The sequence below is a fragment of the Stenotrophomonas sp. STEN009 genome (assembly GCF_056760395.1).
In genome coordinates this window covers 112,906-162,404 of the sequence record NZ_JBRRES010000003.1, presented here as the reverse complement: position 1 = coordinate 162,404, position 49,499 = coordinate 112,906, and the positions used below count along the sequence as shown (strand labels likewise).

Sequence of the window (49,499 nt, the reverse complement as noted above, 5' to 3'; positions counted from 1 at the left end):
CGCCGGGTGACCCCCGGCTTCCACCACCGGCGCCCTATTTTCCGCCGCCCCAACCTATGTGGGGCGGCGCTGGCCGCCGCGGTGGTGGCCCGCGCTGAGCGCAGGCCACCGATTCCTTTCGCGCCGGCATCGACGCCGGCGCTGCCATTGAAGCGCCAGCAAGGATCAGTCCGTGGGCTTTTCGACGATCTTCATCCGCCGCCCGATCGCCACCTCGCTGCTGATGGCGGGCCTGTTGCTGCTGGGCATTCTCGGTTATCGCAAGCTGCCGGTGTCGGCACTGCCGGAAATCGATGCGCCCAGCCTGGTGGTCACCACCCAGTACCCGGGTGCCAATGCCACCACGATGGCCTCGCTGGTCACCACCCCGCTGGAGCGGCAGTTCGGCCAGATCTCCGGCCTGGACCTGATGACGTCCGATTCGTCGGCCGGGCTGTCGACGATCATCCTGCAGTTCTCGATGGACCGCGACATCGATATCGCCGCGCAGGACGTGCAGGCGGCGATCCGCCAGGCCACCCTGCCCTCGTCGCTGCCCTACCAGCCGGTCTACAACCGGGTGAACCCCGCCGATGCGGCCATCGTCACCCTGAAGCTCACCTCGGACACGCGCCCGCTGCGGGAGGTCAACAACTACGCCGATTCGATCCTGGCCCAGCGCCTGTCGCAGGTGCAGGGCGTGGGCCTGGTGTCGATCGCCGGCAATGTCCGCCCGGCGGTGCGCATCCAGGTCAATCCGGCGCAGCTGTCGAACATGGGCCTGACCCTGGAAGAACTGCGCAGCGCGCTCACCCAGGCCAACGTCAATGCGCCGAAGGGCTCGCTGAACGGCAAGACGCAGTCCTACAGCATCGGCACCAATGACCAGCTGTCCAGTGCCGCCGAATACCGCGACACCATCATCAGCTACAAGAACGGCCGCCCGGTGCGGCTGTCGGACGTGGCCGCGGTGGTGGACGGCGTGGAGAACGACCAGCTGGCCGCATGGGCCGACGGCAAGCCGGCTGTCCTTCTCGAAGTGCGCCGCCAGCCGGGCGCCAACATCGTGCAGACCGTCGAGCGCATCCGCGCGATCCTGCCGCAGTTGCAGGGCGTGCTGCCGGCCGACGTGCATCTGGAGATCTTCAACGACCGTACCGAGACCATCCGCGCCTCCGTGCACGAAGTGCAGTTCACCCTGGTACTGACCATCGGCCTGGTCGTGGCGGTGATCTTCGTGTTCCTGCGCCGCCTGTGGGCCACGATCATTCCTTCGGTGGCGGTACCGTTGTCGCTGGCCGGCACGTTCGCGGTGATGGCGTTCACCGGCATGTCGCTGGACAACCTTTCGCTGATGGCACTGGTGGTCGCCACCGGCTTCGTTGTCGACGATGCCATCGTCATGATCGAGAACATCGTCCGTTACATCGAGCAGGGCAAGAGCGGCAAGGAAGCGGCCGAGATCGGTGCGCGCCAGATCGGCTTCACCGTGCTGTCGCTGACGGTATCGCTGGTGGCAGTGTTCCTGCCGCTGCTGCTGATGCCCGGCGTCACCGGCCGCCTGTTCCATGAGTTCGCCTGGGTGCTGAGCATCGCGGTCGTGCTGTCGATGCTGATCTCGCTGACGCTCACCCCGATGATGTGCGCCTACCTGCTCAAGCCCGACGCGCTGCCGGAAGGCGAGGACGCGCATGAACGTGCGCACGCGGCCGGCAAGCAGACCGTGTGGAGCCGCACCGTCGGCCTGTATGAGCGCAGCCTGGACTGGGTGCTGGACCACCAGCGCCTGACCCTGGCCGTGGCCGGCGGCGCCCTTGTGCTGACCGTTCTGCTGTACGTGCTGATTCCCAAGGGCCTGCTGCCCGAGCAGGACACCGGCCTGATCACCGGCGTGGTGCAGGCCGACCAGAACATCGCGTTCCCGCAGATGGAGCAGCGCACCAGGCAGGTGGCCGAAGCGCTGCGCAAGGATCCGGATGTGACTGGCGTGTCGGCTTTCATCGGCGCTGGCAGCATGAACCCCACGCTCAACCAGGGCCAGTTGTCGATCGTGCTGAAGGAGCGCAGCCAGCGTGATGGGCTGGACCGGATCCTGCCGCGCCTGCAGGAGGCCGTCGCCGGGATTCCCGGCGTAGCGTTGTATCTGAAGCCGGTGCAGGACGTCACCCTCGACACCCGCGTGGCCGCGACCGAGTACCAGTACTCCCTGTCGGACGTGGACGCGGCCACCGTCGCCACCCAGGCCACGCGCCTGACCGAGGCCCTGCGCCAGCGGCCGGAGCTGGCCGACGTGGACAACAACCTGTCCAACCAGGGCCGTGCCCTGCAGCTGACGATCGATCGTGACAAGGCCAGCGTGCTGGGCGTGCCGATGCAGACCATCGACGACACGCTCTACGATGCGTTCGGCCAGCGCCAGATCTCAACCATCTTCACCGAGCTCAACCAGTACCGCGTGGTGCTGGAAGTGGCACCGGAGTTCCGCACCAGCACCGCGTTGATGGAGCAGCTGGCGGTGGCCTCCAACGGTGCTGGCGCGCTGACCGGCACCAACGCCACCAGCTTCGGCCAGGTCACCTCCTCCAACTCCTCCACGGCCACCGGCATCGGCGCGCAGAACACCGGCATCACGGTCGGTGCCGGCAGCATCATTCCGTTGTCGGCGCTGGCCGAAGGCCAGGTGACCAGCGCGCCGCTGGTGGTCAGCCACCAGCAGCAGCTGCCGGCCGTGACCGTCTCGTTCAACGTCGCGCCGGGCTATTCGCTGTCCGAAGCGGTACGCGCGATCCAGGAGACCAAGGACAGTCTGGACATGCCGGCGCACCTGCATGCCGAGTTCATCGGCAAGGCCGCCGAGTTCACCGGCAGCCAGACCGATGTGGTGTGGCTGCTGCTGGCCTCGCTGGTGGTCATCTACATCGTGCTGGGCGTGCTGTACGAGAGCTACATCCATCCGATCACGATCATCTCGACCCTGCCGCCGGCAGGCGTCGGCGCGCTGCTGGCGCTGATGCTGTGTGGCCTGAGCCTGTCGGTGGACGGCATCGTCGGCATCGTGCTGCTGATCGGCATCGTCAAGAAGAACGGCATCATGATGGTGGACTTCGCGATCGAAGCACGCCGCGCTGGTGCCAACGCGCATGAAGCGATCCGCCGCGCCTGCCTGCTGCGCTTCCGCCCGATCATGATGACCACGGCTGCGGCCATGCTCGGCGCGCTGCCACTCGCGCTGGGTACCGGCATCGGCTCGGAACTGCGCCGTCCGCTGGGCATCGCCATCGTCGGCGGCCTGCTGCTCTCGCAGCTGGTGACGCTGTACACCACGCCGGTGATCTACCTGTACATGGAGCGCTTCTCCGAGTGGCTGGCGCGCCGCCGCGAGCAACGCGCACTGCGCGAGGGCACGCTGCAGGAGCCGCAGGCATGACCCCTGCCCCGCTGCTGCGGGGGGCCGCGCGATGAACCTGTCCGGCCCCTTCATCCGCCGCCCGATCGGTACCGCCCTGCTGGCCATCGGCCTGTTCATGGTGGGCCTGATCTGCTACCTGAGGCTGGGTGTTTCGGCACTGCCGAACATCCAGATTCCGGTGATCTTCGTGCACGCCAGCCAGGCCGGTGCCGACGCGGCGACGATGGCCTCCACGGTCACCGCACCACTGGAGCGTCATCTGGGCCAGCTGCCGGGCATCGACCGCATGCGCTCGTCGAGCTCGGAAGGCAGCTCGCTGGTGTTCATGATCTTCCAGAGCGACCGTGACATCGATTCGGCGGCGCTGGACGTGCAGACCGCGATCAATTCCGCGCAGGCCGATCTGCCCTCGGGCATGGGCTCGCCGATGTACCAGAAGGCGAATCCGAACGACGACCCGGTGATCGCCATCGCACTGACCTCGCAGACGCAGTCGGCCGATGAGCTGTACAACGTGGCCGACTCGCTGCTGGCCCAGCGCATCCGCCAGATCAGCGGCGTGGCCTCCGTGGACATCGCCGGCGCGTCGACGCCGGCAGTGCGCGTGGACGTGAACCTGCGGCTGATGAACGCGCTGGGCCTGACCGCCGACGACCTGCGCAACGCGGTGCGCGCGGCCAATGTGACCTCGCCGACCGGCTTTCTCAGCGATGGCAACTCCACCACCGCGATCATCACCAACGATTCGGTGGCCCGCGCTGCGGACTTCGCCAACCTGGTGGTGAAGACCGAAGGCGACGGCCGGGTGATCCGCCTGAAGGACGTCGCCAACGTCTACGACGGCCAGCAGGACGCCTACCAGGCGGCATGGTTCGACCACAAGCCCGCGGTGGTCATGTATGTGTTCACCCGCGCCGGCGCCAACATCGTGGAGACCGTCGACCGGGTGAAGGCGCAGATCCCGACGCTGCGTGACTACCTGCAGCCGGGCACCACGATGACGCCATACTTCGACCGCACGCCGACGATCCGCTCGTCGCTGCACGAAGTGCAGATCACCCTGCTGATCAGCCTGGCGATGGTGGTGCTGACCATGGCGCTGTTCCTGCGCCGGCTCGCCCCGACCCTGATCGCGGCCGTGACGGTGCCGCTGTCGCTGGCCGGCGCCGCACTGGTGATGTATGCGCTGGGCTTCACCCTGAACAACCTGAGCCTGCTGGCGCTGGTGATCGCGATCGGCTTCGTGGTGGACGATGCGATCGTGGTGATCGAGAACATCATGCGCCACCTCGACGAAGGCATGCCGCGCCTGCAGGCGGCGTTCACAGGCGCACGCGAGATCGGCTTCACGATCGTCTCGATTACCGCCTCGCTGGTTGCGGTGTTCATCCCGCTGCTGTTCGCCAGCGGCATGATGGGCGCGTTCTTCCGTGAGTTCACCGTCACCCTGGTGGCGGCGATCGTGGTCTCGATGATCGTCTCGCTGACGCTGACGCCGGCGCTGTGCAGCCGGTTCCTCAGTGCGCACGACCATCGCGCGGCACCCTCGCGCCTGGGCCGCTGGCTGGACGCCGGCCACGAACGCATGCTGCGCATCTACACGGTGTTCCTCGATTTCTCCCTGCGCCACGCGTTGCTGCTCTCGCTCACGCCGCTGATCCTGATCGGCGTGACCGTCTTCCTGTTCGGCGCGGTGAAGAAGGGCGCCTTCCCGCCACAGGACACCGGGCTCATCTGGGGCCGCGCCAACTCCAGCGCGACCGTGTCCTTCGAGGACATGGTCAACCGCCAGCGCCGCATCACCGACATGCTGATGGCCGACCCGGCGGTGAAGACCGTCGGCGTGCGCCTGGGCAGTGGCCGCCAGGGTTCCAGCGCGCAGTTCAATGTCGAACTGAAGTCACGCAAGGAAGGCCGCCGCGAGACCACCGCGCACGCACTGGCGCGACTGAGCGCCAAGGCCGACCGCTATCCCGACCTGCAGCTGCGGCTGCGCGCCATCCAGGATCTGCCCAGCAACGACGGCGGCGGCTCCAGCCAGGGCGCGCAGTACCGCATCTCGCTGCAGGGCAACGATCTGGCGGCGCTGCAGGAGTGGTTGCCGAAGCTGCAGGCGGAACTGAAGAAGAACCCCAAGCTGCGCGATGTCGGCACCGACGTGGACAACGCCGGCCTGCGTCAGAACATCGTGATCGACCGCGCCAAGGCCGCGCGACTGGGCGTCTCGGTCGGTGCCATCGACGGTGCGCTGTACGGTGCATTCGGCCAGCGCCAGATCTCGACGATCTACTCGGACATCAACCAGTACAGCGTCGTGGTCAATGCCCTGCCTTCGCAGACGGCGACCCCCACCGCACTGGACGAGGTCCATGTGCGCGCAGGCAATGGCGAGATGGTGCCGATCACTGCGGTGGCCACCCAGGTACCGGGGCTGGCGCCTTCGCAGATCACGCATGAGAACCAGTACACGACGATGGACCTGAGCTACAACCTCGCCCCCGGCGTCAGCATGGGCGAGGCAAAGGCGATCATCGATGCGACCGTGGCCGGCATGCGCATGCCGGGCGACATCCGCCTGGCCGACGATGCGGGCTTTGGCTTCAATTCCGATCCCAGCGACATGCTGATCCTGGTATTGGCGGCGATCCTGACCGTGTACCTGGTGCTGGGCATGCTGTACGAAAGCCTGATCCATCCGGTGACGATCCTGTCCACGCTGCCGGCGGCAGGCGTAGGCGCGCTGCTGGCCCTGTTCGGTACCAACACCGAGCTGTCGGTCATCTCGATGATCGCGCTGGTGCTGCTGATCGGCATCGTCAAGAAGAACGCGATCATGATGATCGACTTCGCGCTGGTGGCGCAGCGCGAGCACGGACTGACCCCGCGCGAGGCCGCACGCGAGGCCAGCATCGTCCGCTTCCGGCCGATCATGATGACCACGATGGTGGCCATCCTGGCTGCGGTTCCGCTGGCAATCGGCCTGGGCGAAGGGTCGGAGCTGCGCCGGCCGCTGGGCATCGCGATGATCGGTGGCCTGCTGTTCTCGCAGAGTCTGACCCTGCTCAGCACGCCGGCCCTGTACGTGATCTTCTCCTGCCTGGCCGAGCGTTGGCGGGCGCGGCGCGCGCGCAGGCGCGAGGCGAAACTGCTCAAGCGCGCGCAGCGCGCCTAGCCTCGGTAGCGCCGGGCCACGCCCGGCGCGCCGCTACCACCCGGGCGACGCTCACGGTTTGACGCGCTGTAACGAAAAGAGAACAATTCGCAACCAGCCATGGTCCTGCGCCCCTACGGCGCCCCGCTCCCAGTTCACGGACAGCCTGCGTGATCCCAGCCACTGCCTCTTCCCCCAACCATGGGTGGATGGCCTGTGGCCGTCCGCCGAGGAATCCGATCGATGCCTTCGTTCCGCACCCCGCGCCTGGCCCTGCTGGCCGCCGCCCTGTCCACCGCCTGCGCAGCCCATGCGCAAGCCCCGGCTGATGCCCGCAGCGCCACCGACCTGGACGCCATCAAGGTGGTCGGCGAACGCACCCACACCGAAGCCGGCGCGCTGGGTGACCGTGCCCTGCGCGATACCCCGTTCGCCATTACTGCGGTCGGCCGCGAACAGCTCGAGCAGCGCCAGGTCGTATCGCTGGGCGAAGCCTTCCTGTTCGATCCATCGGTCGCCACCCAGGTAAGCGCCTACGCCAGCGGCTGGAGCTCGCCCATCCGCAACCGCGGCATCGATCTGAACTACGACAGCTACCGCGTGAACGGTCTGCAGGTGTCCTCGTGGGGCACCGAATGGCCGCTGGAAGTGATGGAACAGGTGGACCTGCTGAAGGGCCCCGGCGGCTTCCTGTACGGCTTCGGCGCGCCCGGCGGCATCGTCAACTACATCACCAAGAAGCCGACCGATACCCCTGCCTTCTCGGCGCAGCTGGGCTGGCGCGAACAGGCCATCATCAGTGGTGGTGTCGATGCTGGCGGCCGCTTCGGAAACGAAGATATGTTCGGCTATCGCTTCAACGCGTATCAGGAGAAGGGCGAAACCTTCAACGGCGGCCATGTCGACCGCAAGGTCGGCGCGCTGTCGCTGGACGCGCGCCTGAGCGATGCGCTCACCTGGACCTTCGACGGCGTGTTCCAGTCCCGCGACCTGAGCGAAGAGTCGCCGCAGTACTACTTCATCGGCATGACCTCGCTGCCGCGGCCGATTGCCGGCGACGTCGACAACAGCGTGCCGGGCACCTACTACGATACCCGTTCCAGCCTGCTGTCCACGGCGTTCACCTGGCAGATCAACAGCGGCTGGAAGGCCAGCCTGAGCTACGGCGTCACCACCTCCTGGAACGACGTCAACAAGATCTTCGCCTACATCGACGATCCGAACGGCGACTACAACGTGAATGTGTATGAGCTGGGCGGCAAGAGCCAATGGAAACTGGCGCAGGCGCTGGTGCAGGGCGGCTTCCGCACCGGCCCGCTGCAGCACCAGCTGGTGGCCGGCGTCAGCCACCAGACCGGGCTGGGCTGGGACCGCCCCTACGAGTGGAACACCATTGGTCGCGCCAACCTGTACCAGCGTTCGGCCATCCGCCACGACGCGGTGGGTTCGCGGGTGATGACCCGCGGCGATGAAACCGTGCAGCAGGCCGTATTCGCCAGCGATACCGTGGACTTCGGCGGGGACTGGTCGGTGCTGGCCGGCTGGCGCTACAACGACTTCGAGACCAAGGGCCGTTACCACACCTACCCGGTCACCCCGACCTATGCGGTGATGTTCAAGCCCAGCGAGGCCGTGACCCTGTACGCCAGCTACATTGAATCGCTGGAAGCCGGCAGCCGCGTGGGCAACCCCTACATCAACGCCGGTGATGTGCTGGGTCCGACCATCAGCAAGCAGTACGAAGTCGGCGCCAAGGTGGAAGCCTCGCGCTGGAATGCGAACGTGGCCGCATTCCGCCTGGAACGCGGTGCCAACATCGACCAGCCCACCGACGCCGGCCTGCGCCTGGTGCAGGATGGCATCACCCTGTACGAAGGCGTGGAAGCCAGCGCCGACCTGCACCTGACCGATGCGCTGACCGTGGGTGGCGGCGTGACCTGGCTGGACCCGACCTACGACAGGCTGTCGCCCGACAATGCCGCGCAGGAAGGCAACCGCACCGTCGGCGCCGCGCGCTGGAGCGGTGTGCTGCATGCCAGCTACCAGCTACCGTGGGTCGATGGACTGGAAACCTATGCTGCCGTGCGCTACTACGGCGATGTCTGGTACGACGCCGACAATACCCTGAAGCTGCCCCACTACACCCTGGTCAATGCCGGTGTGGGCTACCGCCTGATGGCGTCGGGGCACCCGGTCACCCTGCGCGCCAGCGTGGAGAACCTGGCCAATCGCAGGTACTGGTCGAACGCGGGCGTCGGCCTGCCGCGCACCTTCGCGGTGAGCGTGCGCTGGGAGATGTAACCCGGCTTGTGCGGGTGCGGACCGTGGGTCCGCACATTGAACACCGCACCCACGCGCACACCGCCATAATGGAGGCAATCCGCCGCCCGAGCCTGCATGTCCGCGTCCCATTCCCGCCTCAGCCGCCTGTGGGCACACGAGAAAGCCAGCTATGGCCTGCGCGTGTTCATCGCCCTGTCGGCTGCGATGGCCGTGTGCTGGCAGCTGGACGCGCTCCCCGCGCTGCCCGGGGCGTTCCTTGGCATCATCGCCAGCGCGATCGCCGAAACCGACGACAACTGGTGGGGCCGCACCAAGGCGGTGCTGCTGTCGCTGCTGTGCTTCTGCATCGCCGCCGCCTCGGTGATCGCGCTGTTCCCGTGGCCGTGGCTGTTCATCGGCGCACTGGCGCTGTCCACCTTCGGCCTGACCCTGCTGGGCGCTCTGGGCGAACGCTACGCCTCCATCGCCCAGGCCACGGTCACCCTGGCCATCTACACCATGATCGGGCTGGAACAGCATGGCGGCGCCGGAGATCTGCCACGTGCGTTGCATGCGGTCAGCCACCTGCTGGCCGGTGCGGTCTGGTATGGCCTGCTGTCCATCGTCTGGACCGCGCTGTTCGCCAACCGCCCGGTGCGCGAACGCGTGGCCCGTCTTTACCAGGAACTGGGCCGCTACCTGCAGCTGAAAGCCGCCTTGTTCGAGCCGGTGCGTGAGGCCGACCTGCAGCGCCGCCAGCTGGACCTGGCCGAACAGAACCGGCGTGTGGTGGGAGCCCTGAACGAAGCAAAGACAGCGATCCTTGCGCGCTTCGGCCGTTCCGGCCGGCCCGGGGTCAACTCCGGCCTGTACCTGCGCCTGTACTACATGGCGCAGGATTTCCACGAGCGCGCCAGCTCCTCGCACTATCCCTATGGCGCACTGGTGGATGCGTTCTTCCACAGCGACGTGCTGTACCGCTGCCAGCGCCTGCTCGACCTGCAGGGGCAGGCCTGCGCGCGTCTGGGCGAAGCCATCCGCCTGCGCCGCCCGTTCGTGTATGGCGAGAGCAACCAGCAGGCCGGACGCGACCTCGCCGACGCGCTGGCCTACCTGCGCGACCAGCAGCGTCCGCAATGGCAGCGCCTGCTCGGTTCGCTGGATCTGCTGGTGCACAACCTGCGCAGCATCGAGCGCCGGCTGCTCGACGCCGAACGCTCCGAGGCCAGCCTGGACAATGTCGACACGCGCCTGCGTGACAGCAACCCGCACACCCTGCGCGAGATGGGGGTACGGCTGCGCCAGCAACTCACGCCCGGCTCGGTGCTGTTCCGCCATGGCCTGCGCATGGCGCTGGCGCTGATCGCCGGCTTCCTGGCGATCCGCCTGTTCAATGCCCAGAACGGTTCATGGGTGCTGTTGACCATCGTCTTCGTGTGCCGGCCGAACTTCGGCGCCACGCGCCAGCGCCTGGCACAGCGCATCGTCGGCACCCTGGCCGGCCTGGTATTGACCTGGGCCCTGCTGCAGCTGTTCCCACAGCTGCACGTGCAGCTGCTGATCGCCTTGCTGTCGGCGCTGCTGTTCTTCTTCACCCGCACCGATCGCTACCTGGTGGCCTCGGCCGCGATCACGGTGATGGCGCTGACCTGCTTCAACCTGATCGGCGATGGCTTCGTGCTGATCGTGCCGCGCATGGTGGATACGATCCTGGGCTGTGCGATCGCTGCGGCGGCCGCCTTCCTGATCCTGCCGGACTGGCAGGGACGCCAGCTGCATCGGGTGCTGTCACGGGTACTGGATACCGCCGCGCGTTACCTGGATGCGGTGCTGGGCCAGTACCGCAGTGGCATGCACGACGACCTGGCCTACCGTATCGCCCGCCGCGACATGCACAACGCCGATGCGGCGCTGTCCACTGCACTGTCGAACATGCTGCGCGAGCCCGGCCATGTACGCCGCAACCTGGATGCCGGCTTCCACTTCCTGGCGTTGTCCAACACCCTGCTCGGTCATCTGTCGGCACTGGGTGCCCACCGCGACCAGGTCGACAGCTACGCCGGCGACCCGCTGGCACTGGCCGCCGGCGACCGGGTACGCAAGGCGCTGCAGCAGCTGGCCGGCGCGCTGGCCGCACGGCAGGCGGTCGCGGAGGATGACAATGATGCCGACCGCGCAGTCGCTGCGGAGCTGGAGCAGATCGAGGACGTGATGCCACCGAAGCTGCAGTTGATCCGCACCCAGATGGCGCTGGTGCTGCGCCTGCTGCCGAAGCTGCGTGCCGCCGCCAACGAGGCCGTACGCAGCCTGACCTGACCGCCGCCCGGCAGCACTGGATCCGGGCCCGGCCGGCGGGCAGGAATGCTAGGCTGCGCCGGTCAAGGAGATTCCATGTCCGGTCACAACCAGTTCGCCCTGCTGCGCCAGCGCCGCTTCCTGCCGTTCTTCATCGTGCAGGCGCTGGGCGCTTTCAACGACAACGTATACCGGCAGGCCATCATCGGCCTGCTGTTCTACCTGGGCGTGTCCGAAGAGCAGCGTTCGCTGTACACCACGCTGGCGCCAGCGATCTTCATTCTTCCCTATTTCCTGTTCTCGGCATTGGCCGGGCAGATCGCCGACAAACTGGAGAAGTCGCGGCTGATCGTGATCACCACCACGATGGAGATCGTGATCATGTCGCTGGCAGCGATCGGCTTCCTCACCGAGAACCTGCCGTTCCTGCTGGTGGCGCTGTTCTGCACCGGCATGCAGTCGACCCTGTTCGGCCCAGTGAAGTACTCGGTGCTGCCCTCGGTACTCAAACCCGAGGAGCTGACCGGTGGCAACGGGCTGGTGGAGATGGGCACATCGATCTCGATCCTGTCAGGGATGATCATCGGCGGCGCCGTGTTCCTGCTGGCCGGCAGCCACGGGCCCGTGTTCGCGGCATCGCTGGTCATCGCCCTGGCGGTCTGCGGCAACATCGCGGCGCGGATGATTCCCAAGGTCGATGCCGGCGACCCGGGCCTGAAGATCAACTGGAACCCATTGCCGGAGTCGCTGGTGGTGCTGCGCATGGCACGCCAGCAGAAGGCGGTGCGCAACGCGATCCTGGGCGTGTCCTGGTTCTGGTTCATCGGCACCGTGCTGACCTCGCAGCTGCCGAATTATGCGCTGGCCAACCTGGGCGGCGAACCCAAGCTGTACCTGCTGGCACTGGCGCTGTTTTCCATCGGCACCGGCGTTGGCTCGCTGCTGTGCGAGAGGCTGTCGGCGCGCACGGTGGAGATCGGCCTGGTGCCGCTGGGCGCGTTCGGCATGACCGCGTTCCTGCTCGATCTGTACTTCGCCCGCAGCGGTGAGGCCACCGTGCAGGGGCTGAGCATCACCCAGTTCCTGCAGCAGCCCGGCAGTGTGCGCATCGTCATCGACCTTGTCGGAATCGGCCTGTTCACCGGCATCTTCGTCGTTCCGCTGTTCGCCCTGATCCAGAGCCGCACGCCGAAGGCGCAGATGTCACGCGTGTTCGCCGCGTTGAACATCCAGAACTCCGGTTTCATCGTGTCCGCCGCACTGCTGTCGCTGGCCGCGCGCGAACTGCTGCACTGGAGCATCCCGCAGCTGTTCCTGGCGCTGGCGATCGCCAATGCCGTGGTGGCGATCTACATCTTCACCATCGTCCCCGAATTCCTGATGCGCTTCCTGAGCTGGGTGATGGTGCGCACCCTGTACCGGCTGCGCCCGCATGGCATCGAAGCCAATGTGCCGGATGAAGGCGCAGCACTGATCGTCTGCAATCATGTCAGCTACATGGATGCACTGATCCTGTCGGCGACGATTCCGCGCCCCGTACGCTTCGTCATGTACTACAGGATCTTCAACATCCCGGTGATGCGCTGGATCTTCCGCACCGCCAAGGCCATCCCGATTGCCGGGGCCCGCGAGGACGAGGCCTTGATGCAGCGCGCGTTCGAGGAGATCGATGCGGCGCTGGCCGAGGGTGAGCTGGTCTGCATCTTCCCGGAGGGAGCACTCACCCGCGATGGGCAGATGGCGCCGTTCAAGTCCGGCGTCGAGAAGATCCTCGAACGCCGGCCGGTGCCGGTGGTGCCGATGGCCCTGCGCGGGATGTGGTCGAGCATGTGGAGCCGGCGCGACAGCCGGCTTGGCCGCATGCGGGTTCCGCGCCGCTTCCGCGCCACCGTCGAGGTGGTGGCGGCGCCTGCCATCGATGGTCGCAGCACCGACGCGCCGGCACTGGAAGCCCAGGTCCGCGCCCTTCGCGGCGATCACGCCTGACGCAATCCCCCCGTTCGCGCGTAGCCGGCCCCCGCCCCACATACGCCAGCGTCAAGCGCCATGCCCGTCATTGCCGGGCTGAAAACGCATACATGCGACGCAGGTTGCGGTAGATTACGCACCCACAGGGGGGAGGTCCGGCCCGTTCACAACGGTCGGCCACCAAGGAATGGAGTCTCACGTTGAATCAACCGCCACCACTCGGCCGTCCGGTCTACATCCCCAACCATCTGGTGTGGGCGATCCTGACGACGCTGTTCTGCTGCCTGCCGTTGGGCGTGGTGTCGATCGTGTATGCCGCCCAGGTCGATGGCCGCCGCGCGGCCGGCGATCTGGCGGGAGCCTATAGCGCGTCACGCAAGGCGGGCTGGTGGGCGGCGGCTTCGGCCGCGGCCCTGCCGGTCCTGTTGCTGTTGTGGTTCGGGCTCTTCGGCGGCCTGGCCGCACTGGGCGCTCTTTCCGACCATTGATCCACCACCACCCATCAAGGAGCTTGAATCATGAATACCGCTACTCCGCAGGTCCCGAACAACCTGGTCTGGGCGATCCTGAGCACCCTGCTCTGCTGCCTGCCGGTCGGCATCGTGTCGATCGTCTATGCGGCACAGGTCAACGGCAAGCTGGCCGCTGGCGATATCGCCGGTGCACAGGACTCGTCCGCCAAGGCCAAGAAGTGGGCCATCTGGTCGGCCATCGCCTGGGTCATCATGGTCGTGCTGTACGTGCTGTTCTTCGTCGTGCTCGGTGGCATCGGCGCGATGAGCAACGCCAGCTACTGAGGCCTGCGGACGGATCCGGCGGCGTCCGCGCCGGATCCGTCTTCGCCTGATCGTGTCCGCTCTTCCTTCCCGGCTCGCCCGCTGGGCACCCTTGCTGGCCTCCACCGGCCTGGCCGCAGGCGCGGCCGTGGTGCTGCGCAACGTCAATCCCTACGTGGCCGGCAATCCCCTGCCGGGCTGCCCGCTGTACGCACTCACCGGCCTGTATTGCCCCGGCTGCGGCAGCACGCGCTGCCTTTACTCGCTGGTCCATTTCGATCTGGCCGGCGCGATGGCGATGAACCCGCTGCTGGTCATCAGCCTGCCCCTGCTGCTGCTGATGCTGCTGAACATCGCCGGCATCCGGCCGCGTGTGCTTGATCCGCTGATGCGGATTCTGGCCAATCCCATGTTCTGGCTGTGGCTGCTGCCCGGTTACGCACTGCTGCGCAACCTGCCGTGGGCACCGTTCACCGCACTGGCGCCGGTCTAGATTCCCACTTCGCGTCCAGGCGCGTCGCAACGCGTGCTGCGGTCAGGCCGCACGCGCCTGGCCAGCGGCTACGTCACCCAGCCGGCGATCACCAGCACGGCCAGCACCGCCAGCCACAGCAGCAGCATCCGCCACACCAGACTCATGGCATCGCGCAGGTCGGGCAGACGTTGCCAGACCGGCAGCAGGCCCGCCTCGGTGTAGTCATGCGCGTCCTCGCGCAGCTCGGCATTGACGCTGGCCCGCGCCACCGCACCCAGGAATCCGATGCCTCCGACCAGGCGCTCGCCATGCGCTTGCCGCCATGCCTTCCACGCCGTGTCGAAGTTGCCGACCAGTGCCATCGAGAACGCCATCAACTGTGCCACCGGCCATTCGATCCAGCCCAGCAGGCGCTGGGCCACTGCCAGCGGTTCCACCGGTACGCGTGCACGCATCGGGCTTTCGGACATCAGCGCCAGCAGGCGATAGCCCAGCGCGCCCACCGGGCCCAGCAGCAGGAACCAGAACAGCACCGCAAACCAGCGGCGCAGCGCATTGAGTACGGTCGCCTCCACCAGCGAGGGTACATCCTCGCGCAGGCTGCCACCGGCCGCCTGCAGATGGCGCACGGCCGCCTGCCGGGTCGGTGCGTCATCGGCATCGATGATCGCTTCGATGTCACGGTCCAGGTCGCGCGGCCCCCAGCACCAGGCCAGAACCGCCACGCCCAGCAGCAACGAGGGCAGCCCGAACAGCACGCCCCGCAGCAGCCAGGCCAGCAGCGCCATCAACACCAGCGGCGGCAGCAGCGCCAGCACCACGCCCATGGGGCCCTGCCAGGCCTTGCCGCCGTGCGCATCCAGCCAGCCCAGCCAGCGCCGGAAGCTGTCAAAGCGGCGCAGCGAGGCGGCAGCGGCCGGGGCGACATGGCCCAGGGCCAGTGCAACCAGCACGGCAGCCAGAGTGGTGAACATGGCAGGTCTCCCTACGAAACAAGGCGCTCGGCGTCGCTACCTTACCCGTCGCGACGCCGCCATCAGCGGTCTGCCGCACTGTAACCCGGGCCGTGTTCAGGTGGCGGCAATGGTCGCCGCCGTTCTGACAGGCCGGTGCGGTCTTCACGCCCGCTGTTGGCGATACCAGTGCTCGATCAGCCCCCGCGAAATCGAGATCGGCGGCGACAGGCGGATGCCCTGGCCATCATCTTCGACATCACGTGCCAGCGCCGCGCCCACCTCGTCGGCACTGAACCAGCGCGCATCCTCCAGTTCGCCATCCACGGTCGGCACATCGTCCTGCGCCTGCGCGCGGAACCCCACCATCAGCGCGCCCGGGAACGGCCAGGGCTGCGAACCGAGATACTGGCAGGCAGTGATGCGCACCCGGCTCTCCTCGTGCACTTCCCGCACCACGGTCTGTTCGAAGGTCTCGCCTGGTTCGACGAAACCCGCCAGTACCGAATAGCGGCGCGGCGCCCAGTTGGACTGCCGCCCCAGCAGCAACCGGCCCTGGTTTTCCACCGCGACGATCACCGCCGGGTCCACCCGGGGATAGTGCTCGGTCGCGCACTGCCCGCAGCGGCCAACGAAGCCACCGCGGGCAAAGGCCACCGCCCCCCCGCAGACGCCGCAGAAGCGCGTGCGCGAATGCCAGTAGGACATGCCGCGCGCGTAGCTGAAAGCGGTCGCATCGGCCACCGGCCACAGCAGTGCCGCCTGGCGCAGGTCGAGCCGGCCAGGCGCAGTGACGGCAACCGCGGACGCTTCCACCGAGAACCAGGCCTGCTCACCCCGCAGACCCAGGAAGATCGCGGCACCGGGGCCGCCCCCGATGTCGGCGCCGGTCAGCGCCAGTGGCTGGTCATCAGCACCGGTGAAGGCACTGCCGTCCTGGTCAAGCACGAGAACCCGCGCATCCGGCCACAGGCGTGCCAGCACATCGGCATCTTCGCGCAGGGCATCGGCGCGCTCCAGCGGTTCGCCAATGAAGGCGAAACCGGACAGCGGCGAAAGAATATTGGACATCCAGCAAGCCTGCCGCCATTCGATGCGGGTGGCAAGGTCGGCGCTGTGCGCATTCTGCTGTGAGGTGTGGAGACCGCTCGACACACCTGGCGCGGAGCGCAGGCCCCGCGCCCTGCAATCACATGCTGAAGCTGCTGCCGCAACCGCAGGTGGTCTTCGCGTTCGGATTGCGGATCACGAACTGCGCGCCGGTCAGGCTCTCGGTGTAATCCACTTCAGCCCCCATCAGGTACTGCAGGCTGAGCGGGTCGACCAGCAGGGTCACCCCGCTGGTCTGTACCGCCAGATCGTCCTCGGCACGGTTCTCGTCGAACTCGAAACCGTACTGGAAGCCCGAACAGCCGCCACCCTCGATATACACACGCAGCGCCAGATCGGGGTTGCCCTCTTCCTGGATCAACGACTTGACCTTGGAGGCCGCTGCTTCGGTGAAGTTCAGCGGCCGCTCCAGCGACTGGTAATCGGGCGCGGCCGCCGTGGGGGCGCCGGGCAGGGAGACTAGCGTGCTCATGGCATCAGCATGGGGGCACCGGCGGTGGCTTTCAAGCCATCGCTTCGGCCAGCTTGCGTCGAGCCGCGGTGTCGCCCTTGCCACTGGCGGGATCCCCGCTTTCGGGTGCAGGCAGGGCCGCCAGCGGTGCGCTGGCATGGATCAGGCGTCCATTCAGCTGGGCCCCGGCGTTCATCTCCACCACCTCGTAGTGGACATTGCCGTTGACCCGCGCGCTCGGGGTCAGTTCGACCTTTTCGGTGGCGTGGACATCCCCCTCCAGGCGGCCGCTGATGACCACCACCTGGGCACGGATCTCCCCTTCGATCACGCCATGCTCGGCGAGCGTCAGGGTCGCGGTGCTGGCGCCTTCGGCGGCGATCACCTTGCCATGGATGCGACCTTCCACGTACAGGCCACCACTGAACTCCACATCACCGCGGATCACCACCTGGTTGCCGATCAGGGCATCCACCACCAGCTGGCCGTCACGGTTGGATTTGCTGTTTCCGAACATCTGCCTACTCCCCTTTGCTGGCCGGCGCGCCGGCCTGTTTCCAGTCGAATACCTGGGTGGCGCCCCCCGCACCACTCCCCAATGTCACCCGCACGCGTTGCGGAGTGAAGTCAGCCGGCAGCATCACGCTGCCGGTGAGCTGCTGGAAGTACCGGAACGAGTAGTCCTGTCCCGGCACCTTGCTGCGCTGGTGCAGATCATCCCAGCTGATCGTGGCCAGCTTGCCGTTCTTCACGCCTTCCACGGTGAAACGCATCTGCCCCTGGCTGATGGCCCCGCGGTTGAGGTTCTGGGTCAGCACGGCGGTGTACTGCCAGGTGCCGGCCGATTCCGGGCTGAACTCGATCGAGTGGGTGTTCAGGCCCTTGCGCTGGCTGGTCGAACCGACCAGGCGCTCATAGAAGGCGACGTCCGCGCGCAACCCGGCGATCTCTTCGTCGCGCTCGGCGAGCGAGGACTGCACTTCGTTGTTGGCGGCGCGGCTGATGCGGTCGGAGGCTTCCAGCGTGGCCTGCTTCTGGCGCAGTTCGGTCAGCTGCGCCTGCAGGCTCTCGGCACGCTTCTCGGCCGCCTGCAACCGTTGTCCCTGCTCGCCACGCGGCGCCCCCATCCAGCAGCCTCCGATCGTGGCCAGCACCAGGCTGAGCAGCCAGATGCCTCCAATCACCCACAGGCGACGGCGGTCCGCGGGCGGATGTGACGCGCCGGGCAGGCGGACCTGCACGCGCATGGGAGGACGGTTGGTCATGGGTAGATCCCGTGGCATCGCGGGCGCGACACCGGCACGGCCCGTGTGGCAAACGACGGGCTAGTGTATGACAGGATCGGCAGGATTCCTGCGCTGGAGGCGACCGAGGTCTGTGGCGTTCAGGCACGCCATCGTCGATAGTGTGGCCCCTCGCACAGTTCCGCCATCGGAGCATCGCCATGACCGAAGCCCACCTGTTCGTGATCGGCATCCTGCTGGCCTGGCTGGCCGGCATCCGTGTCTACCTCACCGTCTTCGGTGTCGGCCTGGCCGGCCTGCTCGGCTGGGTCGACCTGCCGCCCGCCCTGCAGGCGACCGAGTCGTGGTGGGTGCTGGGTACCTCAGCGGCGCTGGCCGTGACCGAGTTCTTTGCCGACAAGATTCCCGGCGTGGATTCGGTCTGGGACCTGGTGCAGACCCTTGCCCGGGTCCCCGCCGGAGCCTTCCTCGCCGCCGCCACCCTGTCGCCGGATGGGCAGCTGGGTACCGGTGCGCTCGCTGCCGGCGCCGGCGTTGCCCTGGCCAGCCATGGCCTGAAGGCGGGCACCCGTGCCCTGCTCAACACCTCGCCGGAGCCGGCCAGCAACTGGGTCGCCTCGATCGCCGAAGACACCGTGGTGGTTGGCGGCCTGGCATTGGCCCTGGCACACCCCTGGATCGCGCTGGTCGTGGTGCTGGCATGCAGCCTGGCCGGCGCATTGCTGGTCTGGCTGGCATGGCACGCTCTGTGGCGCGGCGTGCGTTGGCTTGCCCGTGCCGGCAACGGCACTGACCGGCAACAGCCACGCACCAGATGAACGCCGGGCGTGTCGCATAATGGCTGCGATCATCAGGAGCCTCCATGGCCGCAATTGAATCCCCCGCAGGCGTCCGCCCGGGTCGCGCTGAAACGCCACCGGCCGATCATTGGCAACGCTGGGCCACTGCGGTGGTGGACGCGGGTGCCTCCCCATCGGTTCCGTCCAGCGTCGCTGACAGTGGGCCTGCCTCCGGCGGTGCTCCGCCGCCGCTGCCGGGCGTCACCTCACAGCCCGAGGCGGGCAACCACGACCCGGCACCGGCGCCGGCGGATTCACCCTACCGCGTGCTGATCGTCGAGGACGACCGTGCGCAGGCCCTGTTCGCGCAGAGCGTGCTGCACGGCGCCGGCATGCAGGCCATCGTGCTCAGCGATGCCGAAGGCGTCCAGCAATCGATCAAGGACCATCGCCCTGACCTGATCCTGATGGACCTGCACCTTCCCGGCCTGGACGGCATGCGGCTGACGGCGATGATTCGCCAGCAGCCTGGCCTGCAGTTGCTGCCCATCGTGTTCCTCAGCGGCGATCCCGATCCGGAGCGCCAGTTCGAAGTGCTCGACAGCGGTGCCGACGACTACCTGAGCAAGCCGATCCGGCCGCGGCACCTGATCGCGGCGGTCGCCAACCGCATCCGCCGTGCCCGCGCGCAGGCGGCAACCTTGCCCGGCGCCTCCGGCACGCCGGCCACCAGCAATCCTGAAACCGGCCTGCCGACGCGCCATCATGTGCTGCAGCAGCTCAATGCCGCCCTGGCCCACCATGATCGTGGCGGCCTGTTCTTCATCGAGGTGGCCAGCGCGCTGGGCCTGCGCGAGCGCTATGGCTACGCTGCGTTCGAACGGCTGATGGTGCAGGCCGGACAGCGCTTGGCCGAAGCCGGCCATCCGCACCTGCTGGCGCGCCTGAACGACAACAGTTTCCTGCTGCTGGCGCGTGATGCCGATGAGGACAGGCTGGAGAGCGTGGCCGCCACCCTGCGCGAGCAGCTCTCCGCGAGGGCCTTCGTGATCCGCGATGACGAATCGGTGCACCTGCGTGGCGTGGTCGGCTATGCACCGCTGTCGCCCGGCTTCGAGGATGCCGCCAGTGCGCTGGAAGCCGTCGAGCGCACGACCCTGCAGGCACGCCTGCTCAGTGCCGGCGTGGCCGGCCACGTGCATCGGCAGGCCATCAGCGAACAGGAGCATCTGGCCCTGCTGGAAGGCCAGCTGGAACTGGCTTACCAACCCATCGTCGCCGTCGCCGGTGGAGGCAGCGCGCAGTACCAGGTCCTGCTGCGGCTGCGCCAGGCCGACGGCACCGTGCTGACCGCCGGCCAGGTGATTCCGGCCGCCGAAGCCGCCGGCCGCATCGCCGACCTCGACCAGCAGGTGCTCGATCATGCGCTGGGCCTGCTGGATCTGTACCGGCATGCCACCCAGCCGCTCAATCTGTTCGTCTCGCAGTCGCTGCGTACCCTGCAGCGCGACGCCTTCGCCGACTGGCTGCTGGAGTCGCTGCAGCAGCGTGACCTGCCAGGCAGCGCGCTGGTCATCGACGTGCGCCTGCCCGATGCGCTGATCCACACCGTGCCGCTGCAGCAGTTCTGTCAGCGCATGGCGCAGGCCGGCGTGCGCTTCTGCCTGAGCCAGTTCGAGCCCGGCAACGATGCCGACGCGCTGCTGGGCCAGCTGCCGCTTTCGTTCGTACGCATGGCTGCGCGCTTCTCCAGCAGCCACGCCAATCCAGGCACGCGCGAAGAACTGCGCAGGGCGATCGAGCGGGCGCACGGCGCCGGTCTGCAGATCATCGGGCAGCAGATCGAAGATCCGCAGGCAGCGGCCGCGATGTGGGTGGGAGGGGTCGACTACATCCAGGGCAACATGGTGCAGTCCGCCGGCAGCGACCTGAACTTCGACTTCCACAACGCGGTGCTCTGACATGCCGCTGTGGGCGGTGCTGCTGGTGGCCCTGGCCGTGGCGGCCATCGCGCTGCTGCTGGCGGGGCTGCGCCTGCGCACGCGCAGCCAGGCGCTGGCCGCACTGCAACGGGATCGTGCCGCGCTGGCCAGCGAGCGCGACCAGCTGCGCCGCACCACCGAGCGCCAGGGCCAGCTCGAACAGCAGTTGCTGCAGGCCAAGCAGGCGGCCGAGGCGGCGGTGCTGGCCAAGGGCGAGTTCCTGGCCACGATGAGCCACGAGATCCGTACGCCGCTCAACGGCATCCTGCCGATGCTGGAGCTGATCGCGCGTGGCCCGCTGGGCGAGGATCAGCGGCAGATGCTGGCCACCGCATCGGCCAGCTCGCAGCAACTGCTGCGTATCGTCGACGACATCCTCGATTACTCGCGGTTGGAAGCACAGGCACTGGAGCTGGAGATCACCAGCTTCAATCTGCGCGAGCTGCTCGACGCCGTGGTGCAGCTGATGCAGCGCGCTGCCGACGCCAAGGGACTGGCACTGGTGCTGCAACTGGATCCGACGGTCCGCCTTCCCGTGCGCGGCGATCCGGTGCGCCTGCGGCAGGTGCTGAGCAACCTTCTGGCCAATGCCATCAAGTTCACGGCACGCGGCCAGGTGCAGCTGCGCGTGCAACGGCTGGGCGAAGGTCCGGCCCAGCACCAGTTGCGCTTCGAAGTGATCGACACCGGCATCGGCATCGACGAGGCCCAGCAGGCACGCCTGTTCCAGTCCTTCAGCCAGGCCGATGCGTCGACCACCCGCATCTATGGTGGCACCGGCCTGGGCCTGGCCATCTGCAAACGCATCATCGACCTGATGCACGGCCACATCGGCGTCCAGTCGACCCCCGGCCAGGGCGCCCGCTTCTGGTTCGAGATTCCGTTGTTGAAAGTTCCCGGCGACCTGCCGGCGATGGCACGCGCACCGGCCACCCTGCTGCTGTTCAGTGCCGACAGCCACCTGCAGGCGCGCATCGAACGCATTGCCGCCCGTCACGAGCTGCAGGTGCAGGTCATCGACGGGATGGACGCGCTGGCCGAGCGGCTGCGAGCCGTGCCCCGCCCCGGGCACGCTGCGCCGGCCTGGCTGCTGATCGATGCGCCTGCGCGCCGCAGCGGCGGAACCCGTCTGCGGCAGGCGCTGGCTGCGCGCGGTGAGGACGACACGCTGCAGGTGCTGTGGCTGCAGGACGAGCCGCTGCCCGCGCAGGCGCGCCATCGCCAGCTGCCGGTCGCCTTCGAGGATGCCGCCCTGCACGCCCTGCTTGCCACGCCCACCGCCAGCGCGCGCCCGTCCGCCTGGCTGGCTGCCGCCGAAGAGGGCCAGGCACCGGCTGCCCTGCCAGCGCTCGGTCTACGCGTGCTGCTGGTGGAGGACAACACGGTCAACCGCATGGTGGCCGAACACCTGCTGCGGGTGTTCCAGTGCGAGGTCCGCAACGCCGCCGATGGCGAGCAGGCACTGGTCGCGCTGCGCGAAGGCGGTGTGGACGTGGTGCTGATGGACTGCCAGATGCCGGTGCTGGACGGTTACGCCGCGACGCGCCAGTGGCGCGAGGAAGAGATCGCAGCCGGAGGCCGGCGCCTGCCGATCATCGCCATGACCGCCAATGCCATGGCCGGTGATCGCGAACGCTGCCTGCGAGCAGGCATGGACGATTACCTGTCCAAACCGATCGCGCGCGACACGCTGCACGCGCTGCTGCTGCGCTGGGGCCCCAAAGCCCTCCCCACGCCGGCAGCTCCGGCGGCGGCAGCGAAGGCCGGTCCAGAACCTGTCGCCCACCCGGTTCTGGACCGGAACGTGCTGGACGAGCTGCAGGCGGTCATCGGTGATGCCGCCACGCAGATCGTATCGGTGTACCTGGAAGACGCACCGGCGATGGTGCAGGCGCTGCAGCAGGCGGCGCAGGACCACGATGGCCAGCGCCTGCAGGCAGTCGCGCACAGCCTGAAGTCCTCCAGCGCGAATGTCGGCGCGATGTCGCTGTCGGCGGTCGCACAGCGGATCGAGCACGAGGCCCGCGCCGGCAGTCTGCAGCGCCCCGCCGTTGCGGTTGCGCTGCTGGTGGCCGAATTCGCCCGGGCACGGGTGGCGCTGGGCGGGTACCTGGCACAGCATCGCGCCGGCCAGGCGGGCTGACTCACTCTTCGAGCTTGCTCAGCAGGTACTTCGGTTCGCCGATGCGCTCGATCAGGTCCAGCTGCGTTTCCAGCCAGTCGATATGCTCTTCCTCCGAATCGAGGATCTTCACGAACAGCTGGCGGCTCACATAGTCGCCGACCGAATCGGCATAGGCCACCGCCTCGCGCAGGGTGACCACGCCATCACGCTCGAGCGAGAGGTCACACTGCAGGATCTCGGTCGGGTTCTCGCCGATGCGCAGCTTGCCCAGCGCCTGGAAGTTCGGCAGTCCTTCAAGGAACAGGATGCGGTCGGCGAGCATGTCGGCATGCTTCATCTCGTCGATCGATTCCTTGTACTCATGCTCGGCGAGTTCCTTGATGCCCCAGTTCTTCAGCATCTTGGCGTGCAGGAAATACTGGTTGATCGCGGTCAGCTCGTTGTAGAGGACCTTGTTGAGGAATTCGATGACCTTGGTGTCGCCCTTCATGGGGATACTCCTGCACGCTGAAAACGCAGGCACTTTACCGCCTTGCGTGCGGTCGTGAAGGAACGCGAATCGTGCGCATTGGCCTGTGCGGCCGCACGTGAAGGATGCGCAGGCGCGGTATCAACGCACCGCGGAAAAAACAGTCAGGCGACCTGGGCCAGACCGAGTACCGGCAGCGGCAGATCGTGGGTGGCACGTGCCTTGGCCAGCAGCTCGCCGGCCATGTCCAGACAGGACCCGCAGGTAGCGCCGCATCCGGTACGCATGGTCAGCTCGGCCACCGACGTCACGCCATGGCTGGCGGCTTCGCGGATCTGGTGGTCGGTGACTCCGTTGCAGATGCAGACGTACACAGGCGGGAACCGGGCTGACAGGCCAGAAGCGGCCTGGTCGCTATTCCAATGGAAACGAGAATGGTTGTCAATCAGAGACCTGAACCATTCTCGATACCGTTCAGGCGGTCAGCTCGTCGGTCCTTCCTGCGCCTTTTTTGGCCAGTAGCCCCTGCTGCGCGGCCGCTTGCGCGGACGGTCGTGGCCCGCGGTATTGCCGGGCATCCACGCTTCCGCTGCGCTCTTCGGCATGGCGGTGACGCCCTGCCCCGCCACCCCGCGCGCCAGCGGCGCCAGGTGTCGCAGCGCGCGCGCGTAGACGCCGCGCTTGAACATCACCACATGCTCCACCGGATACCAGAAATCCACCCAGCGCCAGTGATCGAACTCCGGCGAATCGGTATGGTCCAGGCACACATGGGATTCGTCACCGGTCAGGCGCAGCAGGAACCAGACCTGCTTCTGGCCGATGCAGACCTGCCGTTCATTGCGGCGGACTGCCCGCGCCGGCAGCTTGTAGCGCAGCCAGCCGGGCGTTGCCCCCAGCACTTCCACGTGCTCAGGCAGCAGGCCGGTCTCTTCCTGCAGTTCGCGATACATGGCCTCGACGGGCGTCTCGTCGGTGTTCATCCCACCCTGCGGGAACTGCCAGCCATCCCGGCGCACGCGTCGTGCCCAGAACACCTGCCCGTCCTGCCGCATCAGCACGATGCCGACGTTCGGTCGATAGCCGTCCGGATCGATCACGATGCGGACTCCTAAAAAAATCTACTGGTCAGGACTATCCCACGCCACCTGTCAGGCGACAAGCGCGGCACAAATGTGTTGACAGTCCCACGGCGTATCCGCAGAATAGCGGGCTCACCAAGGCTATGTAGCTCAGCCGGTTAGAGCACAGCACTCATAATGCTGGGGTCGGTGGTTCGAGTCCACCCATAGCCACCATGCTGAAGTTGTTTTTCAGCGTGAAAAGTGAGAAAATAGTTACACGATACATTGCCCCGTCGCCAAGCGGTAAGGCACCTGACTCTGACTCAGGCATTCGGTGGTTCGAATCCATCCGGGGCAGCCAAATTAAACGCAGAAGGCCAGATCGAAAGATCTGGCCTTCTGCGTTTAATCTGGTCGCGCATTCCACCTTATCCCCGCGCCTGTCGGCGCACCCCCTTGAACATCAAGGGGGCCCCCCTCCAGAGAGAACCCCGGGGTTGTTCGCAGGAATGGGCCCTGACCCCACTCTCTCCAATGCACAACCCCGAAACGGCAAAAGCCCGGCCAAAGCCGGGCTTTTGCTTTTTCCAACCAGCGGGCTCCCGGAGGAGCCCAGCCAGGCGCAGTGGATCAGCGCTTGGAGAACTGGGTGGCGCGACGGGCCTTGTGCAGACCGACCTTCTTACGCTCGACTTCACGGGCGTCACGGGTCATAAAGCCAGCCTTGCGCAGCTCGGACTTCAGGGTTTCGTCATACTCGACCAGCGCACGGGCGATGCCCAGACGGATCGCACCGGCCTGGCCGGTGGTGCCGCCGCCGGTGGCGGTGACCAGGATGTCGAAGCTTTCGGTGTTCTTGGTCAGCTCGAGCGGCTGGCGCACGATCATGCGCGCGGTCTCACGACCGAAGAACTCGTCCAGCGGACGGCCATTGACGGTGATGTTGCCCGAACCCTTGCGCAGGAACACGCGAGCGGTGGAGGACTTGCGGCGGCCAGTGCCGTAGTTTTGAGTGATAGCCATGATTAGATATCCAGAACCTGCGGCTGCTGTGCGGCGTGCGGATGCTCAGTGCCGGCGTAGACCTTGAGCTTGCGGTACATCTGGCGACCCAGCGGGCCCTTCGGCAGCATGCCCTTCACGGCGATCTCGATCACGCGCTCCGGGTGGCGCTCCAGCGCCTGGGCCAGGGACTCGGTCTTCAGGTTGCCGATGTAACCGGTGAAACGGTGATACATCTTGTCCTGCAGCTTCTTGCCGGTGACGGCAATCTTTTCTGCATTGATGACGACCAGGTAGTCGCCGGTATCAACGTGCGGGGTGTAGACCGGCTTGTGCTTGCCACGCAGACGGCGGGCCAGCTCGGTGGCGAGACGGCCCAGGGTCTTGCCCTCGGCGTCGACGAGGTACCAGTCGCGCTGGACGGTCTCGTTCTTGGCAGTGAAAGTGCTCATGAAGAACTCTAGGTTAGGTCGGGCTCATTGCGGCGAAGGACTCGCCGGAACTCTGCCACGCGTTGTGAAAGGTGAAGCGCAAGAGGCGGGATTGTACGCAGGTCCAGGCCCCGGCGCAAGCCGCCCCCTGTCCCGGGTTGGCAGGGGCGCGGGCGCGGGCGAGAATCGGCGGGTCTCCCGCCCCACCGTATCGCCATGACCGTGCTCCGCCAGACCACCCCGCTGGACCACCTGCTGACCGAAGCCCAGCGCGCCCTGGACACGGTGTTCGGCAACCCGCCGGCCAGCCGCCCCTATCCGGCGGTGGACACCGACGAGCCGGGCATGGACGCCCGCCAGCGCCGCCATGCGGCCGGGCTGATGCGGATCAACCACGTCGGCGAGGTCTGCGCGCAGGGCCTGTATTTCGGCCAGGCCGCCGTGGCCCGCGACCCGGCCACCCGCGAGCATCTGCTGGAGGCAGCGCAGGAGGAAACCGACCACCTGGCGTGGTGTGCCACCCGCCTGGCCGAACTGGACAGCCGGCCGAGCCTGTTCAACCCGCTCTGGTACGCAGGCAGTTACACCATCGGCACCCTGGCCGGGCTGCGCGGTGATGGCTGGAACCTGGGTTTTGTCGTCGAGACCGAACGCCAGGTAGAGGCCCACCTGGATGAGCATCTGGTCGATCTCCCGGCCGCCGACCTGCGCAGCCGCGCGGTCATCGAAGTGATGAAGCAGGACGAGGCCCGGCATGCGGACCATGCCGAGCAGGCCGGCGCCCGCCGCCTGCCCTTCCCGATTCCGGGGGCGATGGCGCTGGCCTCGAAGGTGATGAAGACCATCGCGTACCGCCTCTGAACGGCCGCCGCGCATGGCCCGGCGCTGCCGGCAACGCGGCATTGGACGCCTCAGCGCCGGCTCAGTTCGGCGACACCAGCTTCAGGCCGATCACACCGGCGACGATCAGGCCCACGCAGGCCAGGCGGGCCGGTGAAGCACTGTCGTTGAACAGGTAGATGCCCAGCACTGCCACGCCCATGGCCCCGATGCCGGTCCAGATGGCATAGGCCGTGCCGACCGGAATGCTCTTCATGGCCTGGCTCATCAGGTACAGGCTGATCAGCGCGGAAACGACCGTGGCGGCCGTGGGCAGTGGCTTGCTGAAGCCTTCGGAGTACTTCATTCCAAGCGCGAAGCCGATCTCGAACAGGCCGGCCAGCAGCAGGTAGATCCAGGGCATGGGTGGGGGTCCTTACCTAGTGGTTGAAAAACGAAACGGCCCGGTGTCTTCACACCGGGCCGTAGGTCGGTACATCGCCGTGGAACTATGAATTGCGCAGCACGCAGGTTCCACGGGGCGGGTCGTCCCGCCTGGGTGACGATGCCTGCCGGCATCGCACAGGGGTGTTACTCGGACAGGTTGCGACCGTGGAACAGCTCTTCGATCTCGCGCTTGAGCAGCGCCTCGATCTTCATGCGTTCCTTGAACGACAGGTTCCTGGCCTTTTCCTCGAACAGGTACTGATCCAGGTCGAAGTCCTTCAGGTGCATCTTCGTGTGGAAGATGTTCTCCTGGTAGACGTTGACGTCGAACATCTCGTAACGCGACTTGATGTTCTTGGCCAGGAAGTTCTGGATCGAATTGATCTTGTGATCGATGAAGTGCTTCTTGCCCTTCACATCGCGGGTGAAGCCACGGACGCGGTAGTCCATGATCACGATGTCCGATTCCAGGCTCTCGATCAGGTAGTTCAGGGCCTTCAGCGGCGAAATGACGCCACAGGTGGCCACGTCGATGTCCGCGCGGAACGTCGCGATGCCTTCCTGCGGATGGGTTTCCGGGTAGGTATGGACGGTGATGTGGCTCTTGTCCATGTGCGCGACCACGGCGTCGGAGATCAGCTCCTTGCCCGCCAGCTTCTTGTCGATCACCGGCTCTTCGGAGATCAGGATGGTCACCGAGGCACCCTGCGGATCGTAGTCCTGGCGGGCCACGTTCAGGATGTTGGCACCGATGATCTCGGCGACATCGGTCAAGATTTGAGTCAGCCTGTCGGCGTTGTACTCTTCATCGATGTATTCAATGTAACGCTGACGCTCCTCTTCGGTGCGCGCGTAACACACGTCATAGATGTTGAAGCTCAGCGCCTTGGTGAGGTTGTTGAAACCCTGCAACCTCAGGCGAGGCAACGGCTTGACCACGGCGGTCGATTCCTGTGTAAGAAGAGAAAGGGTGAATTATGGGGCAAACCGCCCCCGGGGGGAACGTGAAGACGCAAGAGTTCTGGCACACTGTTTGCCCTTAACAATTGCGCTGGTTAAGCTCCGCTATCGACCCCGTGAATCCGTTCATGCGCAGAGGGAGCGCCCCTATCGTGTCAACCGTGCGCCTAGCTAGCAGTCCACTGGCCCTGGATATCGCAACAATCGATCGTTTCCTGGCGCACAGCCACAGGCGGCGATATCCCACCCGGACCGACGTCTTCCGACCAGGAGACCCGGCGGGAACCCTGTATTACGTCATCAGCGGCTCGGTTTCGATCATGGCCGAGGAAGATGACGATCGTGAGCTGGTGCTGGGCTACTTCGGTGCCGGCGAGTTCGTCGGCGAGATGGGCCTGTTCGTGGAATCGGACCGCCGCGAGGTGATCCTGCGGACCCGCACCGCCTGCGAGCTGGCCGAGATCAGCTACGAGCGCCTGCATCAGCTGTTCCTTGGCCCGCTGTCGGCCGACGCCCCGCGCCTGCTGTACGCGCTGGGCCAGCAGATCTCCAAGCGTCTGCTCGACACCAGCCGCAAGGCCAGCCGCCTGGCGTTCCTGGACGTTACCGACCGCATCGTGCGCACCCTGCACGATCTGGCCCAGGAGCCGGAGGCGATGAGCCACCCGCAGGGCAGCCAGCTGCGCGTTTCGCGGCAGGAACTGGCGCGCCTGGTCGGCTGCTCCCGTGAGATGGCCGGCCGCGTGCTGAAGAAGCTGCAGACCGACGGGCTGCTGCATGCCCGCGGCAAGACCGTGGTGCTTTACGGCACCCGTTGATCGTTGAGCACCCGGTGGGTGCGGACCTTGGTCCGCACTCCTTCGCGCGCTAGGCTCGGTGCATGGAACTGAGCAGCGAATTCTGGTGGTTCATCCTCATCGGCCTCGGTGCGCAGCTGGTCGATGGAGCGCTGGGCATGGCCTTCGGCCTGGTCTCCTCATCGGTGATGCTGAGCATGGGATTGCCGCCGGCGCAGGTCAGCGCCAGCATCCACACCGCCGAAGTGTTCACCACCGGCGCCTCCGGTGTGTCGCATCTTGCGGCTGGCAATGTCGATAAACGCCTGTTCGTGCGCTTGGCGCTGCCCGGCGCGATCGGGGGTGCGATCGGTGCCTATGTACTCGCCCAACTGCCCGGCGATTTCATTCGCCCGTTGATCTACCTGTATCTGTTGGTGCTTGCCATCGTCATCCTGGCCCGTGCTGCCGGGCGCTGGATGCCCAGCGGCGAGATCCGCCGCGTGCCGGTTCTGGGCTTCTTTGCCGGCCTTCTGGACGCCAGCGGCGGCGGTGGCTGGGGCCCGATCGCCACGTCCACCCTGCTGGCGCGTGGCGGCCAGGCCCGTACCACCATCGGCACGGTCAACGCGGCCGAGTTCGTGGTCACCCTGACCATCTCGGCCACCTTCCTGCTGTCGATGGGGGTGCAGCACCTGCAGATCGTCGCCGGGCTGCTGATCGGCGGCATGATGGCCGCGCCGGTGGCCGCGATCCTGGTCAAGCAGGTCAAGGAACGCTGGGTACTGGTCGCGGTTGGCGTGCTGGTACTGGGCATCAGCCTGTTCCAGATCGGCCCCGCGGTGACGGGGTACCGGGCGCGCTGCCCCCGCCCCGCGCCCGCCGGGCATGGCCCGGCGCTACCGGACGGCTTGCGGATTCGCCGGGCATGGCCCCGCGCTGCGGGATGGCGTGCAATGGCACGGCGCCATCGGGCGGCAAGGGGTAGCACCGGGCCATGCCCGGCGGGCCCGGTGGATCAGGCCTTGTCGCCGCCGCGGTCGACGCAGCCCCAGTTGAGGATGCGGGTGCCCGCCGGCAGTACGCTGCGGAAGAACGCCACCTTGCCCGGCTTCGGGTTGACCACTACCGGCGCCTTCGCCGCCAGCAGCAGCGGCAGATCCGCAGTGCTGTCGGAGTAGGCAATGTCGATGTCGCCATAGCCACGTTCACGCAGCATGCGCATCTTCTCTTCGTTGTGGCAGTGACGGGTCGGCCCCACCCCTCCCAGGCGCGGCCCGACCTCCGTGCCGATGACCGGCACGTCCTGGTGCGCAACGAAGGCCAGGATCGCGCGGGCCAGTTCGGGCGGGGCGCCCGTGGCCACCACCACGCGATCCCCCTTTGCACGGTGCGCGGCGAACACCTCCAGCGCCTGCGGCAACAGCTTGGCGCGCATCTGCGCCTCGTTCCTGATCACGTAGGCGTCGATCACCCGGTTGAACTCGCGCGCACGATGCAGGCCGAAGCTGCCGATCCACACGTAGATCGAAATGCCGGCACGGCGGGTCGGCAGCATCGCCACCATCGGCCCGGCAATCGGGGTGACCAGCAGCGCCGCGAGCATGCGCAACGGGTTGCGCTTGATCAGCGAGGCGAACAGGTGCGTGCCCGAATCACCGTCGTACAGGGTGTGATCGAAGTCGAAGACCACCAGCGGCGCATCCGCGCGTGGCGTCGGGTAATGCGTTTTCATGCCGCGAAGAATAGCTGACGCAGGCCCTCGCCCGGCTCTTCCACGCGCATGAAGGCCTCGCCGACCAGGAACGCGTGGATGCCGGCGTCACGCATCAGCGCCACGTCCTGGGGTCCGAGGATGCCGCTCTCGGTCACCAGCAGGCGGTCGCGCGGCACGGCCAGGCGCATGTCCAGGGTGGTCTGCAGCGAGACCTCGAAGGTGCGCAGGTTGCGGTTGTTGATGCCGATCATCGGCGCCGGCACCTGCAGCGCACGCTCCAGCTCGTCGATGTCGTGCACTTCCACCAGCACGTCCATGCCCAGCGACAGTGCCAGTTCCGACAGCGTGGCCAGCTGAGTATCGTCCAGCGCCGCCACGATCAGCAGGATGCAGTCAGCGCCCAGCACGCGCGCCTCGTACACCTGGTAGGCATCGATCACGAAGTCCTTGCGCAGCACCGGCAGCGTGCAGGCCTCGCGGGCCTGCTGCAGGTAGGCGTCGGCGCCCTGGAAGAAATCCACGTCGGTCAGCACCGACAGGCAGCTGGCACCACCGAACTCGTAGCTGACCGCGATGTCGGCCGGGCGGAAATCCGGGCGGATCACGCCTTTGGAGGGGCTGGCCTTCTTCACTTCGGCGATCACCGCGGGGTCGCCGTTGGCCACGGCGGCCTGCAGCGCACGCACGAAACCACGCACCGGCGGGGCGCCGGCCAGGGCGGCCTGCAGCTCCTCGAGCGGGCGCTGGGCGCGGCGCTGGGCTACTTCTTCGGCCTTGCGGGCCAGGATCGTCTGCAGGATGTCGCTCATCGTCTTCGGTTCGGTGCGGGGGCGGTGAGGACGGCCATTATCGGCCATCGACGGGGTCAGGCTGAACCACGCGCTCAGGCAACCAGCGCGCGGGTGGTCTCAACATACTGCTGCAGGCGCTGGCGGGCGCTGCCATTGGCGATGGCGGCGCGGGCACGGGCCAGGCCGTCACCGATGTCACTGGCCACGCCGGCCACGTACAGCGCGGCGCCGGCATTGAGCGCGACGATGTCCAGCGCCGGGCCGGGCTCGTTGTCCAGCACCGCGCGCAGCAGGGCAATGGACTGCTCCGGGCCATCCACGCGCAGGTTGCGGCTGGCCGACATGGCGATGCCGAAGTCCTCCGGGTGGATCTCGTACTCGCGCACCTTGCCGTCGCGCAATTCGCCGACCAGGGTGCCGGCGCCCAGCGAGATCTCGTCCATGTTGTCGCGGCCCCAGACCACCATGGCGCGCTCGGTGCCCAGCTCGCGAAGCACGCGCGCCTGGATGCCCACCAGATCGGGGTGGAACACGCCCATCAGCACCGACGGTGCGCTGGCCGGATTGGTGAGCGGGCCGAGGATGTTGAAGATGGTGCGCACGCCCATCTCGCGGCGCACCGGCGCCACCACCTTCATCGACGGGTGGTGGATCGGCGCGAACATGAAACCGATCCCGGTCCGCTCGATGGCCGCGGCCACCTGCTCCGGCTGCAGCTCGATCACCGCGCCCAGCGCCTCCAGCGCGTCGGCGCTGCCGGACTTGGACGACACGCTGCGGTTGCCATGCTTGGCCACGCGCGCGCCGGCAGCCGCCGCGACGAACATCGCGCAGGTGGAGATGTTGAAGGTATGCGAACCATCGCCCCCCGTGCCGACGATATCGACCAGGTTGGAGGTATCGGCCACCGGCACCGGCCGGGCGAATTCACGCATCACGGTGGCCGCCGCGGCGATTTCGTCCACGGTCTCCTTCTTCACGCGCAGGCCGGTGAGGATGGCTGCCGTCATCATCGGCGAAACATCGCCACGCATGATCTGCCGCATCAGGTCGACCATCTCGTCGAAGAAGATCTCGCGGTGCTCGATGGTGCGGTGCAGGGCTTCCTGGGGGGAGAAGCTCATCGGGATTGCTCCTTGGACTCAGGCGGCCGGTCGCTGCAGGAAATTGCGCAGCAGGGCGTGGCCGTGTTCGGTGAGGATGGATTCGGGGTGGAACTGCACGCCTTCCACCGGGAAGTGGCGATGGCGCAGGCCCATGATCTCTTCGATCGAGCCGTCGTCGTTCTCGGTCCAGGCGGTCACTTCCAGCACATCGGGCAGGCTGTTCTTGTCCACCACCAGCGAGTGGTAACGGGTGGCCTGGTAGCGATCCGGCAGGCCGGCGAAGACGCCCTTGCCTTCATGGCGGATCGGCGAAGTCTTGCCGTGCATGATGTTGCCCGCGCGGATCACCGTGCCGCCGTAGACCTGGCCGATGCCCTGGTGGCCCAGGCACACGCCAAGGATCGGCGTGGTCGGACCGAGGCGCTGGATCAGTTCCAGCGACACACCCGCCTCGTTGGGCGTGCACGGGCCGGGCGAGATGACGATGCGTTCGGGCTTCTGCGCGGCGATCTCATCCACGCTCATTGCATCGTTGCGCACCACCTTCACCTCGGCACCCAGCGTCTGCAGGTACTGCACGAGGTTGTAGGTGAAGCTGTCGTAGTTGTCGATCATCCACAACATGGTCGGGTTCCGTCGCTTATCGGGAGTGGGCGTACACGTGGGTGCCGCACAGGGAGAGGGCCAGGTACAGCGGAAGGTGCCGCAGCGCAGGCCACGGCGCAGGGTGCCTTACAGGCCCTTGGCAGCCTGGGCGACGGCGCGGAACAGCGCGCGGCCCTTGTTCATCGTCTCGTCCCATTCCTTGTCCGGGTCCGAGTCGTAGACGATGCCGGCGCCGGCCTGCACGTACAGGCGGCCGTCCTTGATCACCGCAGTGCGGATCGCGATCGCGGTATCGGCATCGCCGTGCCAACCGATGTAGCCGATGCTGCCGGCGTACACATTGCGCTTGATCGGCTCCAGTTCGCGGATCACTTCCAGCGCGCGGATCTTCGGTGCGCCGCTGACGGTGCCGGCCGGGAAGGTGGCGCGCAGCACGTCGGCATAGCTCAAGCCCGGCTGCAGCTGCCCGGTCACCTCGCTGACGATGTGCATGACGTGGCTGTAGCGTTCAATCACGAACTGCTCGCCCACTTCCACCGTGCCGGCCTTTGATACGCGACCGGCATCGTTGCGGCCGAGATCGATCAGCATCAGGTGCTCGGCACGTTCTTTCGGATCGGCCAGCAGCTCGGCTTCCAGTGCCAGGTCCTGCTCGACGGTGGCGCCGCGCGGACGCGTGCCGGCGATCGGGCGTACGGTGACTTCGCCGTCCTGCAGGCGCACCAGGATTTCCGGCGAGGAGCCAACCACCTGCAGGTCGCCGACATCGAGGAAATACATGTACGGCGACGGGTTCAATGCGCGCAGCGCGCGGTACACGTCCACCGGGCGTGCGTTGAACGGCACGCTCAGGCGCTGGCTGAGCACCACCTGGAAGATGTCGCCGGCGCGGATGTATTCCTTGCTGCGCTGGACCGCATCGACGAAGCCATCGCGGGTGAAACCGGAGACGAAATCGGATTCATCCAGCACATCGCTGTTGAGCGGTGCGGGATAGCCGGCACCCGGTGCACGCAGCTTTGCGGTGAGCGCATCCAGGCGCGCCTGCGCCTGCTCGAACGCACCGTGGACGCGCGGGTCCGCGTGCACGATCAGGTACAGGCGGCCCTTGAGATTGTCGAATACCGCCAGCTCGTTGGAGTGCAGCAGCAGGATGTCCGGCGTGCCCAGTTCATCGCGGCCGGCCGGCGGTGCCAGGCGCGGCTCGATATAGCCGATGCACTCGAAACCGAACCAGCCGACCAGGCCACCGGTGAAGCCCGGCAGGCCCTCCAGCTTCGGCACCGAGTGGGCGCTGCGCAGCGCCTCGACTTCGGCAAACGGGTCGGCCACCTCGCGGGTTTCCACCACCTGGCCGTCTTCGCGCACGGTCAGCGTATGGCCATGGAAGGCATACACGCGGCGCGCCGGCAGGCCAATGATCGAGTAACGACCAAAGCGTTCGCCGCCTTCGACGGATTCAAACAGGTAGGTATTGGGGCCGTCGGCGAGCTTCAGATAGACCGAAAGCGGCGTGTCCAGGTCGGACAGCACTTCGCGGACAACGGGAATGTGGGTGTGGCCTTCAGCGGCCTGCAGCTGAAACTGAGCGTGCGAGTTCAAGACGACTTTCCTTCCGGGACACAGCGTTATGGGGGCGGACGACGGCAACGGGCCACCATCGCCACCAACGGCGTGCGGAAGAAAGGGTATGCGGGGTCGTCAGGCTGGACACCCCTTGACTGTATCGCAGCTTGGACGGGAGTGGAACCCCGCAGCGCCAGGCGTGGCAGCCACCTTACGTGGCCAGCAGCGGGCAATCGGCCGGCAGATGCATGCGCACCCGGCCAGCCACGCAGTCGATGCGGAACCGCCGCGCCTGCACCGGCTCACCGTCCAGGTTCAGGGTCAGTGGCTGCGCCGACTCGAGCTGCAGCCAGGGCAGCCGGACGCGAGTGGCCACCCGTTCCAGCGCCGCTTCCTTGCCACCGGTCAGCATCTGCCCCAGCGTCGACGCCACCTCCCCCTCCAGTTCGGGTACGACGGTGACATCCAGCAGGCCGTCATCGATCAGTGCCTGTGGGCACAGCTGCTGGCCACCACCGGCCTGCCGGCCGTTGCCGATCCCCAGCGCGATGAAGCCGCCTTCCCAGGCGAAGTCCGGACCGTGCAGACGCGCGGTAATCGGCTCGATCCGCCCCAGCTTGGCGATGCCGGTGATCACGTAGGCCAGGCCACCGAGCATCTTCTTCAGGCCGGCATCGGTTTCCACGGTGACCTGCGTGCCGAAACCGCCACTGGCCAGGTTGGCGCACCACCAGGACGTGCCATCGGCATCCACGCGCAGCAGATCGATGGCATGTGCCGTGGTCTGCCCGATCAGCGCGAGCGCGGCCTCCGGCTCGGTCGGAAGGTTCGCCGAGGTGGCGAAGTCATTGGCCGTGCCCATCGGGACCAATGCCAGCGAAGGCAGGGCATCGGCGGATTCATCGCGGTGGGCCAGCGTTTCGGCCACCGCACTGAGCGTGCCGTCGCCGCCTGCCGCCACGATCACGTCTACCCCTTGGTCGATGGCCTCAGCCACGTAACGCTCGGCGTCACCTTCTTCCCAGGTGACACGTACCTCCAGCTGCACGCCCCGCTCCCGCCAATGGCGCACCGCGTCGCGCAGCTCGTCATTGCCTGCGGACTTGCCGTTGAGGATCAGGCGCCAGCGCGGTGCGGTCATGCGGGGATTCCGGTGTGGGGTGGCACAGGCTAGCAACGCACCGTTTGCCGGCAGTGAATGTCACATGCGTGTCATTCAGCTCCCGGAGAATGGAAGGCCATAGCAGGGACGACGGATGGAGGCAGGATCAGCCTCCGACAGCTTCCAGGGCCGCACTCGCAGGAGTGCGGCCTTCCTGCTTCAGGCCCGGTCAACCGCTGGGGCATCGGCCATCCACGATCAGTGTGAGAGGCGACCCCGACATTTCGGGCTACCTCTTGTTACCCGTTCTCCGATGAATCGCGCGACACAGGAAAGTGACCAAGCCTGCAACGGCAGCCAGATACCAGACGAGCGATCCCTCGGAGACGATCGGCGACAACACCGCGGATGCCAGCAACACCGACGCGGCGACAAGAAGACAGCAGATGATGTTCATACGCGCTCTTCAGCCGGGACACGTCGTGGTTACTGGACTGACGGGGAATCAGCGGGCCATCGTCAGGATTGCCAGTGCCTGTGCTGGTCCGATCCTGATGCCGCCACCGCTGCCCCAGTTGTTTGCAATGTAAGCGCCCGCAATACAGCCTGCGGCGCTCCCCAATGCGCCGCCTCGTGAGCCGAGGGCGCCTCCAACAGCGCAACCGATGGTTTCTGCAGAAACACCTGCGCCACCGGACACGCTGCGCATTTCTTCGAAAGTGATTTCCCTCACGCCACGTCTCCTGATAGTCCAGCAAACCAGCATTCGACAATCATCCGTTTGATGAGTTGCATGCCGGTGTGCCGCTACAGTGGCACCGACGGCCTTTCCAAGGAATCAGGAAAATCCAGCTTGAAAACTAGGAGTTCTCTGCTCTGCGCATCCTGCGCCCTCGGCCCTGCCTACGTAAGGAATCACGACGCGGGATGATGACTTTCTGCTGGCCGGCCAACGATTGGCGCTACCGGCTTCCCGCAAACGCCTTCAGTGCGTCGCCGTCGAGCCGGTATACAGTCCACTCATCCTGTGGTTTCGCGCCCGCTGCGGTGTAGAACTCGATGGCCGGCGTGTTCCAGTCCAGCACCGACCATTCGAAGCGACCGCAGCCTTCGGCGACCGCCTGCCGCGCGATGTATTTCAGCAGCGCCTTGCCAGCGCCCGCGCCTCGCTGCTGCGGGCTGACATACAGGTCTTCCAGGTAGATGCCCTTGCGGCCCAGCCAGGTGGAGTAGTTGTAGAAATACACCGCATAGCCGATGGCCTCGCCATCGGCTTCACAGATCAGCGCGCGGGCAGTTGCGTCGGGACCGAACAGGCTTTCGGCGATGCCGATCTCGTCGGTCTGCACCGAATGCTCGGCCCGCTCATAGATGGCCAGCTCACGGATGAAGCGCAGGATCAGGCCCGCGTCGGCGGCAGTGGCCGGGCGGATGTTCAACACGGCCACCGTGCTCATGCCTCAGCCCCGCGCCGCAGCGACGTTGGCGCGCATCTGCGCGATCACGTCCTGGTAAGGGGTCTTGGCATTGAAGATGGCCGAGCCGGCGACGAAGGTGTCGGCGCCCGCAGCCGCGATCTCGCCGATGTTGTCGGCCTTCACGCCACCGTCGATTTCCAGGCGGATGTCCTTGCCGCTGGCATCGATCTTCTGGCGGACCACGCGCAGCTTGTCCAGCGCCGAAGGAATGAAGGCCTGGCCGCCGAATCCCGGGTTGACCGACATCAGCAGCACCAGGTCCAGGTCATCCAGCACCCAGTCGAGGATGTCCACCGGCGTGGCCGGGTTCAGCACGATGCCCGGCTTGCAGCCCAGCGAACGGATCAGCTGGATCGTGCGGTGCACGTGGCGGCTGGCCTCCGGATGGAAGCTGATGTAGGTGGCACCGGCTTCGGCGAAGTCCGGGATGATGCGGTCGACCGGCTCGACCATCAGGTGCACGTCGATCGGCGCGGTCACGCCGTGCTTGCGCAGTGCCTGGCAGACCATCGGGCCGATGGTCAGGTTGGGTACGTAATGGTTGTCCATCACGTCGAAGTGGACCCAGTCCGCACCGGCGGCCAGGACGTTGTCGACTTCCTCGCCGAGGCGGGCGAAATCGGCGGACAGGATGGAGGGGGCGATGAGGCAGTGGGACATGGCCGGGCCTTGCAACGAGGGGAAAGGGGTCAGCGCTTGCGCAGGGTCTTGATGCGGTCGTAGGCGGCGTTGATGCGCCGCGACTTCTGCTCGGCCTGCTGCTGCAGCTCGGGGGCGGCGCCGCCAAGCTTGTCCGGGTGGTACTGCGAGATCAGCTTGCGGTAGGCGCGCTCGACCTCGGCATCGGTGGCCTCGGAGGTCAGCCCCAGCTCCCGGTACGGGTTCTCCTTGTTCAGGCGGAACCAATCCGAATCAAAGGCATGGCCGATCAGCAGGCCGACCACCGCGCCGAACAGCGGATTGGGCCGGAACAGCAAGGCGCCGGCGATGAATCCGAGCAGTTTTCCGTACCAGCGCATGGCGCTCCGGGGTCGACCGACGAAATGGACGCTCATTTTACGTCACAGCGGGCCCGGACGGCTTTACACTAGGCCGCCCGCTGGTCAGCGGGCCCGCCGGGTCCGTTGGGCAGCCGTATCGACAACGCCCCAGGAGTGCCCGTGCCAACCACGCTGTTGCAATCCGATCTCCCCGGCCTGCCCTTGCGCCACCGCGGCAAGGTGCGTGATGTGTTCGATATCCCGCGCGAGCGGCTGCCTGCAGGGACCCCGCCGGGCGACTACCTGCTGATGGTCGCCACCGATCGCCTGTCGGCGTTCGACGTGGTGCTGCCCGACCCGATCCCCGGCAAGGGCGAAATGCTCTGCCAGGTCTCCAATTTCTGGTTCGCCAAGACCGCGCACCTGATGCCCAATCACCTGACCGGCATCGACGTGGCCAGCGTGCTGCCTGAAGGCGTGGACCCGGCGCTGTACGCCCGGCGCGCCGTGGTCACCCGCAAGCTGAAGCCGGTGCCGGTGGAAGCGATCGCCCGCGGCTACCTGATCGGCAGCGGCTGGAAGGACTACCAGCGCACCGGCAAGGTCAGCGGCATCGACCTGCCCGATGGGCTGCGCCAGGCCGAGCAGCTGCCCGAACCGATCTTTACCCCCTCGACCAAGGCCGCGGTGGGCGACCATGACGAGAACATCGATTTCGATGCGATGGTGCGGCAGGTCGGCGCCGAACTGGCCGAGCGCGTGCGCGATGCCACCCTGCGCATCTACAAGTTCGCCGCCGATTACGCCCGCGAGCGCGGCATCATCCTGGCCGACACCAAGTTCGAGTTCGGCACCGATGCCGACGGCCGCCTGTACATCATGGACGAGATGCTGACGCCGGATTCATCGCGTTACTGGCCGGCCGACGAGTACGAAGTGGGCACCAGCCCGCCCAGCTACGACAAGCAGTTCGTGCGCGATTACCTGGAGACGCTGGACTGGGGCAAGACCGCCCCGGGCCCGAACATCCCGGCGGAGATCATCGAGCGCACCCGCGCCAAGTACGCCGAGGCGCTGCAGCGTTTGGCCGGGATCAGCGTCGACTGATCCCCTGCGCCCCCGGTCGCAGCGACCGGGGGCGTCCTGCCCGGCAGCGCCCAGGGTGGCGCTGTGCGAAGGCGCCCGGGAGTATGCTGTCGGCCTCACCGGAGGAAGCGAAGAAGCATGCAGACCACCACCGAGCTCGCGCGGCCGATCGACCGCTACTTCGCCAGCTACTCCGACGATCACCGCAATACGATCAACCAGCGCATCCACGTGGTCGCGGTACCGGCCATCCTGTGGTCGGCCGTGGCCCTGCTGTGGTGCCTGCCCCCCCTGATCACCTGGTTCCAGTACGGCATCTGGTCGGCGTTCGCGATGTTCAGTGCCTGGTGCTTCTACAACAAGCTGTCGCGTCCGCTGGGCATCGGCATGCTCATCCAGTTCTTCGTGTTCGGCTGCCTGTGCCGCCTGCTGGAGGCCGAGATCGGCCTGCACAACCTGTTCTGGCTGGCGGTGACGGTGTTCGTGGTGGCCTGGATCGCGCAGTTCATCGGGCACAAGTTCGAGGGCCGCAAGCCCAGCTTCCTGACCGACCTGACTTACCTGCTGATCGGCCCGGCCTGGGTGATGGCCAAGCTCTATCGCAGGCTCGACTGGCGTTACTGACACGCCTCCGGGCGAGCGTCACCCTCGCTTCCTGAACGGGCGGGTTTCCTCACCTGCGGTCCACTGCCGGCCTGCCAGCCTGCACGCTCAGCCCTTTGCCTGAGCGCCTGTCGCAGCGGCAGCCCCTGTGCGACAGGGCCTGCGGTCGCCGTGCGCGGGCGTAGGGTGCAGCCCCTGCCGGCACCGCGGAGCAGATGCTGCACTGCAAAAAAATGAATCAGCGAACGTTACAGGCAATTGATCGCCGTTCGATGGCTTTCGGCGACATTTCGCAGCCTGTTATCCTCACTGACCTGCTCGTGAATCATGGATTCCCTGCATGCTCCCCAGCCTGCCTCTGCTGCTGGCCCTGCCGTTCCTGATGGCAGCGGCTGTTGCGGCCTTCCCCCGTAGTTCGCGCTCGACTGCTGCCTGGCTGGCGGCGCTGGCGCCGTTGGGCGGCTTGGCCATTCTCGGCTGGCTGACCCCGGCGGTGCTCGACGGCCAGATCGTCCGCACCCTGCTGCCCTGGCTGCCGCAGATCGGCCTGGACTTCCATCTTCGGCTGGACGGCCTGGCCTGGATGTTTGCCGGCCTGGTGCTGGGCATCGGCGCGCTGGTGGTGCTGTACGCGCGGTACTACCTCAGTGCGCAGGACAACGCCCACCGCTTCTACTGCTACCTGCTGCTGTTCATGGGCGCCATGCTCGGCATGGTGCTGTCGGGCAACCTGCTGTTGCTGATGATCTTCTGGGAAATGACCAGCATCAGCTCGTTCCTGCTGATCGGCTTCTGGTCACATCGCCAGGATGCGCGCGAGGGCGCACGCATGGCGCTGGTGATCACCGGCGGCGGCGGGCTGGCCCTGCTCGGTGGCGTGCTGCTGATCGGGCGCATCGTCGGCAGCTTCGACCTGGATGTGGTGCTGGCGGCCGGTGAACAGATCCGCGCCAGCGCGCTGTATCCCTATGCCCTGTTCCTGGTGCTGGCCGGCATCTTCACCAAGAGCGCCCAGTTCCCGTTCCATTTCTGGTTGCCGCATGCGATGGCGGCACCGACACCGGTCTCGGCCTACCTGCACTCGGCCACCATGGTCAAAGCAGGCGTGTTCCTGCTGGCGCGCCTGCATCCGGTACTGGCCGGCAGTGACCTGTTCTTCTATACGGTGAGCGGCATCGGCGCGCTGACCCTGCTGATCGGCGCCTGGAACGCGATCTTCCAGCACGACCTGAAAGGGCTGCTGGCGTATTCGACGATCTCCCACCTGGGCCTGATCACCCTGCTGTTCGGCCTGTCCACGCCGATGGCGGTGGTCGCCGGCGTGTTCCACATCCTCAACCACGCCACCTTCAAGGCCTCGCTGTTCATGGCCGCCGGCATCATCGACCATGAGACCGGCACCCGCGACATGCGCAAGCTGGGCGGACTGCGGAAACTGATGCCCTTCACCAGCGCACTGGCGATCATCGCCTCGCTGGCCATGGCCGGCATTCCGCTGCTCAACGGCTTCCTGTCCAAGGAAATGCTGTTCGCCGAGGCGATCAGCGCCGGCGGCACCGAGACCATGCGCATGGCGGTGTCGATCGCGGCGTTGCTGGCCGGCGTGTTCGGCGTGGCCTACAGCCTGCGCTTCGTGCACGACACCTTCTTCGGCCCCGGCCCGCACGGGCTGGACCGCGTTCCCCATGAACCGCCGCGCTGGATGAAGGTACCGGTGGAACTGCTGGTGGTGGTCTGCGTGGCAGTCGGCATCGCGCCCGCGCTGACGGTGGCGCCGGTCCTGCATGCCGCTGCCGCCTCCATCCTCGGCAGCGCCATGCCCGAGTACAGCCTGTCGGTATGGCATGGCTTCAACCTGCCGCTGGCGATGAGCGCGATCGGCGTGGTGGGCGGTATCGCCCTGTACTTCGGCCTGCGCAAGCTGATCAACCTGCATGCCGTGACCAATACCACCACCGGCCGCAACGTGTTCCATGCGCAGCTGGATGCGGTTTCCGCACTGGCCATGCGCCTGACCAACGGCATTGCCAACGGCAGCCTGCAGCGGATGCTGCTGGGCCTGGTGCTGGTCGCGATCGTGGTGGCCGCCGCGCCGTTCGTGGCGAACCCGGCGTCCCCGAACTGGACCGCGCCGCAGCCGATTCCACTGCTGGGCTGGGCGTTGTGGCTGGTGATGATGGGCTGCGCGATCGCCACGCTGCGCGTGTACAAGCAGCGCCTGCTGGCGGTGCTGCTGGTGGGCGGGGTCGGCCTGATGGTGGCGCTGACCTTCGTGTTCCTGTCGGCACCGGATCTGGCACTGACCCAGCTGCTGGTGGAGATGGTGACCCTGGTCCTGATGCTGCTGGGGATGAACTATCTGCCCGCCCAGTCCGGACCGGAGCGGCCGCGCTGGCGCAAGCGCCGCGACGCGCTGATCGCGGTCATCGCCGGTTCCGGTCTCGGCGCGCTGGCCTATACCGCGATGACCCTGCCGCCGAACACCATGGCCGGTGAGCTGGTCGCGCGTGCCCTGCCCGAAGCGTATGGCCAGAACGTGGTCAACGTGATCCTGGTCGACTTCCGCGGCTTTGATACCTTCGGCGAGATCACCGTGTTCGGCATCGCCGCGCTGGTGGTGCACGCGCTGCTGCGCCGCACGCGGATGGCCCCGGAGCAGATCATGCCCGGGCCGCCGATCAAGCTGCCGGTACCGGCCGACCTGGCGCAGATCATGTTCCCGCTGACGCTGACGGTCTCCATCTTCCTGTTCCTGCGCGGTCACAACGCCCCGGGCGGCGGGTTCATCGCCGGCCTGGTACTGGCGGTGCCGCTGCTGATCCAGTACGTGATCCAGGGTACGGCATCGGTGGAGTCGCGCTTCGGCTTCGACTACATCCGGTGCATCGGCACCGGCCTGCTGATCGCCCTGCTCAGTGGCAGTGCTTCGATGCTGTTCGGCGTGCCGTTCCTGACCAGCGGGCACCTCGACCTGCACCTGCCGCTGATCGGCGACGTGCCGCTGGCCAGCGCGATCGGCTTCGACATCGGCGTGTACCTGGTGGTGTTCGGTGGCGCCATGCTGATGCTGTCGATGATGGGCACGGTCAAGCCCTCTCGAACCCGCACCGCCCGCAAGGGCGAGATCGATCTGCAACGCCGTTCGGCCCGCACCGGGGAGATGCACTGATGGAACTGGCCCTGGCCACCGCGATCGGCGTGCTGACCGCCATCGGCGTGTACCTGCTGCTGCGGGCGCGCAGCTTCGACGTGATCCTTGGCATGACCTTCCTGTCCTACGCCACCAACCTGCTGATCTTTGCCGGTGGGCGCCTGGTGCAGGGCAAGGCACCGGTACTGCAGGAAGGCGTCGAAAGCCACCTGGGCAACTACACCGACCCGTTGCCACAGGCGCTGGTACTGACGGCCATCGTGATCGCCTTCGCGATGACTGCAGTGAGCATCGTGCTGGCCATGCGCAGCCGCAGCGACAACCACAGCGACCACGTGGACGCGCACGAGCCCGATGACGATGCGCCGCCGCGCCAGGGCGAGGACCGCGCATGAACCATCTGGTGATCCTGCCGATCCTGGTTCCCCTGCTCGGCGCCGCACTGTCACTGTTCGTCGAGCATCGCCGCTATGGTCCGAAGGTACAGCGGACCGTGGCCTGGACGGCACTGGCGGCCCTGGCCGTGGTGGTCGGGCTGCTGTTCGCCGATACGGCAGGCGGTGACATCCGCGTCTACCTGCTGGGTGACTGGCCCTCGCGCCTGGGCATCGCGCTGGTGGCCGACCGGCTGTCGGCGTGGATGCTGCTGACCACCCTGCTGCTGGCCATCCCCTGCCTGCTGCATGCCTGCTCGGGCTGGGACCGGCGCGCGCCGCACTTCCATGCGCTGTTCCAGTTCCAGTTGGTCGGCCTCAACGGTGCGTTCCTCACCGGCGACATCTTCAACCTGTTCGTGTTCTTCGAGGTGATGCTGATCGCTTCCTACGGCCTGCTGCTGAGCGGCGGCCGTGGCCTGCGCATGCGCATCGGCCTGCACTACGTGGTGTTCAATGTCACCGCATCGACGCTGTTCCTGATCGCACTCGGCCTGCTGTACGCCTCGCTCGGCTCGTTGAACATGGCGGAGCTGTCGCAGCGCATCGCCGAGGTTCCGCCGGCACAGCTGACCCTGGTGAAGGCCACGATGGGCCTGCTGCTGCTGGTGTTCTGCGCCAAGGCCGCCCTGATGCCGCTGTACCTTTGGCTGCCCGAATCGTACGCGCGCGCACCTGCTGCGGTCGCTGCGCTGTTTGCGATCATGACCAAGGTCGGCCTGTACGCCGTGCTGCGCGTGCAGATGCTGTGGTTCGGCGAGGACGCCGGCGCGATGGCCGGATACGGACGCGACTGGCTGCTGTGGGCCGGCGTGGCCACGCTGGTACTGGGCGGCCTGGGCGCGCTGGCCGCCGCGCGCCTGCGCGTGCTGATCTCCTACCTGGTGATCGTCTCGGCCGCGACCCTGTTCATTGCCTTCTCGGTGGGCACGCCGAAGGTGCTCTCCGCCGGTCTGTACTATCTGCCACACAGCAGTTTCGTCGCTGCCGCGCTGTTCCTGGTGGCCGACCTGATCCGACGCCGACGCGGCGGTGCCAGCGACCGCAAGGAAGTGATCGCACCGATGCCGGGCAAGGAAACGCCGGCGGTACTGTTCCTGATCGGCGCCGTGTCGGTCGCCGGACTTCCGCCGCTGTCGGGCTTCCTGGCCAAGGCCGCCCTGCTGGCCGGGATGCCGGCGCAGTACACCGGCGCGGTATGGACGGCCGTGCTGGTCAGCAGCCTGCTGGTCATCATGGGCCTGACCCGAGGAGGCATCCGCCTGTTCTGGCGCGTGCCGCTGCCCGAGCCGGACGCGCCGCCGCCCCGCAAGGCCAAGCTGCGCAGGGTCGAGCTGTTCGCTGCCTGCATCCTGCTGGCCTACGGCATCGGCATGACCCTGGCCGCCGCCCCGCTGATGCGCCATACCGACGCCACCGCCGCCCAGCTGCTGCAGCCGGGCGAGTACGTGCAGCAGTTGCGCGCGACCACACCGGAGATCCGCCAGCCATGACCGCGCAACGCCCCCTGTTCCGCCGCCTGGTACCGTCGCCCGCACTGAGCATGATGGTGGTGGCGTTCTGGCTGCTGATGTCCGACAGCTTCAACCTTGGCCAGATCCTGCTGGGCCTTGTGCTGGGCGTGGTCGTGCCGCTGTTCGCCGCGCGCCTGGATCGCGAGTTCGCCCGCATCGGTACGTTGCGCCCGGTACCGAAGCTGCTGTGCGTCACCCTGTGGGACATCCTGATGTCCAACATCCGGGTGGCCCTGCAGGTGCTCGGCCCGGAGAAGAACATCCATCCGGGCTTCATCTGGCTGCCGCTGGACATCGCCAACATCCACGGCATCGCCGCGCTGACCAGCATGATCACCCTGACCCCGGGTACGGTGTCGGCGGCACTCAGCGACGACCGCAGGTTCCTGCTGGTGCACGTGCTGCACCTGGAGGATCCACAGGCGCTGATCGACACGATCAAGCAACGTTACGAAGCCCCGTTGATGGAGATCTTCCCATGACCGGTTTTGAAGTCATCCAGACCACCCTGGTGGTATGCATGCACGTGGTCGGACTGGCCATGCTGCTGGCGACCTGGCGCCTGCTGCGCGGCCCGAGCGTGCCTGACCGCATCCTCGCCCTCGACACACTTTCAGTGACTGCCATCGCCGAACTGATGCTGTTCGGCATGTACCTCAACTCGCCGATCTACTTCGAGGCCGCACTGGTGATCGCCATGCTCGGCTTCGGCAGCACCGTGGTGCTGAGCAAGTTCGTGCTGCGCCGGGACATCGTCGAATGATCACCGCGATCCAGATCGGCCTGTCGGTCCTGCTGCTGTTCGGCTGCTTCTTCATCCTGGTCGGTGCGCTGGGCCTGGTGAAGCTGTCGACCTTCTTCAAGCGGCTGCATGCGCCGACCAAGGCCAGCACGCTGGGCGTGGGCTGCGTGCTGGTGTGTTCGGTCTGCTACCACATCTTCCTCGGCCAGGATCCGCAGCCGCGCGAGCTGCTGATCACCGTCTTCCTGTTCATCACCGCGCCGATCAGCGCGCACATGATGGCCAAGGCCGCGTTGTCGCTTTTGATGGAAACCCGTCCTACCCTGCCCGGCAACGAACGGGCTGCCGAAGAGCAGCTGCCGCCGCCGGAGCCGGCGCGGAAAGAAGAGCAGAGCCCGACACGCTGATCACACGACTCCCCGCATCCACTCAGGGCGGGGATCTACTGCCGAGCCGTGCATGGGCTCGGCGCTACAGTGCCGGTGCACCCACCAGCAGCAGTTCCAATACGAACCAGCCGAAGAACGCCACCAGCAGGATCACGCCTTCGCCACGGCTGATCTTCAGGTCGCCACGCAGCATCGGATACAGCACCAGGGCAAAGGCCAGCAGCGCGGGCAGTTCCAGGCGCACGAACGATGCCGGCAGGGCCAGCGGCTGCAGCGCCGCCATCGCGCCGATCACCAGCAGCAGATTGACCGCGCTGGAGCCGAGCACGTGGCCCAGCACCATGTCGCCATGGCCACGCCGCGCGGCGGCGATGGCGGTGGCCACCTCCGGCAAGGCCGTGCCGATCGCAAGCGGCAGCAGGCCGACCAGCAGCGGCGTCCATCCAAGTGCGACGCCGAAGTCGGCCGCCGCGCCAACGACCAGCCGCGCCCCCCAGTAAAGGGCCACCACGGCCACCAGCACACGCAGCATATTCAACGGCAGGCTGGTGCGGCTCAGCGCCGATCGTGCGATGGCCGCCTGCACATCGGCGGTCTCACTGCGGCCACGGCGCATCAGCACGGCCTGCATGACGACGAAGCCGGCCAGCAGCACGACACCTTCCCAGCGCGCGAGGCGGGCATCCAGCCCGAACAGGATCAACAGAACGCCGGCCCCCAGCAGCGACCACCAGAGCACGGCCTGCAGGCGCGCGCGCAGCAGCAACGGGGCCGCGATCGCCGCGATCGCCAGCGTCAGGCCCAGGTTGGCGATGCTGCTGCCCACCGCGTTGCCCAGCGCCAGTTCCGGCTGGCCCACGGCCAGCGCGCGGGCGTTGACCACCAGCTCCGGCATCGACGTCGCCACGCCGAGCAGCAGCAGACCCGCCGTGAACGGGCGGGCACCGAAGCGCTGGGCCAGGCCGGAAACGGCCTTGACGATGGAGTCTCCGCCGAGCCCCAGCAGCAGCAGGCCAAGCAGAAACCAGGCGATGGCAATGGCGATCATCGAGCACTCCCCCAGCGGTCGTCGCGCGATTCTACGCTTGGCCCGGCCGCGAGGCTGGGCGCTGCATCAAGGATCAGCCACAACCTTCGGTGTAATCGACCTGCGGGGTCTGGCCGACCCGCCACGCGCTGACCCGGCCGTCGGGCCCCAGGGCGAAATCGATCACCGCCGCACCTTCCTGCGCCGGACGCACGCGCAGGTGCTGGGCCTTGTCGTCGTACTTGTCGGGACCGACATCGGCACGCTCCGGATACAGCACCTGCAACTCGCCCAGGGTCATGCCGACCCTGCCGCCGCCCGGCGCGGTGATGGCGGCGCTGCGCACGTCATAGCGGACCAGCTTGCGGCCTTCGATCATCAGGCGTGGGTCATCGGCCTGCTGCGGACGCAGGAAATAGCAGTCCTCGTTGCCGTCGTCGGCCGGCAATGGCCTGCCTGCCGCATCGCTGCCCAGCCCCTGCAGCGGCGCGCCGAAGCCGCTGCGCACCTCGGCGATGCCCGCACCCAGCGCCACCCCGCCGAAACCGTCCAGGCGCGCGGGGCTGTCGGCGCGGGCATCGTTGGCCGGCCGTGACGCCAGGTCCGGATCGGCCGATTGTGCCGGGCCGGTGGCGCTGGCGGTCTCGGCCGGCGAGTCGCTGCCGCTGCCGGCCGCTCCCTGTTTGTCCGAACCACCGCCACAGGCGGTCAGGGACAGCAGCATCAGACCAGCCAATGGCAGCAGCTTCATCGGTATCGCTCCAGGAGGGATGGGCGGACGCTACCGCAGGCCGCGTGCAGGCGCTGCATTGTCATCGCTGTTTCATCGCCTTCGTTCAGGCTCGGCGTGCACCGTCCTGGCTGTCCCATCCATGCAACCGCGCAAGACCGATCTCGCCCGAACCGCGCTGCAGGCGCACCGCGCGCCGCTGGACATGCGCCAGCGCCGGCTGCTCATCCTGTGCGATGGCCAGCGCAGCGTCACCGAGCTGAGCGGGCTGATGGGCCAGGAGACGCCGGCCATGCTGATCCAGCTGATCCATGCCGGCTATCTGGAAACCGACGCCCCGCCTCCCGCGGCGGCGGCATCCGGGCGCACACCTGCCCGGCCGCAGGCACCCGCGCCTGCGGCCACGCCGATCGAACGGCGCCGCTCGCTGGTCGCCTCACGGATCTATCTGCTGGGCATCCTGGAGATGCAGCGGCATCCGCAGGCAGCGGCGCTGTTCCGCGACCTGCAGCAGGCACGTGCGCAGACCGATGTGCTGCAGGTGCTGCACTCGGCGTTGCAGGTACTGCCCGCGCTGACCTCCGAAGGCTACTGCGAACGCGTACGGCAGCGGCTGCTGGAAGTCCTGCCGCTGGAGCACTGCGACGCCTTCACCGATGCCGCATGAGGCTCATCGGAAGTTGTTGCGCAGCCCTGCCCAGCACTGCTGGTAATCGGCCTGCCGGTGCCCGGCATCAAGCGCCTGGGCGGTCGGGCGGATCACCGCGCGGGTCTCGAACATGAAGGCCATGGTGTCCTTGACCACGTCGGGCCTGGACAGATCGGCACTGGAGGCCCTGTCGAAGGTCGGTGCATCCGGTCCGTGGCCGCTCATGCAGTTGTGCAGGGAGGCGCCGCCCGGCACGAAGCCTTCGGCCTTGGCATCGTAGGCACCGTGCACCAGGCCCATGAACTCGCTGGCGATGTTGCGGTGGAACCACGGTGGCCGGAAGGTGTTCTGCGCAACCAGCCAGCGCGGCGGGAAGATGGCGAAATCCATGTTGCTGGTCCCTGCTGTGTCGCTGGGCGAATGCAGTACCAGGAAGATCGACGGGTCCGGGTGGTCGTAGCTGATCGAACCGAGGGTGTTGAAGCGGCGCAGATCGTAGCGGTACGGCGCGTAATTGCCGTGCCAGGCGACCACGTCCAGCGGCGAATGGTCGATCGGCGCGCGCCACAGGCGTCCTTCGAACTTGGCGATCAGTTCGAACTCACCGTCGAGGTCCTCGAAGGCCGCATGCGGGGTTTCAAAGTCGCGCGGATTGGCCAGGCCGTTGGCGCCGATCGGCCCCAGATCGGGTAGCTTCAGCAGGGCGCCGTAGTTCTCGCAGATGTAGCCCCGGCTCGGGCCATCAGGCAGCTCGACGCGGAAGCGCACGCCACGCGGAATCACCGCGATCTGCTGCGGTTCGATCTCGATCACGCCCAGCTCGGTCAGCAGGCGCAGCCCACCCAGCTGGGGCACGATCAGCAGTTCGCCGTCGGCATCGTAGAAGTAGCGGCCAACCATG

Annotated in this window: 47 protein-coding genes, 2 tRNA genes and 1 pseudogene (1 of these 50 running past the window's edge); 25 read left to right on the top strand and 25 right to left on the bottom strand. The window is 67.0% G+C overall.

Annotated features, from left to right (window positions below):
- The first annotated feature begins 172 nt into the window (after positions 1-172).
- From ACVOMM_RS02735 to ACVOMM_RS02700, 8 genes are all read left to right on the top strand, one after another.
- A complete protein-coding gene (locus ACVOMM_RS02735; RefSeq protein WP_459062388.1) occupies positions 173-3,406 on the top strand; it encodes an efflux RND transporter permease subunit in 3,234 nt (1,077 codons plus the stop codon).
- A gap of 31 nt (positions 3,407-3,437) precedes the next feature.
- Entirely contained in the window at positions 3,438-6,560 is a 3,123-nt protein-coding gene (locus ACVOMM_RS02730; RefSeq protein WP_065174390.1) for an efflux RND transporter permease subunit, read from the top strand.
- A 222-nt stretch (positions 6,561-6,782) separates the two neighbouring features.
- Positions 6,783-8,840, top strand: coding sequence for a TonB-dependent siderophore receptor (locus tag ACVOMM_RS02725; RefSeq protein ID WP_481525857.1), 2,058 nt, complete (start codon positions 6,783-6,785; stop codon positions 8,838-8,840).
- A 96-nt stretch (positions 8,841-8,936) separates the two neighbouring features.
- Positions 8,937-11,117 carry a YccS family putative transporter gene (gene yccS / locus ACVOMM_RS02720; RefSeq protein WP_065174388.1) on the top strand — a complete coding sequence of 727 codons (2,181 nt, stop codon included), beginning with the start codon at positions 8,937-8,939 and terminating at the stop codon, positions 11,115-11,117.
- A 75-nt stretch (positions 11,118-11,192) separates the two neighbouring features.
- Complete coding sequence (locus ACVOMM_RS02715) at positions 11,193-13,082, top strand: MFS transporter (RefSeq protein WP_476340217.1); 1,890 nt, start codon at positions 11,193-11,195, stop codon at positions 13,080-13,082.
- Between the two features lie 182 nt (positions 13,083-13,264).
- Positions 13,265-13,552 (top strand): CD225/dispanin family protein, encoded by a 288-nt coding sequence (locus tag ACVOMM_RS02710; RefSeq protein WP_053515606.1) that lies wholly within the window; start codon positions 13,265-13,267, stop codon positions 13,550-13,552.
- 30 nt (positions 13,553-13,582) lie between these two features.
- Entirely contained in the window at positions 13,583-13,861 is a 279-nt protein-coding gene (locus ACVOMM_RS02705; protein ID WP_481525856.1) for a CD225/dispanin family protein, read from the top strand.
- A gap of 52 nt (positions 13,862-13,913) precedes the next feature.
- The gene (locus ACVOMM_RS02700) at positions 13,914-14,333 is read left to right on the top strand and encodes a DUF2752 domain-containing protein (RefSeq protein WP_053515602.1); all 420 of its coding nucleotides are present in this window, start codon (positions 13,914-13,916) and stop codon (positions 14,331-14,333) included.
- 68 nt (positions 14,334-14,401) lie between these two features.
- Here ACVOMM_RS02700 and ampE read toward each other — a convergent pair whose 3' ends face one another.
- From ampE to ACVOMM_RS02675, 5 genes are all read right to left on the bottom strand, one after another.
- The gene (gene ampE, locus ACVOMM_RS02695) at positions 14,402-15,289 is read right to left on the bottom strand and encodes a regulatory signaling modulator protein AmpE (RefSeq protein WP_053515600.1); all 888 of its coding nucleotides are present in this window, start codon (positions 15,287-15,289) and stop codon (positions 14,402-14,404) included.
- Between the two features lie 144 nt (positions 15,290-15,433).
- Entirely contained in the window at positions 15,434-16,339 is a 906-nt protein-coding gene (nudC, locus tag ACVOMM_RS02690; protein WP_164151968.1) for an NAD(+) diphosphatase, read from the bottom strand.
- A gap of 118 nt (positions 16,340-16,457) precedes the next feature.
- The gene (gene erpA / locus ACVOMM_RS02685) at positions 16,458-16,850 is read right to left on the bottom strand and encodes an iron-sulfur cluster insertion protein ErpA (RefSeq protein WP_053515598.1); all 393 of its coding nucleotides are present in this window, start codon (positions 16,848-16,850) and stop codon (positions 16,458-16,460) included.
- Between the two features lie 31 nt (positions 16,851-16,881).
- On the bottom strand, positions 16,882-17,346 hold the full coding sequence (locus ACVOMM_RS02680; protein ID WP_053515596.1) for a bactofilin family protein: 465 nt from the start codon (positions 17,344-17,346) through the stop codon (positions 16,882-16,884).
- Between the two features lie 4 nt (positions 17,347-17,350).
- Positions 17,351-18,094 carry a DUF6776 family protein gene (locus tag ACVOMM_RS02675; protein ID WP_053515594.1) on the bottom strand — a complete coding sequence of 248 codons (744 nt, stop codon included), beginning with the start codon at positions 18,092-18,094 and terminating at the stop codon, positions 17,351-17,353.
- A gap of 179 nt (positions 18,095-18,273) precedes the next feature.
- Between ACVOMM_RS02675 and ACVOMM_RS02670 the strand changes: the two genes are divergently transcribed.
- Genes ACVOMM_RS02670 through ACVOMM_RS02660 form a run of 3 tightly spaced genes read left to right on the top strand, consistent with a single transcriptional unit; the run spans position 18,274 to position 22,977 of the window.
- Positions 18,274-18,891 (top strand): DUF4126 domain-containing protein, encoded by a 618-nt coding sequence (locus ACVOMM_RS02670; protein ID WP_180875487.1) that lies wholly within the window; start codon positions 18,274-18,276, stop codon positions 18,889-18,891.
- 44 nt (positions 18,892-18,935) lie between these two features.
- Positions 18,936-20,813 (top strand): EAL domain-containing protein, encoded by a 1,878-nt coding sequence (locus ACVOMM_RS02665; RefSeq protein WP_065174381.1) that lies wholly within the window; start codon positions 18,936-18,938, stop codon positions 20,811-20,813.
- Between the two features lies 1 nt (position 20,814).
- On the top strand, positions 20,815-22,977 hold the full coding sequence (locus ACVOMM_RS02660) for an ATP-binding protein (protein WP_481525855.1): 2,163 nt from the start codon (positions 20,815-20,817) through the stop codon (positions 22,975-22,977).
- 1 nt (position 22,978) lies between these two features.
- On the opposite strand, the gene bfr is transcribed toward ACVOMM_RS02660, so the two are convergent.
- The 3 genes from bfr to ACVOMM_RS02645 form a co-directional block, all read right to left on the bottom strand.
- Complete coding sequence (gene bfr / locus ACVOMM_RS02655; RefSeq protein ID WP_005414691.1) at positions 22,979-23,449, bottom strand: bacterioferritin; 471 nt, start codon at positions 23,447-23,449, stop codon at positions 22,979-22,981.
- A 143-nt stretch (positions 23,450-23,592) separates the two neighbouring features.
- On the bottom strand, positions 23,593-23,802 hold the full coding sequence (locus ACVOMM_RS02650; protein WP_032951724.1) for a (2Fe-2S)-binding protein: 210 nt from the start codon (positions 23,800-23,802) through the stop codon (positions 23,593-23,595).
- A 108-nt stretch (positions 23,803-23,910) separates the two neighbouring features.
- Entirely contained in the window at positions 23,911-24,528 is a 618-nt protein-coding gene (locus ACVOMM_RS02645; RefSeq protein WP_053515586.1) for an RNA pyrophosphohydrolase, read from the bottom strand.
- A gap of 121 nt (positions 24,529-24,649) precedes the next feature.
- Here ACVOMM_RS02645 and ACVOMM_RS02640 point away from each other — a divergent pair.
- Together ACVOMM_RS02640 and ACVOMM_RS02635 are read left to right on the top strand one after the other, a co-directional pair.
- Positions 24,650-24,726: transfer RNA gene (locus ACVOMM_RS02640), tRNA-Met, on the top strand.
- 52 nt (positions 24,727-24,778) lie between these two features.
- Positions 24,779-24,853 (top strand) — tRNA-Gln (locus ACVOMM_RS02635).
- 269 nt (positions 24,854-25,122) lie between these two features.
- Here ACVOMM_RS02635 and rpsI read toward each other — a convergent pair.
- Both rpsI and rplM read right to left on the bottom strand, forming a co-directional pair.
- On the bottom strand, positions 25,123-25,515 hold the full coding sequence (rpsI, locus tag ACVOMM_RS02630; RefSeq protein WP_053515585.1) for a 30S ribosomal protein S9: 393 nt from the start codon (positions 25,513-25,515) through the stop codon (positions 25,123-25,125).
- 2 nt (positions 25,516-25,517) lie between these two features.
- On the bottom strand, positions 25,518-25,946 hold the full coding sequence (rplM, locus tag ACVOMM_RS02625; RefSeq protein WP_005414692.1) for a 50S ribosomal protein L13: 429 nt from the start codon (positions 25,944-25,946) through the stop codon (positions 25,518-25,520).
- A gap of 195 nt (positions 25,947-26,141) precedes the next feature.
- Between rplM and coq7 the strand changes: the two genes are divergently transcribed.
- Positions 26,142-26,786 carry a 2-polyprenyl-3-methyl-6-methoxy-1,4-benzoquinone monooxygenase gene (gene coq7, locus ACVOMM_RS02620; protein WP_053515583.1) on the top strand — a complete coding sequence of 215 codons (645 nt, stop codon included), beginning with the start codon at positions 26,142-26,144 and terminating at the stop codon, positions 26,784-26,786.
- A 61-nt stretch (positions 26,787-26,847) separates the two neighbouring features.
- Here coq7 and ACVOMM_RS02615 read toward each other — a convergent pair whose 3' ends face one another.
- Together ACVOMM_RS02615 and speD are read right to left on the bottom strand one after the other, a co-directional pair.
- Positions 26,848-27,168: a DMT family transporter gene (locus ACVOMM_RS02615; RefSeq protein ID WP_005411314.1), complete on the bottom strand. Its 321-nt coding sequence runs from the start codon at positions 27,166-27,168 to the stop codon at positions 26,848-26,850.
- Between the two features lie 167 nt (positions 27,169-27,335).
- Positions 27,336-28,130, bottom strand: a complete 795-nt coding sequence (gene speD / locus ACVOMM_RS02610) for an adenosylmethionine decarboxylase (RefSeq protein WP_019661504.1) — start codon at positions 28,128-28,130, stop codon at positions 27,336-27,338.
- Between the two features lie 149 nt (positions 28,131-28,279).
- Between speD and crp the strand changes: the two genes are divergently transcribed.
- On the top strand, positions 28,280-28,969 hold the full coding sequence (gene crp, locus ACVOMM_RS02605) for a cAMP-activated global transcriptional regulator CRP (RefSeq protein ID WP_010482649.1): 690 nt from the start codon (positions 28,280-28,282) through the stop codon (positions 28,967-28,969).
- A gap of 62 nt (positions 28,970-29,031) precedes the next feature.
- Positions 29,032-29,790 (top strand): annotated as a pseudogene (locus ACVOMM_RS02600) (sulfite exporter TauE/SafE family protein); the annotation flags it as partial.
- Positions 29,791-29,945: 155 nt separating this feature from the next.
- On the opposite strand, the gene ACVOMM_RS02595 reads toward ACVOMM_RS02600, so the two are convergent.
- From ACVOMM_RS02595 to ACVOMM_RS02550, 10 genes are all read right to left on the bottom strand, one after another.
- Positions 29,946-30,662 (bottom strand): haloacid dehalogenase-like hydrolase, encoded by a 717-nt coding sequence (locus ACVOMM_RS02595; protein WP_053515578.1) that lies wholly within the window; start codon positions 30,660-30,662, stop codon positions 29,946-29,948.
- A complete protein-coding gene (trpC, locus tag ACVOMM_RS02590) occupies positions 30,659-31,453 on the bottom strand; it encodes an indole-3-glycerol phosphate synthase TrpC (protein ID WP_065174378.1) in 795 nt (264 codons plus the stop codon). The genes ACVOMM_RS02595 and trpC overlap by 4 nt, the downstream gene beginning before the upstream one ends.
- A 74-nt stretch (positions 31,454-31,527) precedes the next feature.
- On the bottom strand, positions 31,528-32,559 hold the full coding sequence (trpD, locus tag ACVOMM_RS02585) for an anthranilate phosphoribosyltransferase (RefSeq protein ID WP_065174377.1): 1,032 nt from the start codon (positions 32,557-32,559) through the stop codon (positions 31,528-31,530).
- Positions 32,560-32,577: 18 nt separating this feature from the next.
- Positions 32,578-33,165, bottom strand: a complete 588-nt coding sequence (locus tag ACVOMM_RS02580; RefSeq protein WP_074900025.1) for an anthranilate synthase component II — start codon at positions 33,163-33,165, stop codon at positions 32,578-32,580.
- Positions 33,166-33,273: 108 nt separating this feature from the next.
- Entirely contained in the window at positions 33,274-34,749 is a 1,476-nt protein-coding gene (gene trpE / locus ACVOMM_RS02575; protein ID WP_111186826.1) for an anthranilate synthase component I, read from the bottom strand.
- 175 nt (positions 34,750-34,924) lie between these two features.
- Positions 34,925-35,854 carry a lipid kinase YegS gene (yegS, locus tag ACVOMM_RS02570; protein WP_481525854.1) on the bottom strand — a complete coding sequence of 310 codons (930 nt, stop codon included), beginning with the start codon at positions 35,852-35,854 and terminating at the stop codon, positions 34,925-34,927.
- Between the two features lie 466 nt (positions 35,855-36,320).
- Entirely contained in the window at positions 36,321-36,548 is a 228-nt protein-coding gene (locus tag ACVOMM_RS02565) for a hypothetical protein (RefSeq protein ID WP_146256251.1), read from the bottom strand.
- Positions 36,549-36,777: 229 nt separating this feature from the next.
- Complete coding sequence (locus ACVOMM_RS02560; RefSeq protein ID WP_053515753.1) at positions 36,778-37,263, bottom strand: GNAT family N-acetyltransferase; 486 nt, start codon at positions 37,261-37,263, stop codon at positions 36,778-36,780.
- 12 nt (positions 37,264-37,275) lie between these two features.
- The gene (rpe, locus tag ACVOMM_RS02555; RefSeq protein ID WP_065174373.1) at positions 37,276-37,953 is read right to left on the bottom strand and encodes a ribulose-phosphate 3-epimerase; all 678 of its coding nucleotides are present in this window, start codon (positions 37,951-37,953) and stop codon (positions 37,276-37,278) included.
- A gap of 29 nt (positions 37,954-37,982) precedes the next feature.
- A complete protein-coding gene (locus ACVOMM_RS02550; protein WP_005411327.1) occupies positions 37,983-38,312 on the bottom strand; it encodes a J domain-containing protein in 330 nt (109 codons plus the stop codon).
- Between the two features lie 141 nt (positions 38,313-38,453).
- On the opposite strand from ACVOMM_RS02550, the gene ACVOMM_RS02545 reads away from it, so the two are divergent.
- The 8 genes from ACVOMM_RS02545 (at position 38,454) to ACVOMM_RS02510 (ending at position 46,210) form a co-directional block, all read left to right on the top strand.
- Complete coding sequence (locus ACVOMM_RS02545; protein WP_053515559.1) at positions 38,454-39,380, top strand: phosphoribosylaminoimidazolesuccinocarboxamide synthase; 927 nt, start codon at positions 38,454-38,456, stop codon at positions 39,378-39,380.
- A gap of 117 nt (positions 39,381-39,497) precedes the next feature.
- Positions 39,498-39,983, top strand: a complete 486-nt coding sequence (locus ACVOMM_RS02540; protein WP_053515557.1) for an Mpo1 family 2-hydroxy fatty acid dioxygenase — start codon at positions 39,498-39,500, stop codon at positions 39,981-39,983.
- 319 nt (positions 39,984-40,302) lie between these two features.
- On the top strand, positions 40,303-43,131 hold the full coding sequence (locus ACVOMM_RS02535; protein WP_197600275.1) for a monovalent cation/H+ antiporter subunit A: 2,829 nt from the start codon (positions 40,303-40,305) through the stop codon (positions 43,129-43,131).
- Positions 43,131-43,508 carry a Na+/H+ antiporter subunit C gene (locus tag ACVOMM_RS02530; protein ID WP_053515553.1) on the top strand — a complete coding sequence of 126 codons (378 nt, stop codon included), beginning with the start codon at positions 43,131-43,133 and terminating at the stop codon, positions 43,506-43,508. Before ACVOMM_RS02535 ends, ACVOMM_RS02530 begins: the two co-directional genes overlap by 1 nt.
- Positions 43,505-45,040 (top strand): monovalent cation/H+ antiporter subunit D, encoded by a 1,536-nt coding sequence (locus ACVOMM_RS02525; RefSeq protein ID WP_053515551.1) that lies wholly within the window; start codon positions 43,505-43,507, stop codon positions 45,038-45,040. Before ACVOMM_RS02530 ends, ACVOMM_RS02525 begins: the two co-directional genes overlap by 4 nt.
- Positions 45,037-45,543: a Na+/H+ antiporter subunit E gene (locus ACVOMM_RS02520; RefSeq protein ID WP_180875583.1), complete on the top strand. Its 507-nt coding sequence runs from the start codon at positions 45,037-45,039 to the stop codon at positions 45,541-45,543. Before ACVOMM_RS02525 ends, ACVOMM_RS02520 begins: the two co-directional genes overlap by 4 nt.
- Positions 45,540-45,824: a K+/H+ antiporter subunit F gene (locus tag ACVOMM_RS02515; protein ID WP_053515548.1), complete on the top strand. Its 285-nt coding sequence runs from the start codon at positions 45,540-45,542 to the stop codon at positions 45,822-45,824. Before ACVOMM_RS02520 ends, ACVOMM_RS02515 begins: the two co-directional genes overlap by 4 nt.
- Positions 45,821-46,210 (top strand): Na+/H+ antiporter subunit G, encoded by a 390-nt coding sequence (locus ACVOMM_RS02510; protein WP_053515546.1) that lies wholly within the window; start codon positions 45,821-45,823, stop codon positions 46,208-46,210. The genes ACVOMM_RS02515 and ACVOMM_RS02510 overlap by 4 nt, the downstream gene beginning before the upstream one ends.
- Positions 46,211-46,274: 64 nt before the next feature.
- Here the strand turns inward: ACVOMM_RS02510 and ACVOMM_RS02505 are convergent, their stop codons facing one another.
- Together ACVOMM_RS02505 and ACVOMM_RS02500 are read right to left on the bottom strand one after the other, a co-directional pair.
- Positions 46,275-47,240, bottom strand: a complete 966-nt coding sequence (locus ACVOMM_RS02505; RefSeq protein ID WP_481525853.1) for a sodium:calcium antiporter — start codon at positions 47,238-47,240, stop codon at positions 46,275-46,277.
- Positions 47,241-47,313: 73 nt separating this feature from the next.
- On the bottom strand, positions 47,314-47,970 hold the full coding sequence (locus tag ACVOMM_RS02500; RefSeq protein WP_053515542.1) for a hypothetical protein: 657 nt from the start codon (positions 47,968-47,970) through the stop codon (positions 47,314-47,316).
- A 121-nt stretch (positions 47,971-48,091) separates the two neighbouring features.
- Here ACVOMM_RS02500 and ACVOMM_RS02495 point away from each other — a divergent pair, with 121 nt between their 5' ends.
- Entirely contained in the window at positions 48,092-48,616 is a 525-nt protein-coding gene (locus ACVOMM_RS02495) for a hypothetical protein (protein ID WP_262101380.1), read from the top strand.
- A gap of 3 nt (positions 48,617-48,619) precedes the next feature.
- Here the strand turns inward: ACVOMM_RS02495 and hmgA are convergent, their stop codons facing one another.
- Positions 48,620-49,499: the 3' portion of a homogentisate 1,2-dioxygenase gene (hmgA, locus tag ACVOMM_RS02490; RefSeq protein WP_065174368.1), read on the bottom strand. The gene runs 419 nt beyond the window's last position; 880 of the gene's 1,299 nt are visible here — the last part of the coding sequence; the start codon falls outside the window, past its right edge; the stop codon is at positions 48,620-48,622.

Bases quoted from the DNA above. Each gene is read 5' to 3' on its own strand.
- rpe (WP_065174373.1), bottom strand. From the start codon at position 37,953: ATGTCCCACTGCCTCATCGCCCCCTCCATCCTGTCCGCCGATTTCGCC.
- ACVOMM_RS02725 (WP_481525857.1), top strand. From the start codon at position 6,783: ATGCCTTCGTTCCGCACCCCGCGCCTGGCCCTGCTGGCCGCCGCCCTG.
- yegS (WP_481525854.1), bottom strand. From the start codon at position 35,854: ATGACCGCACCGCGCTGGCGCCTGATCCTCAACGGCAAGTCCGCAGGC.
- ACVOMM_RS02505 (WP_481525853.1), bottom strand. From the start codon at position 47,240: ATGATCGCCATTGCCATCGCCTGGTTTCTGCTTGGCCTGCTGCTGCTG.
- ACVOMM_RS02680 (WP_053515596.1), bottom strand. From the start codon at position 17,346: ATGTTCGGAAACAGCAAATCCAACCGTGACGGCCAGCTGGTGGTGGAT.
- ACVOMM_RS02540 (WP_053515557.1), top strand. From the start codon at position 39,498: ATGCAGACCACCACCGAGCTCGCGCGGCCGATCGACCGCTACTTCGCC.
- ACVOMM_RS02715 (WP_476340217.1), top strand. From the start codon at position 11,193: ATGTCCGGTCACAACCAGTTCGCCCTGCTGCGCCAGCGCCGCTTCCTG.
- ACVOMM_RS02660 (WP_481525855.1), top strand. From the start codon at position 20,815: ATGCCGCTGTGGGCGGTGCTGCTGGTGGCCCTGGCCGTGGCGGCCATC.
- trpD (WP_065174377.1), bottom strand. From the start codon at position 32,559: ATGAGCTTCTCCCCCCAGGAAGCCCTGCACCGCACCATCGAGCACCGC.
- erpA (WP_053515598.1), bottom strand. From the start codon at position 16,850: ATGAGCACGCTAGTCTCCCTGCCCGGCGCCCCCACGGCGGCCGCGCCC.
- ACVOMM_RS02730 (WP_065174390.1), top strand. From the start codon at position 3,438: ATGAACCTGTCCGGCCCCTTCATCCGCCGCCCGATCGGTACCGCCCTG.
- ACVOMM_RS02530 (WP_053515553.1), top strand. From the start codon at position 43,131: ATGGAACTGGCCCTGGCCACCGCGATCGGCGTGCTGACCGCCATCGGC.
- ACVOMM_RS02615 (WP_005411314.1), bottom strand. From the start codon at position 27,168: ATGCCCTGGATCTACCTGCTGCTGGCCGGCCTGTTCGAGATCGGCTTC.
- ACVOMM_RS02665 (WP_065174381.1), top strand. From the start codon at position 18,936: ATGGCCGCAATTGAATCCCCCGCAGGCGTCCGCCCGGGTCGCGCTGAA.
- yccS (WP_065174388.1), top strand. From the start codon at position 8,937: ATGTCCGCGTCCCATTCCCGCCTCAGCCGCCTGTGGGCACACGAGAAA.
- ACVOMM_RS02535 (WP_197600275.1), top strand. From the start codon at position 40,303: ATGCTCCCCAGCCTGCCTCTGCTGCTGGCCCTGCCGTTCCTGATGGCA.
- ACVOMM_RS02525 (WP_053515551.1), top strand. From the start codon at position 43,505: ATGAACCATCTGGTGATCCTGCCGATCCTGGTTCCCCTGCTCGGCGCC.
- ACVOMM_RS02675 (WP_053515594.1), bottom strand. From the start codon at position 18,094: ATGACCAACCGTCCTCCCATGCGCGTGCAGGTCCGCCTGCCCGGCGCG.
- rpsI (WP_053515585.1), bottom strand. From the start codon at position 25,515: ATGGCTATCACTCAAAACTACGGCACTGGCCGCCGCAAGTCCTCCACC.
- coq7 (WP_053515583.1), top strand. From the start codon at position 26,142: ATGACCGTGCTCCGCCAGACCACCCCGCTGGACCACCTGCTGACCGAA.
- ACVOMM_RS02550 (WP_005411327.1), bottom strand. From the start codon at position 38,312: ATGCGCTGGTACGGAAAACTGCTCGGATTCATCGCCGGCGCCTTGCTG.
- ampE (WP_053515600.1), bottom strand. From the start codon at position 15,289: ATGTTCACCACTCTGGCTGCCGTGCTGGTTGCACTGGCCCTGGGCCAT.
- ACVOMM_RS02595 (WP_053515578.1), bottom strand. From the start codon at position 30,662: ATGAAAACGCATTACCCGACGCCACGCGCGGATGCGCCGCTGGTGGTC.
- ACVOMM_RS02670 (WP_180875487.1), top strand. From the start codon at position 18,274: ATGACCGAAGCCCACCTGTTCGTGATCGGCATCCTGCTGGCCTGGCTG.
- ACVOMM_RS02510 (WP_053515546.1), top strand. From the start codon at position 45,821: ATGATCACCGCGATCCAGATCGGCCTGTCGGTCCTGCTGCTGTTCGGC.
- trpC (WP_065174378.1), bottom strand. From the start codon at position 31,453: ATGAGCGACATCCTGCAGACGATCCTGGCCCGCAAGGCCGAAGAAGTA.
- ACVOMM_RS02705 (WP_481525856.1), top strand. From the start codon at position 13,583: ATGAATACCGCTACTCCGCAGGTCCCGAACAACCTGGTCTGGGCGATC.
- crp (WP_010482649.1), top strand. From the start codon at position 28,280: ATGCGCAGAGGGAGCGCCCCTATCGTGTCAACCGTGCGCCTAGCTAGC.
- ACVOMM_RS02515 (WP_053515548.1), top strand. From the start codon at position 45,540: ATGACCGGTTTTGAAGTCATCCAGACCACCCTGGTGGTATGCATGCAC.
- rplM (WP_005414692.1), bottom strand. From the start codon at position 25,946: ATGAGCACTTTCACTGCCAAGAACGAGACCGTCCAGCGCGACTGGTAC.
- nudC (WP_164151968.1), bottom strand. From the start codon at position 16,339: ATGTCCAATATTCTTTCGCCGCTGTCCGGTTTCGCCTTCATTGGCGAA.
- ACVOMM_RS02495 (WP_262101380.1), top strand. From the start codon at position 48,092: ATGCAACCGCGCAAGACCGATCTCGCCCGAACCGCGCTGCAGGCGCAC.
- ACVOMM_RS02500 (WP_053515542.1), bottom strand. From the start codon at position 47,970: ATGAAGCTGCTGCCATTGGCTGGTCTGATGCTGCTGTCCCTGACCGCC.
- bfr (WP_005414691.1), bottom strand. From the start codon at position 23,449: ATGAAGGGCGACACCAAGGTCATCGAATTCCTCAACAAGGTCCTCTAC.
- ACVOMM_RS02580 (WP_074900025.1), bottom strand. From the start codon at position 33,165: ATGTTGTGGATGATCGACAACTACGACAGCTTCACCTACAACCTCGTG.
- ACVOMM_RS02520 (WP_180875583.1), top strand. From the start codon at position 45,037: ATGACCGCGCAACGCCCCCTGTTCCGCCGCCTGGTACCGTCGCCCGCA.